A 57,671-nucleotide genomic window follows, 5' to 3' on the forward strand; every position below is an offset into this window, starting at 1 on the left:
TTGCTTTCATCAAACCGATTTCAGCGGTCAACGCTGAGCCAGCTCGACCAGCAAACAGCAGAGCTGTCACAACAGGGCCAAGCTCACGTAACAAAGACAGCGCAACCATTTGACCAAGACTGGTTTCCGCTCCGAAGCCAGTCAAAACGAGATATCCCTGAAGACTAAGCACCATCCCTATGAACAGGCCGGACACCACAATAATCGCTAACGACCTTACGCCAATAGCATTGAGCTGCGTCACCAGAAGAGGAAACATTTTTTTGGGCTGCGGTTTGCCAACTATCGCTCCCAACAAAATGAAGGTTGCACGCCCCATTGTCTGCGCAACTGACATCGTCCGCGCACCGAACTCCTGAATCATTCTTATCATGAAGAAAAGAGCTCCTTGTCTAAAGCCATTGATGGGTAGCGGAATGGCACTGGACCGTCAGCGACACCATTGAGAAACTGAAGGATCTGAGGATCTGGGTTATCGCGCAACGACTGCGGTGAACCTGATGCCAGAATCTTACCGTTGACCAGAATATAGACGTAGTCAGCAATACCCATGACTTCAGTAACATCATGAGAAACTACGACAGAGGTCAGTCCTAGCGCCTGATTCAGGTTGCGAATAAGACTTACCAGTACCCCCATGGTGATAGGGTCCTGTCCAGCAAATGGTTCGTCGTACATGATTAGCTCAGGGTCAAGAGCAATCGCCCGAGCCAATGCTGCCCTACGAGCCATACCGCCAGACAAACTGCTCGGCATCAGTTCAGATGCACCGCGCAGACCAACGGCTTCCAGCTTTAACAAGACAATGGTTCTTATCAAAGATTCTGGCAGGTCTGTGTGTTCTCTCAGAGGAAAGGCCACATTGTCGAAAACCGTCATATCTGTAAACAGTGCGCCAGACTGAAAGAGCATACTCATCCGTTTACGGACCTCATAGAGCTTCTTTCGGCCCAGCGTTGGTATGTCATGACCACCGAACCTGATCTCACCTTTTTCCGGTTGCAGCTGCCCTGCCATAAGCTTGAGCAACGTCGTTTTACCGATACCAGATGGTCCCATGATCGCGGTCACTTTTCCTTTGGGAACTTTAAGCGAGACATCGTCAAAAATTTGCCTCTCACCACGAGAGAATGTCAATCCGCTTATTTCAACCAAGTAATCCGAATTCATAACAGGTCGTTTCCTGACCAAATACTGAAAAATAAATTAGCCAGTGATAGTAATGCCTCACTATACTCTCTGGCAATCATGCTATCTAATTGATTTTAAATTTTGCCGTTTACACTGCACCCACCCCTTGACTAACTCTCCAAAAATTTACATCGAATTTTCATCACTCACTATTAATGAGGACTCTATACAATATTGAGTAGAGTCGCAGGCCAGCAATCCCCTTTATTTTTAGCCATCTTGCGACTGAAAGTCTGATTCAAAAGTGGTTCCATTATCGCTTTTTCTTCACATTTAACCGATTACCCGTCAAAATTGCTGCTTTCGAGTCCCCGGATTAATAAAGGAACATGAATGATTGAAGCGACAGCCCTACTCGTCGTTGGCTTGGCGTTGTTAGTATGGAGTGCTGACAGGCTGGTTTTTGGTGCCGCCGCTCTGGCACGTAATGTCGGTATTTCACCACTTGTGATTGGTATGACCATTTTAGCGATGGGTAGTTCAGCGCCAGAAATGGTTGTCTCAGCAACGGCGGCGTTGAATGACAAGACCAATACTGCGGTAGGGAATGTTATCGGCTCCAATATCGCTAACATTGCACTCATTCTGGGGATGACAGCATTAATCAAGCCGTTACTCATCAGTTCGGACATCGTGCGCAGAGAATTGCCACTGCTGCTGGTTATCAGCCTTATTGCCGGTGCTGTCCTCTGGGACCTTGAGCTGGCTTTCCATGAAGGCGTGATTCTAGCAGGCATGTTTATCGTTTTCCTGATTGCGATGATGAACATTGGCAGAGCCAGTGGTGAGTCTGATCCGGCGCTTGCAGAACAGGAAGCAGAAATACCGGATGGTGTACCAAGCATGAAAGCCACCTTCTGGATAGTCATTGGCTTGATACTCCTGATCGGTAGCGCATCTATGGTCGTCGAAGGAGCGACTGTCATTGCTAAAGCATTCGGTATGAGCGATCTCGTGATTGGACTGACAATCGTCGCTGTTGGTACCAGCCTCCCTGAACTGGCAGCTTCTATCGCGGGTGTATTGAAAGGTGAAGATGATCTCGCGGTTGGTAATATTATCGGCTCTAATATCTTCAATATTCTTGCAGTTATGGGGATCCCAGGGCTACTCAATCCGTCAATGATTGACCCTTCCGCGATGGACAGAGATTATGTTGTCATGATGGCTCTGACAGTCATTCTGTTTATTTTTGCCGTCGGAAAAGGCAGAAAGATTGGCAGACTCCAAGGTCTCTTTTTACTGGCCTGTTTTATTGGCTATCAAGGCTATCTTTTCTTTAATATTGCGCAGTAAAGGGGTAGCAGTGTGGACACGTTTGATTTTGAAAAAGCCGGTAAAGCCGTTATCACGACAGAGCTTGAGGCAATAAAACAGCTTGAGCACTACATCGACAGCTCATTCAGCGAAGCCTGCAATACCATCTTGAATGGTAAGGGCAAAGTTGTGGTGATGGGCATGGGAAAATCAGGCCACATTGGTAACAAAATCGCTGCCACACTCGCAAGCACGGGCACACCTGCATTTTTCGTCCACCCAGGTGAAGCCAGTCATGGCGATCTTGGTATGATTGAGGAAGGTGATGTCTTACTGGCAATTTCCAACTCAGGCGAAGCCTCCGAAATTCTGACCCTGCTGCCTGTCGTCAAACGACGAGGCATCACGCTTATTTCAGTGACCGGAAATCCAGCCTCCACGATGGCGAGACTGGCACAGGTGCACCTATGTATCAGAGTCAACAAAGAGGCTTGCCCTATAGGTCTGGCACCGACAGCCAGCACCACCGCGACACTGGTGATGGGAGATGCACTGGCTGTGGCGTTAATGGAAGCCAGAGGTTTTACCGCTGACGATTTTGCCCTCTCTCATCCGGGAGGAGCACTTGGCCGCAAGCTTCTGCTTCATATCTCAGATGTCATGCACACAGGAGAGGCATTGCCAATGGTCAGGGAAAATGCGACTGTCACAGAAGCCTTGATGGAAATGACCCGAAAATGCCTTGGGATGACTGGTATCGTGGACGACCAGAAGCAACTGCTGGGTATTTTTACTGACGGGGACCTGCGTCGGCTCATTGAGCGAAAAATCGATCTTCATCACACCAGCATCGGTGAGGTGATGGGCAAAACACCCACAACAGTCTCCAAAGATATGTTAGCGGCTGAAGGCCTCAAATTAATGGAAGACAAACAGATAAATGGCCTTTTGGTTGTTGAAAATAACACACTGATCGGCGCACTTAACCTTTATGGCCTGGTTAAAGCCGGGGTAATGTAATGAGCACGAATAAAAAACAACAGAAAGACACTCTCTATGGTTCCGTCCCTGAGGATATTTTTCTGAAAGCACAAAAAATCCGCCTGTTAATCTGCGATGTTGATGGCGTCTTCTCAGATGGTCGTATTTATCTCGGTAATGATGGTGAAGAGTTAAAAGCTTTCCATACTCGTGATGGTTATGGTGTGAAAACGATAATGAGCGCAGGTATTGAGGTTGCAGTCATCACAGGCAGGCAGTCAGACATTGTCGCCCGCAGAATGAAAGCCTTGGGTATAAACAACATTTATCAGGGTCAAGACGATAAGGACAAGGCTTATCAGTTATTGTTGAGCGAATTAGCAGTTCCTGCGGAACAGACCGCGTATATTGGCGACGACCTGATTGATTGGGAAGTCATGAAGCAAGTCGGTTTATCTGTTTGTGTTAAAGATGGGCACCCACTGCTGGCGCAAAAAGCTGACTGGGTAACCCGAACACCGGGAGGATACGGTGCTGTTCGTGAACTCTGCGACTTGATACTGGAAGCACGAGGAGAGATAGAACAACACAAAGGGCTTAGCATATGACATTCCAGCGTTTTGCGACGCTAGTTCTGTTGATTGTGGCGAGTTGGTTGGGGTACTACCTCTATGGCGTGCATTACGCTCAGCAAGACGAGCAAATCGAGCCTGACGCCGAAAAACCTCTTTTTGCTGGAGAAAATGTAAAATCAACGAGTTATGATACTGCTGGTAAGCGAAGTTACTCCATAAAATCGACATCATTGGAGTATTACAGCAAGCTTGGCGAGACCCATTTTAATGAGCCCGTGCTGTGGACATTTAAAGATGGGGACGACGAAGAATGGCGTATAAGTGCAAACTTTGCAGTGCTCAAAGACAAAAACATTCTTGAAATGAAAGGCAGAGTCAGAATTTTTAACCTTCTGCCGGAATCAAGTATAAAAACCATATCCACTGAAACACTGACACTGGATCTCACCAGTCAGGATTTTTGGTCTGACTCAGATATCGAGATCACCGGAGAAGGGTTTCAGACCAGCGCAAAGCGCGCCAAGGGTAATTTTGGATCCTACAAAATGGATCTGACAGGAACAGTAAAGAGCAGATATGAACCGAATATACTCAGTAGCCTTTAGCCTTATTTTGCTTTTAGGTGCGCAGTCAGCAGTAGCAAAAAGTACCGACATGCAACAGCCGATTCTGATTGACGCTGACAGTCAGTTCTTGGATTTGAAAACCGGGCTGGCCGTTTTTAATGACCAAGTGTATATCAAACAGGGCACCATCCGATTGTTTGCTGACAAAGTAAACGCTCAAAGAGTAACAGGTGACAGCGTTGACGCTGGAAAAAAATATGAATTTATTGATGCATTTGGCGAGCCTGTTAAGTTTGAGCTGACGCTAGACGATGGCCAAAAAGTTAACGGACGGGCGAAAAAACTGCACTATGATGTGTCAAAAGGTATGTTGAAACTCAATGATGATGCACTAGTTGAGCATCAGGGCGGTAGTCAGGTCGAAAGTGATGTCATCATCTACGACATTGCCAAAGAACAGGTTTCGGCTGGCCGTTCAACAACCACACTACCCCCGCAATCCAGCTCCAAGAAGTGATCCAATAAATGGCCGTATTATCTGCAAAAAACCTCGCTAAAACCTATAGTGGGCGCAAGGTTGTAACAAATGTTAGCCTTGAAGTGAAATCAGGGCAAATCGTTGGCTTGCTTGGTCCTAATGGCGCTGGGAAAACGACGTCGTTTTACATGATTGTTGGCTTGGTCGCCCGCGATGAGGGTGTCATTGCAATTGATGGCGAAGATATCAGCATCCAACCCATGCACAACCGCTCAAGGATGGGTATTGGTTATCTGCCTCAGGAAGCATCTATATTCCGAAAGCTGAGTGTCTACGACAACTTGATGGCGGTACTTCAGACCAGAAGCGATCTGACCAAAGAACAAAGGCAAGACAAAGCCGAAGATTTGCTCGAAGAGTTTAATATACAGCACATACGTAACAGCATGGGTATGGCACTATCGGGTGGTGAACGTCGCCGAGTAGAAATTGCGCGAGCACTGGCAGCAAACCCAAAATTCATTCTTTTGGATGAACCATTTGCGGGAGTCGATCCCATTTCAGTGATAGACATAAAGAAAATCATTGAACATTTACGTGACAGAGGTCTAGGTGTATTAATAACTGACCACAATGTGCGAGAGACACTGAGCGTATGCGAGCATGCATATATCGTGAGTCAGGGTCATTTAATCGCAAACGGAACGCCGGAAGACGTGCTTAATGATGAGCATGTCAAGCGTGTCTATCTTGGCGACCAGTTCAGACTATAGTTAAGAGAGACTGGCAAGGGCTATCTCAACCCGCTTCCGGCGGTGAGATTGTAAAAAGGTGCCACTATTACTATGAAACCCACGCTTCAATTAAAGCTTGGCCAACAATTAGCAATGACGCCGCAACTGCAACAGGCGATTCGTCTTCTGCAGTTGTCGACACTGGATCTACAACAGGAAATCCAGGAAGCCCTTGATGCCAATCCGTTGCTGGAACAAGATGAACACACAGACTTAGAAGACAGTCTTGAAGAGCTTTCCTCTGAAAAAGTCAAAGAGGTTTCAGACAACCTTGATAGCTCCGATGCTATGGGCAAAGACGAGATGCCGGAAGACCTTCCGGTAGACACCACATGGGACGATGTCTACACCGCCAGTTCAGGTAATACTGGCGTCTCCGTCAGTGATGATGCACCTGTTTATCAGGGTGAAACCACAGAATCTCTGCAAAATTATCTTGAGTGGCAACTGCAACTGACACCGTTTTCTGATACCGACCTTGCCATCGCGACCGCTATTATCGATGGCGTTGATGATAAGGGTTATCTCACCATTTCTGCCGATGAAATTCTCGATAGTATGGGAAACAGTGAGATAGAGCTTGATGAGGTTGAGGCGGTATTAAAGCGGGTTCAACAGTTCGACCCACTTGGTGTGGCATCAAGGTCGTTACAAGAGTGCTTGATGATTCAACTTGCGGCGTTTGCGGAAGACACTCCGTGGCTTGGCGAGGCCCGTCTTGTCTTGACCGAGCATATGAACCTTCTCGCCAATCGTGACTATCGTCAGATCATGAAAGAAACCCGTCTGAAAGAGCCGGAACTGAAAGAGGTAATGAACCTGATTCATAGCCTTGAGCCCAGACCGGGTAATCTCATTGTCACCAATGAAGCTGAGTATGTCATTCCAGACGTGTTGGTATTTAAAGACCGTGGGAAATGGGTGGTACAAATCAATCCGGACAGTGTGCCAAGATTAAAGGTTAATCAGCAATATGCCGCTCTGTCTAAAAATGGCTGTAGCCCTGCTGATAGTCAGTTCATTAGAAGCCACCTGCAAGATGCAAAATGGTTGATAAAGAGTCTTGAGAGTCGAAACGATACTTTACTCAAAGTGGCACGGTGTATCGTTGAACATCAACAGGACTTTTTTGAATATGGTGAGGAAGCAATGAAGCCAATGGTGCTTAATGATATTGCCCTCGCAGTCGATATGCATGAATCAACAATTTCACGGGTGACGACGCAGAAATTTATGCACACCCCTCGTGGTATTTTCGAACTTAAATTTTTCTTCTCCAGTCATGTCAGTACTGATAACGGTGGGGAGTGTAGCTCTACCGCTATTCGCGCACTGGTCAAGAAGCTTGTCGCCGCAGAGAATCAAGCTAAACCACTGAGCGACAGCAAGATAGCGACATTATTGGCGGAACAAGGAATACAGGTCGCGAGACGCACTATTGCAAAATATCGCGAATCACTGGGTATTGCTCCGTCAAATCAGCGTAAGCGCCTGATTTAATCTCAGGCCTATCAACAGAAGGAAGATGTTTATGCAAATTAATCTCACCGGTCACCATGTTGATATCACTCCATCAATGCGAGACTATGTCACAACGAAGTTTGACAAGTTGGAGCGTTTCTTTGATCGCATCAACAACGTCCACGTTGTGCTAAATGTAGAAAAAATTCAACAGATCGCCGAAGCGACCTTGCATGTGAATAACGGTGAAATCCACGCCCGAGCAAACTCTGAAGACATGTACGCTGCTATCGATGCGCTGACAGACAAACTGGTCAAACAGCTCAACAAACACAAAAATAAATTAAACAGCCACTGAAGCATGGATATAAAAGATGTTTTAACATTGGACTGCACCAAAAGTGCAGTCCTTTGTTCGAGTAAGAAGCGAGTATTGGAACTCATTAGTGAGTTGGCAGCCAAGGAACTCAGCGAAGAACCGAAAGAGCTTTTTGAATGCCTTCTCAACCGAGAAAAAATGGGAACAACAGGTATAGGCGGTGGTATTGCGATCCCTCATGGTCGTATATATAACAGTGACCGAGCGGTGGGCGTCTTTGTCCAATGTGCCGAACCTGTAAAATTTGATGCTGTCGACAATCAACCCGTCGATCTGCTTTTTGCTCTTTTTGTTCCCGACGATTTATGCAAGGTTCATCTGGCAACATTGTCACTCTTAGCGAAAAAATTCAGCGACAAAGCCCTTACCCGCCAGCTTCGCTGCGCGTCATCTGATCTGGAGCTCTACAGGATCATCACTCAATAAAATAAAAAGGAAAAAGACATGGAGTTGAAGATTGTCAGTGGCTGCTCGGGTGCAGGAAAATCCGTCGCACTGAGAGTACTTGAGGATCTGGGCTATTATTGCGTTGATAATCTCCCTGTTGTGCTCTTGCCACAATTTATCTCCACTCAACCAACCGGAAATAATAAGGTTGCGGTCAGTATCGATATTCGAAATATGCCCGCCGACCCAGCCGAGATCACTCGTGTTCTAGCTCAACTTCCTGATGATCTCGACATAGATGTCTTTTTTCTCGATGCAGAAAACAAAGAACTGATTAAACGATTCAGTGAGACACGTCGTCTTCATCCGCTGTCAAAAGAAAATCTGACCCTTGAGCAATCAATCGTTCGCGAGAAAGAATTGTTATTGCCGCTGAAAGAGAGAGCTGACCGTGTTATCGATAGCACTGGTCATTCGGTGCACAACCTAAGCGAATCAGTCAGGAACCTTATCCTGGGAAGAAGCTCCAAAGATCTGGTGATAGTTTTCGAGTCTTTTGGTTTTAAACATGGTCTGCCAAGCGACGCTGATTTTGTCTACGATGTCCGTTTCCTGCCCAACCCGCATTGGGAGCCGTCCCTTAGACCTCTTACTGGGCTGGATGAACCTGTAAAGCTGTATTTATCAGCCCAATCAGAGGTCAGTATGCTGATTGCACAAATAAAGGGCTTCCTCGAATTCTGGCTACCGGCACTCGAAAATAACAACCGTAGCTATCTCACCGTTGCAATTGGCTGTACTGGCGGGCAGCACCGATCTGTCTATATCGCCCAACATCTGGCTGACTACTTCCAAAGCACAGGCCAACAGGTACAAATTCGACACCGGACTCTGGAGAAGCAACAATGACAAGCTTCAGCAAGTATGTGTTGATCAAGAATCGTTTGGGCCTTCATGCTCGGGCAGCCATGAAACTGGTAGAATTATCTCAAAGCTTTGATGCGACGGTTAATTTGACAAAGGGCCAAAAATCAGCAACGGCGGACAGTGTCATGGGACTGTTGATGCTGGAGTCCAGCAAAGGTGAACAAATATGCGTATCTGCTGATGGCCCACAAGCCAGAGAAGCGTTTGAGGCCATCACACAGCTTATCGAAGCGGGGTTTGACGAAGAAAACTAACCCGCCTGATGTATTCCCATGGATAAGTCATTTGCCGACAGACAGCATCAATTGATTGCGTTAGAATTCAGACCATTGCGAATTTGCTTCAGCCGTTAAGTGGGTAGTCATATGTCAGAACAATACGAAAACGATCGCCCTAATAATACCCATCAGATCTTACAAGACGTCAACAAGGCGCTTGAAAACGGCATGTTTGTCCATGTTCGGCGAACACTCGAAGACATGGAGCCTGAGGATATTGCATATCTGCTCGAAGCCTCTCCTCCGAAAGGCCGCCAAGTCCTCTGGCAACTGACCGACCCGGAAATGCAGGGTGAGATCCTCGAAGAACTGTCAGAAGATGTCAAAGATGGCATTGTGATCCAAATGGATCCGGAACAGGTTGCTGCTGCTGCAGAAGGAATGGAAAGCGATGATATTGCTTATCTTTTCCGAAGCCTCCCGCGCGGAGTCTCCCGAGATGTTCTTGCCCAGATGGATGCACAGGACAGAACCCGTGTTCAAGAAGCACTGGCTTACCCAGAGGGGACTGCTGGCGGCATAATGAGTACTGATGTCGTTACGATCCGCTCTGATGTGACGGTTGATGTCGTACTCCGTTACTTGCGGATCCGCGGCGAATTGCCAGAGAGCACTGATGCCCTCTATGTGGTGGATCAAAACAGTACACTCATTGGTTACCTCTCGATCAGCACGCTGGTTACATCCCAACCCGACGCTGAGATCCTAGAGATTATGGACGATCCTGATGAAGCGATCCCCGTCGGTATGGATGATAGCGATGTGGCCAGTCTGTTTGAACGCCGGGATTGGTTATCAGCCCCTGTTGTTGATGACAACAATCATCTTGTTGGCCGAATCACCATTGATGATGTGGTGGATATCATCCGTGAAGATGCGGAGCACTCAATGATGAGTATGGCCGGGATGGATGATGATGAGGATACATTCGCCCCTGTATGGAAATCAGCCCGCCGCCGCAGTATCTGGCTTGGTGTCAATGTGCTTGCTGCACTCGCTGCGGCATCCGTATCAAACCTGTTTGAAGGCACGTTAGATAAAATGGCAGCCATTGCCGTGTTAATGACAATCGTGCCTTCAATGGGCGGTGTCGCCGGTAACCAAACCGTCGCATTGGTGATCCGTGGCCTTGCCGTGGGTCATATTGGTGAGTCGAATACCCGATGGCTACTGACCAAAGAGGCGCTGGTTGGCCTCTTAAACGGTATCGCATGGGCCTGTATCATTGGTGGTGTCGTCGTGTGGTGGAAGGGGAACCTGATACTGGGTGCCATTATCGCAGGAGCGATGTTGACCAACCTACTGGTTGCAGGTGTGGCTGGTGTGATCATCCCCATCGTGCTGAAAAAAATGAATATCGATCCGGCATTGGCTGGCGGTATGGCACTGACTACCGTCACCGATATGATAGGGCTTTCCGTCTTTCTCGGTCTAGCAACCGTCTTTCTCGTCTGACTGTGAAAAAGGCCTGCTTGCAGGCCTTTTTACAATCTCTCAATTCTGTTTGGGCACTTTTTATTCGCCGCCCACTTTCATGGACTCAATCAGAACAGAGCCAGTCTGAATCTGGCTACGAAACTCAGTATCCGCACCTACGGCAACAATATTTTTGTACATATCGCTCAGGTTACCTGCGATAGTGATTTCACTGACCGGATATTGGATTTCACCATTCTCAACCCAGAAACCCGATGCGCCACGCGAGTAATCACCTGTTACGACATTGGCACCCTGTCCCATCAGTTCAGTCACTAGCAGGCCCGTTCCCAGCTCTTTAAGCATCTGCTCAAAAGACTGACCCGTGTGAGATACAAACCAATTATGAATACCACCAGCATGCCCCGTCGGCTGCATACCTAATTTACGGGCAGCATAACTGGTGGCCAGATACGTTTCGAGGTGACCCGATTTGATAATATCCAGATCTCGGGTGATCAGACCTTCACTGTCGAAGGGCGCACTCGCCATGCCTTTAAGTAAGTGCGGACGTTCGTGAATAGAAAGCCAATCTGGGAAGATTTGCTCACCAAGCTTATCCAGCATAAATGATGACTTGCGATAGAGGTTTGAGCCACTGATCGCCATAACAAGATGACCGAATAAACCCGTCGCAATATCCGCAGACAACATGACAGGTACCTGGCATGTACTGATTTTACGGGGGTTGAGTCTATCAAGTGTGCGTGTTGCTGCCTCAATACCGACTTTTTCAGGTGTCCAAAGATCAGCTTTATCACGGGCAACGGTGTAGCTGTAATCACGCTCCATCGCGCCGTTTTCTTCTGCAATAGCAACACAGCTAATGCTATGACGACTGGTGGCATAACTTCCCATCATGCCATGGCTGTTGGCGTAAACACGGACACCATAATGGCTGTCGTAGCTCGCGCCATCGCTGAATTTTATCCGCGCATCCTGCTCAAGGGCTGCCTTTTCTGCTGCAACAGCAACACTGGCAGCATGATCCGGCTCGGGCTCGTCGGGATGAAACAAATCAAGATCAGGATACTCCCACGCCATTAACTCTTTTGGCGCAGGACCCGCAAATGGATCTTCAGACGTGTAACTGGCGATATCAAGAGCAGCCTCAACGGTCTGAGTGATCGCTTCCTCTGTCAGATCTGAGGTCGATGCACTGCCCTTGCGCTGGCCGCGATAGACTGTGATTCCCAGTGCTCCATCGCTGTTAAACTCGACATTTTCAACCTCACACATGCGAGTGGAAACGCTGAGTCCTGTCGTTTTTGTGATCGCCACTTCAGCGGCATCGGCTTTTTTTCCTGCAAGTTCAAGTGCACGGCTAACTGCCGCCTCAAGCTCAGTGCGCTGCTGAGCAACCTGTTGTTTCGCGTCCATAAAAGTCACTATCATATTTGTGTTCCTGTAAGAATAACACTCCCGCTACTGACAATGTTTAAAAAACGCCACCAAACCGAGGCAATCTTGGTAAAATAACCGCGAATTGAGACAATCAACCCGGGAAACAGTATGAGCCGTAAGAACAAACGCGAGCCGTGGGAAGAAGAAGAGGAAATCATCTGGGTCAGTAAATCCGAGATGAAGCGCGACATGGAAGAGTTACAAAAGCTGGGTGAAGAGTTGGTGAAACTCAAGCCAGCCGTGCTAGAAAAATTTCCGCTTGATGACAGTCTTCGGGATGCGATTGCTGATGCTCAGCGTTTTAAAAATGAAGCGAGACGTCGCCAGCTACAATTTATCGGTAAGCTGATGCGTAACCGCGATCCTGAGCCTATTCAGGCTGCGCTGGACAAACTGAATAACAAGCACTCGCAGCAGACCGCTGAGATGCACAAACTTGAGCAACTGCGCGATCGTATCATCGAAAAGGGTGACAGTGCGATCAATGAAGTGATTGCAGAATTTCCTGATGCAGAGCGTCAGTATTTGCGTCAGTTAGCCCGTCAGGCCAACAAAGAGAAAAGCCAGAGTAAGCCGCCAAAAGCTTACCGCGAGATCTTTCAGTATCTCAAGGAACTCAAAGGCGACGACCTTGCCTGATACAAAAAAGCCAGCATCTCGCTGGCTTTTTGTTATTTAGTAGTTGAATTCACTACTCTGTACCGCCGATGGTCATCGCATCCAGTTTCAGTGTTGGCTGACCTACACCGACTGCGACGCTCTGTCCTGCCTTACCACACACGCCAACGCCGCGATCGAGGGAAAGATCGTTTCCTACCATTGAGACTTGCTGCATGGCTTCAATACCACTTCCTATCAGCGTTGCGCCCTTCACTGGCGTCGTGATCTCACCATTTTCGATCAGGTAAGCTTCACTGGTCGAGAACACAAATTTACCTGAGGTAATATCTACCTGACCACCACCAAGACTCGGCGAATAAAGGCCATTTTCCACACTGCTGATAATGGATTCCGGCGTACTTTCGCCCGCCAGCATGTAGGTATTGGTCATCCTCGGCATCGGAAGATGCGCGTACGATTCACGGCGGCCATTACCTGTTGGAGCAACGCCCATCAGATGGGCATTGTGCTTATCCTGCATATAACCCCTGAGAATACCCTTTTCAATCAGCACGTTGTACTGCCCGGGTATACCTTCATCGTCGATATTCAACGAACCACGACGGTCGCTCAAGGTGCCATCATCAACAATGGTACACAGTGGAGACGTTACAAGTTCACCAATCTGACCACTGAACACTGAAGACTCTTTGCGGTTAAAATCGCCCTCAAGGCCATGTCCCACTGCTTCATGCAGCAGAACACCTGGCCAACCCGCACCAAGTACCACAGGCATAGTGCCAGCTGGTGCTGATTTAGCAACGAGATTAACCAGAGCCAGACGAACAGCTTCGTCAGCATAGTTCAGCGCGACAGATTTACCGTCTCGTTCCTCGGTAAAGAAATCATAACCAAAACGACCACCGCCGCCGGAAGATCCGCGTTCACGCCTCCCCTCTTTCTCTACCAGCACACTGATAGACAGACGAACTAACGGCCGGATATCCGCTGCATATGTTCCATCAGTTGCGGCAACCAGCACTTGCTCATAGACGCCACTGATGCTGACAGAGACTTCCTGTACCAGGGGCTCTTTGGCTCGGATATAAGTATCGATTTCTTTCAGCAGAGCAATTTTTTCCTGCTTGGACATGCTTTTTAACGGATCAACAGCAGCATAAATGGCAGGATACTGAGCACTGGCAAAAGCGGCCACTTTCCCCTGTCCACCCTTACCGGCAATACCACGGGCGGCCGTTGCACTTTGCATCAGCGCATCAGCGTTTATCTGGTCAGAGTATGCAAAGCCAGTTTTTTCACCTGTAATGGCCCTGACACCCACGCCACGATCGATGTTAAATGAGCCATCCTTGATAATGCTATCCTCAAGGATCAGTGATTCATGCCAACATGATTGAAAATAGATGTCGCCATAATCAATATCTCTGGCCGTCAGATGGGCCAGAGTCTGCTCTATTTGACTCTGACTGATACCAGACAGGTGCAACATAGTTTGTTCTACTTGTTCGAGGCTCATTTAACCTGCTCTTCGCAATAAAAGTGGTTTGCTGACCGATTTTAAGGTCAACAATAAATAGTTCTATATTCTGAGACTGCGCTATTTCATCACGCATTGCAACCTAGCGTGCTGGAGTACCGGCATTTTACTGCGGATGGCCGAATTGGCAGAGAGGTCAATCTCAGCACTGGTAACTCCGACCCTATCACTCAACGCGGTCACCACCTGTCCCCAAGGGTCAACAATCATTGAATGCCCCCAGGTATCTCTGCCTGAATCATGGTCTCCGCATTGCGCAGCCGCCAGTAACCAACACTGTGTTTCGATCGCTCTGGCGCGCAGCAAGACTTCCCAGTGCGCCTGACCAGTCGCTTTCGTAAAAGCAGCGGGAACTAAGATGATATCTGCACCCTGTGCGCGTAATGCTGCATAAAGTTGAGGGAAGCGGATGTCATAACAGATAGATAGACCAAGCGTACCAAACGGTGTATCCACCAGCGCCACACCCGACCCCGCCCGAAAGGTATCTGATTCGCGGTAACTCTTATGCCGATCAGCAATATCGACATCAAACATATGCATTTTTTCGTAAGAGGCGCGAAGCGTTCCGGTCTCGTCGTAAACCAGACAAGTAGTGCTGAGTGTCCCGTCATGGTTACGAATGGGGAAAGACCCAATGATAAGCCAAATACCCAACTCGAAAGCCAGTTGAGAGAACTGCTTCTGTCTCTGGCCATGACCAAGTTCTTCAGCGACTTTCTCGTAATCTTCTTTTTTACCGAACACCAAACAATTCTCTGGCGTCAATATCAGTTTCGCGCCCTGATTTCTCAATGCCCTGAGCTGACCTTCGAGCCAGTCCATATTTTCGTTGGCATCGACACCGGAATTCATTTGTACTACGCCAAATCTTGCCATTATTGTCCGCTCCCTTGCTGTTGGCCGCGCAGACGCTCCAGCGCCTTTGGTGGTAATGTCATTTCTGATTGACTGCGGGATACTTCCTTGATCTCTGGTGCATCAAGTCGACCTGACACCTGGTATCTGATCTGAGTAAATACATCGACGACAGGTGACAAAACAGTGGTCACTGCCGCAACGTACAACGCAGTTTGCGGTGCAACGGCAAATGCACTCAGTACCGGAATGCTGGATGTAATATCTGGAATAAATCTGACGTCCGCATCCACGGTATTTTTTGGAATGTTGGCTATCCCTTTTATAAACATATCACCTGCCAATGCTTTCATCTGGATATTATCTGTGACGACAACACCATCTGTGATCACACCACGACCAGATATCTCATCAAAAGCCAATCCGTCCTCAAATACGCCCCGGAAGTCCAGCTGCATTTTTCTGACAATCGAATCAAGACTGAATAGCCCCAGCAGTTTACCCGCACCACCGACACCACTGATGTAGCCATCCTCAAGCGTCGCACTGATATCACCATTCAGAGTACGTGTATCAATACGCCAAGGCGCACCATCAAAAGTGACATCACCAAAGGAGCTGTAACTGGCCTCCTGAATACCACCTGTTACGCCAAAGCGGCCAATAATATCGGCGGTATTGGCACCCTTGGTGTTAAATTTAAGCCAACTGTGGCTGATACCTTTGTCATCGACTTCCCACCAGCCATTAGCGACAATACTATTTTCACCGCTCCCGACAGAAAACTTGGTCAAACTGATCCTGTTATTGTCATTGATCAGCTTGGCATCTAGTTTGCCCACCCGATAACCTTGCAACCAGAGTTCGTTGACAGCCAGCAGGGTGTCAGGAAAATATTTGATAGCCATTTTGTCTGCATCCGTGGCGAGACTGCTGACCTCATCTTTTATCTCGTCGACGTTGTGCGCTAACTTTTCTTCTTTTGAATTATCAGGCTCATAGTTAATGAACAGATGGTCAACAGATACCGTCAGACTACTATCTTTTTGCCATACGGCATCACCATCCACCTCTTCACTGCCGTAGATGATATGCCAGTTATGTTCATTGTTACGGGCTGCTACCGAAACATTGTTCAACGTAAAGCCAAACATCGTCAGCTTGTCTGATCTCAGGTTGATCCCCGTCGGTGCTGGAATATCAACAGAGCCTGATTGATTCATAAAATCTGTTTGAGTGAGACTTTCAGCAACCACTTTCCAATCATCAAGGTTGATATAGGGATAATTCACATCAATCAGGTGGCTGCCAATAGTGGAAACTGGCATTGGAGACTCGCCCACTTCCAAAAAGCTACTCATCACTCGTGGGCGTTTGCCAGTCAGCGATACCACACCTCGATAACGGCTATCGGGCAACTGCGCATAGACGGTAAATTGGTTATCACTTCCCTCTACAATCACTTTTGCCGTTCGACCCGCTAATTGAGATTGGCTGAAAGGTTCAGGGAGGTCACTTTTCAGTTCACCTAGCTGAGCATTGAGATCCGCCCGAAAGCGGGTACTTTCAGGGTAGAGACCGAGCCCAAGACGCAAGTCCCAGCGACTTGTACCGGCGACCTTATCAAAACGCCCAAGGTCGGTTTGCTCAAGTAACTTCTTGATGTCCCAGTCGCCTTCTGTCTTGATGTTTAACAGGTATCCCTGTTCCTGCTGTTCACCGTTAACCCCAATGTCTACCCTCTGATCAAGAAGGACGGCATTAAGCTGGTCACTGCTTACCTTATCGTCTTGGAACAAGACCTGACCGCTGACACTGTTTAGCTGCAATTTGGGTGCCTGCAGGTTAATTTGATTATTGTCAAAGATGACCGCACCCTGAGTTGTCGGTTCTGAACCATCAAAAGGAATGGTCAGTGACAGCCCAGCAGCTACCGGACCTTTTGCTCCCAAATGTGTCAATGCTGAACCCACACTATCGGCTAAGGGTGTGTCCATCAGCAACGCCGTCGCTGCCTCGCTTTCACCCTTTGCTTTAATGTCTAACTTGAGTGGCTGACCGTCTTCGAGAAGAATATTGCCAAGAATTTTGTCCGAGCGAATCCCTCCAATACGCGCATTGTTCGCATCAATCAAAAGCCTGTCATTCTCAAACAATAAGTTCGCGTCAATGTCAGACACTTGTGGCCAACTGGACAGGAATTTAAATGTACCACGCCGCAGCGGCACGGCGGCTTGAAACATGCCATCGTGGTGATTGTAGGGGAAGTCAGCCAGTGTACCGTGCCAGACCAATTTCGCTTTATCTACTCGACCACTTTTTAATGCATCTGAAAGAAATGTCGTGAGATTTTTACCCAATGCCAGTGTAGGCAGGTAACGCCATGTTTTGCTGACATCTTTCAATGAGGCTTCAGTATAGAAAGATAACCAAGGGCTGCCTTTTTGAGGGAGATCAAGACGAAACTGCCCCTTAACTCCCATCACAGAGGAAGAAACAGATACATGGTCACTCCATATGTGAAACTGCTGAGATCCTTGTTGCCAGTAAAGAGAGACATCGCCCTGCTGAATATCTAAGGGAGCCTGAAAGAACTCACCATAGGGCAATGTCTGCTCTGACATCACCAATCTGGCTTTACCTGCACTGCCCACGCCGGAGAGGTCAATAGCCAGCCCCTTAGTATCAGGCAAATAAGTCCAGTGCCGGAAGCTCACATCCTCAACCCGGGCAGAATACTGCAAAGGAGAGCCCTGCTCGTAACTCACGCGAAGATCACTGACCTTGCCATTGGGATTAAGGTCTCGCAGAGCATTTCCGACTGCAGGTGACAGCGGGAGTAAGCGACTGACAGGCATAATCAAGCCAATCTGACTGTCTGAAAGATTGACTCTCCATTTGTGTTCAATCAGCTCAGCATGAATTTTGGGCTCGGGCCAGCGCTTGCCATCGGTTTGAACACTCAGTGACTCACTATCGAGCCGCCAGCCCTCTCTCTCTGGCGAAATATGGATTGTGCCACCGTTAATCCCGATACTGTGCTGACCGTTATTTTTCTCTGACCATGCAAGACGTCCACGATCAAACCCAAACTGAGCTCCCGTGAGCCGCCCACCGTTAATATCAGCCCAAAGTCGCCCTCCTGCCGTTGCCTGTTCCAACACTATATTTTCAGGTAGATAAGGTGAAATGAAAGGACGCACTGAGATATTTTCAGCACCTATGTAAAGCTTGCCCGTAAGCGAACTTAGAGTGCCCTGCTCACTGAACTCAAGGTTTACCTCAAGTTTATTGAGGTTGGTACCGCGAACACTCACTGTTCCCTGCGCTCGGTGTGATTGGCCCTGATTTCGCCACAACAGCGAATCAATATCTAAGGTGTAGTCGTTATCGTCCGGCGCTCTTAAAGTAACCACCGCATTACGAAGACCAAACTTGGTAATGTTGACCAGAAACAGTTTTTCCAAGCGATGTATGACATCTTCCCTATTGGCATCATCTTTGGATTTATCACCACTTTTGACAGAGTTCGACGACAGCTGGGTTAAATCCACCTTTAACCCGTCTGCATTGAGACGAGAAAATACGGGTTCAAGATTTTTTATCGACGCCAGTAAATCAAGTTGCAGGTCAAGCTTTGCCAGCGACATGACCTGTTTCTGGGTTTGACTGGCCAAAGTAACCTGCTGCAACGAAAGCGATGGAACTAAATATCGCCAATGCCCGGTTGCAGACTCAAAATCGACCTGAAAATCACTTTTCTGCTGTATCCACTCCTGAATAGGGCCTTTGAACGTGTTGATATTGGGCAGGAGTAGACGTAAAGAAACGGTGGCCGTAGCCACCAGTAATAGAAGAGTCAGGGTGAAAGCGGTCATGAACCGCAGGAAAAATCTCATCATGGATCAGGGGAACATCCGGTCTACATCATTACCACATCGAACTGCTCTTGGGAGTAAAGCGGTTCAGCCTGCACTTTTACCTGCTTACCAATAAAAATCTCGAGTTCGGCAAGTGCGTGGTATTCCTCACCTTTAAGCGCATCTGCAACGGTTGGCGAGGCATAAACAACAAAATTATCCGCCTCATAAGCACGGTTTACTCGCGTGATCTCACGAAGAACCTCGTAACAGACGGTTTCCACTGTCTTCACTGTTCCCCGTCCCATACAGGTGGGACAAGACCCACACAATATGTGTTCGATACTCTCACGGGTACGTTTCCGGGTCATCTCGACCAACCCTAGCTGGGTAAAGCCATTAATATTGGTTTTCACCCTGTCTCTAGACAGCGCCTGCTCAAGCGACTGAATCACTCTCTCTCTGTGCTCTTCCGAGGCCATATCGATAAAATCAATGATGATTATCCCACCAAGGTTTCGCAGTCGAAGCTGACGGGCAATTGCACGAGTGGCTTCAATGTTGGTATTGAAGATCGTTTCTTCAAGATTACGACGACCAACAAATGCCCCTGTGTTGATGTCGATGGTTGTCATTGCTTCTGTCTGGTCAATAATCAAATATCCACCAGATTTGAGCTCAACTTTACGATCCAAAGAACGCTGGATTTCATTCTCTGTATCGTACATGTCGAAGATAGGTTGATCGCCAGTGTAGCACTCAAGCTTGTCGGTCAGCTCGGGCACAAACTCCTTAGTAAACTCTTTCACTTCATCAAAACAAAGGCGCGAGTCAACGCGAATTAAATCAAGATCAGTGCCCACAAAATCACGCAGAATACGTTGCGCCAGGCCAAGCTCTCCATATAACACACTGCGATTAGTGCTCTTTATACGCCGTTCTATGACTTTCTTCCAAAGCCTCTTGAGGAAAGCGGCATCCTGAGCCAGCTCCTGCTCGGTTGCGCCTTCAGCCGCGGTGCGGATAATATATCCACCCAACTCATCGCAATAAGGAGTCACTAAGGCTTTGAGGCGATTTCTCTCCTGTTCGCTTTCGATGCGCTGTGAAACACCGACATGAGAAGCCCCCGGCATAAATACCAGGTAACGTGATGGCAGGGTAATATCTGTCGTAAGGCGCGCGCCTTTCGTACCGATAGGATCTTTAACCACTTGCACGACAATGAACTGCCCCTGACGAACCAGCTCAGAAATATCACGGACATTGAACTGCTGCTTCTCATTTTCCGATACACACTCAGTGTGAGGAACGATGTCTGATGCGTGCAGAAAAGCGGCTTTTTCAAGTCCAATATCAACAAAAGCAGCCTGCATTCCGGGGAGGATACGGCTCACCTTGCCTTTATAAATGTTACCTACAATGCCTCGCTTGGCTTCGCGCTCAACGTGCACCTCACGGAGGTTTCCAGCCTCAATCAGGGCTACCCGGGTTTCCGTTGGTGTCACATTGATCAATAACTCAGCACTCATTCTATTTCCCCGGTTAACGCAGTAAATTGGTCTAATAAAGTTTCAGTTTCATACAGTGGCAAACCAACTACAGCGTGGTAACTGCCCTCTATCCGGGTAACAAAACGCCCTCCCAGTCCCTGTATAGCATAACTGCCAGCTTTATCGGCTGGCTCTCCAGAATGCCAGTACTGCGCAATTTCTCTATCGCTCAATACTTTAAACCAGACATGGGTTATGACAATTGATGTCAGTTGATGGTTCCTATCGGCAACAGTCACAGCCGTCATCACCTGATGTTTTTTGCCTGAAAGCTGCTGAAGCATAGATTTAGCATGAGCAAAATCCGACGGTTTTTCCATCACTTGTCCATCGAGAACCACTATGGTGTCAGCACCAATAACAGGGCGCTCTTCGGGCGCAGCAGCGACGCCTGCCAACGCTTTATCAGCCGACAGACGTTTAACATAGTCTTCAGCCAATTCCCCTTCAGCCTGTTGTTCTTCAACATTAACAGACAATACAGAGAATGGCAGGGAGATCTGCTCCAGAAGGGCCTTACGACGGGGTGAGGCTGATGCGAGGTAGTAAGATAAAGATGACATTCAGCCTCCGGATTCACTTGATAGATAGCTTGCGCCTGACACGACGCAATAATAAAAATAACCACGGCCAGAGTAAAAAATTAAGAATACCTGCCCAGAAGACGCTGGGGTCAAAAGTAACATTGGTCAATAGATACTCAGCCAAAAATTCAAGGATCTTGGCAGCCAGCGTCGCGACCGTCAAAATCGCCGCCTGCATCCAGAGTGAGAGATTCCTCAGCATTTGGAAGTTCCAGGCAACAAAATAAATGACCAGTGACATCATCAGCCCACGCACCCCAAGAGTCGAGCCAACAATCAAATCCCATAACAACCCCAGCAGCAACGCGGTGCCAACGTTTACCCGGTTTGGCAACGCCATCACCCAGTAAAAGGTCACCAATAACACCCAGGATGGTCGAAAGTGTTCAAGCTCTCCCGGCCAAGGGGTGGTTTGTAAAATCAATGCGATAATGAACGATAGCCAAATCAGGCCATGGCTTCGCATCACGGGGTTTGCCATGTATTAACCTCTGGAATGGTCAGTTTTTCTTGGATTTATTGTCAGGCTGATTAACCGTCACTGTTTCCCGCTGATTTTCAGGAGGAGGTGCCCGCCGTTTATCTGCATGCATGGTAGGCCATACCAGTACCACATAACGCAGACGATCGAACTGGACGGCAGGTCTTGCATCAACTTGCGCGAAAGGACGTTTATTATCAAACGAGAATGAGGTCACCGTTGCGACAGGGTAGCCTTCCGGAAACACGCCTCCCAGCCCTGAACTCACCAGTTTATCGCCAGCTTCGATATCTGCACTACTGGTAATATTCTCCAGCTGAATATTATTTCTATCACCACGTCCCGCAGCAATAACCCTAATGTCATTTCGCATCACCTGTACAGGAATAGCGTGACTTGGATCTGTGATCAGCAACACTCGGCTATTGTGGGCACTAACATATGCTACCTGACCGACAATACCATGCTCGTTAATCACTGGCTGACCTTCGTATACGCCGTTTGTCCGACCTTTATCGATCATAATTTGATGCTTATACGGGTCGGAATCTACCGCCATAACTTCAGCGACAAGACGTCGTTCATCACGAACAAACTTAGAACCGAGCAGCTCACGCAACTGCTGATTCTGACGCTCGACCTCGTCAAATAATAACTGGCGACTGCGCAGGACCAACACTTCTTCTTTCAGCTTGCCGTTTTCAATCAGTAATTGTTGATTGGAGGTGAGCTGATAAGAGAGATTGTCAAGAATATCCCGGGGTAAGTTAGAGGCATATTGGAGCGGTGCCACAACGGTATTGAGTAAGTAACGAACTTTTGCGAAGGCGTCAAAACGACTGTCAGTCAGCATAAGGCTGACTGACAGGACTACCGCGAAAAACAGGCGTAGAGGCAAAGATGGCCCACGGCCAAACATTGGTTTCATTGTGTAATTGCGACCTGTTTGTTAGCAATCAGGAGAATTAGTCGTCGCTGAATAGATCGCCGCCATGCATGTCGATCATTTCAAGTGCTTTACCGCCGCCACGTGCCACACAGGTCAGTGGCTCTTCAGCAACAACAACTGGAATACCGGTTTCTTCTGTTAACAGACGGTCCAAGTCACGCAACAACGCGCCACCGCCAGTCAGAACCATACCGCGCTCAGAAATATCAGATGCCAGCTCAGGTGGACACTGCTCAAGCGCAACCATAACCGCCGAAACAATACCAGCCAGTGGCTCTTGCAGCGCTTCCAGAATTTCATTGGAGTTTAGCGTAAAGCTGCGTGGCACACCCTCTGCAAGGTTACGACCACGCACTTCGATTTCACGTACTTCATCACCCGGGTACGCAGAACCAATTTCGTGTTTAATACGCTCTGCCGTTGCTTCACCAATCAGGCTGCCGTAGTTACGACGAACGTAATTGATGATTGATTCATCAAATCGGTCACCACCAATACGAACAGAAGACGAGTAAACAACACCGTTGAGTGATATAACCGCCACTTCAGTGGTACCACCACCGATATCGACCACCATAGAACCCGTTGCTTCTGATACGGGTAAGCCCGCACCAATCGCCGCCGCCATAGGCTCATCAATCAGATACACCTCTCGTGCACCCGCACCCAGTGCAGACTCACGGATCGCACGACGCTCAACCTGCGTAGAACCGCAAGGTACAGCCACCAGCACACGGGGGCTCGGGCGCATGAAGCTGTGATCGTGGACGGTTTTGATGAAGTGCTGAAGCATTTTTTCAGTGACGTAGAAGTCAGCGATTACGCCATCTTTCATTGGTCGGATGGCAGAAATAGTGCCAGGAGTACGGCCAAGCATTTGTTTTGCCTGATGGCCGACAGCCGCAACGCTTTTGGTAGAACCTGAACGGTCTTGACGGATTGCCACGACAGATGGCTCATCAAGGACAATTCCCTGTCCTTTTACATAAATCAGTGTATTGGCTGTTCCAAGATCGATAGACAGATCGTTGGAAAACATACCACGAAGTTTCTTAAACATAATCTTCGGTTAATCCTGCACGCGTGAGAATTTTTTTTATATTGCCGCTAAATGTACCAACGCAGGGGTCAAGCGGCAAGGCGATGATCTACAAACCTGAATAAGATCTGTCTTTTTTTTCATTACCTAGCCACATTAGCGCCTTTTTCACCCTGATAGATCACGCGGTCATTACCTCGGTAAGAACCTAGCGTAATGATTGCTGATGGATTATCACTGTTTCCCTGGCCCTCATAGAGTAGCCACGGCTGATTGTTGACAGTAACAGTGTTGCATATTTCTGACGTGCTTTTCAGACACTGCCAAAGGCGAAACTGTTTTCTGTAAAATCTATTATTTTCAGTCTTAGGTTTTACTAAAAAGGCAGTAACACCGTTTTCCATGTTTTTTTCGGTCTTACCACCATCAAAAACAATCACAGAATCGACTGGCGCGTTACCGTCTTTGTAAATTTCTTCCTGGCTATTTGCCCCAAGGCTAACGCTCGTATGATTATCATCTGTATTGACGACAAATTTATCACCGTCGCGATACTCTGCATACACTGGGACAGTCAGGTCGTCACTTAGGTTCCCTGCTGCATCTGAAATACGCAGTCGACCATAGCGAACATCCGTCACTCCCCACTTTGCGCCGAGATCGTTACCGCCTTTGTTTATGACTCTATCACTATTTTTTATCTGTGCCTTCGTCCGCGGTTTAACCCCCAGAACTAGTTGCTTGAACGGGCCATCAGGTTCATTACTTCGTTCGAGAATCATGTTTGTGTCTTCAAACTTCCACACGCTGGTCCCATCAGAAGATGCTGCCCATGATAATGATTGTGATTGGGGATGCTTGAGTCTGTTAGTGAAATCGTCACCACCCTGTTCACTGACAGCTGTTATATCAAAATTTACCTGACCGGATGCTAGCTTATGATAGTTCTTTACGGCTTGAGGATTATTTCCCCCTGTCATGGCTTTTATTTCAAACTGGCCTGTGAATGGCTGGTTCATGTAACTGAAGGGTACTGAACCATCAATTGATGTATTTGCAGCAATGACTTTTCTGTTATCCGACAACAAAAAATGGTCGGGCTCGAAAGGACCCAATTTGATAAACGAGGGATTGATGCTCATCCCGAAATAGTTGCTCATTGTGGCTTGCAATTTGACTGGACCGACATCGCTCCATGAAAGATCAGAGACTTTTTTACCTGCAGAAATATTCTTGGTGCCCGAGAGATCGCCAGCCCCATTTTGTAGTAAAGAAGCGCCAGTCAAGCTCACTGAGCTTCCGCCTATGCTCTGCCAAAAGCCTGCGACAACGCCGCGTTGGCATAATGATTTATTGGTTACATCTATCTCTGCGGGATTACTCGCATCTGGTAAAATATTGCCATCATCTCCGCTTCGCCAAGCTACAGGCTTTATGTTTAAGCCGAACTTTTCTCCAGCAATAAGAGAGTTACGATCCACATTGCAAATACCAAAGGAATAGGGTCGAGAAAGTAAGTTAAACGCGCCTTTCATCGTCTGATTCAGCTTTACACCCAGTAACTCAGTCTCACCATTATTTCTTGCCTTAACTTCTTCAGAGGTGAACGGCGCATTTCTCAATATATTCCAATTGGTATCGTTGAGCTCTATTTCAACCTCACCAGCACCCATATACTTAGCATCAAACGCGGTCTGCCCTTCTGTAAATGTCAGTTGTAATTGGTCACCCACCTGTGCGGGTTCAAAGGTCAGCAATGGCTCTTTACCCGGTTTGAAGGTGGGTTTTTTATATTTTTTGATGACATCAAGAGTTTTTTTTCCCGAATAGCTCTCTATGACGCCACAGCTATTCGATGTAGCAGTCACAGAAATTTGTCTCGGCTTTCCTGCAATGACCTTAATATCTGACGTGCCGAAGACTAAACGCGGATTCTTGTGACGGAAACGGTATGGACCGGTAATTTTGGGGGGAATAACATCAATGCTAGAGCTGGTGATCGTCAAGTCACTTCGGATATAAATCGTTTCCTGTTTATTGCTAATAATGTCAACTGCGGCTCTACCGTCAACCAAAGATACTTTCGTGTTTTTTTTACAGGCACCAGGTTTATTTTCAACCTTAAAACACGCTCCAGTTGAAGTATCCTTTCCAGAAGAGTCAGTAAAAGAAAGACTTAATTCACCATCTAACTTCCTTATTGTTCCATCTGGGTCTTCTGTAGAAAAATTGATGGAGTGCGAATCACACGTATCGAATATTGACTCAGTGGGTATTATCTTGAGTTCTGGCGGAGCTATACACAGACTATCACCGTATATCTGAGCATTTGTATTCATCGAGAGATCAGCAACACTCACTGCGCCATCTATGTGTGTATCACCACTCAGCGTTAGCCTTTCCTGTGCGTATATAAGTGCTTTAATTACACTTTTCGACCTAAGTTCAGCTGATTTTTGAGTGAGCAGAATAAAGTCATCGGCATTGCCATCATTGTTAATCTGGGCGTCTTTATAGAAATAAATCCCTTTGCTGACATAGATTCTGACTGGACCAGTCATAGTAATTGTGGGTGTGACGGATACAATCTTTCCATCTACCTCTTTGGTACCTCCAAAAAGTTCGAGCTTATTGAACCAATAAACGCCTTCATTAAGGGTTAAGTGACCGCCGGTTGACTGTACATTGTTAAATACACAGGTATTTTTCAAACGATTGAAGTCGGAGAACTTGGCATTCTTGCATACGCCATTACTCCCCAATGTTTTATTTCCATCAACAGGTATGTCTATAGCGTTAACATTCGAAAAGTCAGAGCCAAAATACTGAACGTTTAATTCTGGATAGCTGATACTGCTATCGACCTTACACGTGAACAGGTTCTCGCTAGACTGACAAGATTCCTTCTTTACGTTTAAATTATTTTCGTCGAACCTCAGAACAAATTTATTGTCCGCGTCTAACCCGTGAGTTTGGATAATTTTCGCCGAGAGAGCCCCGTCAATTGATAACTTACCTGCACTTTTTTTATGTGATTGAGCGACACTAGGGAAAACTTGGCAGGCTGTACTAGGGTTAATGTCATTAATTTCTGCCGTTGTATAAGAAGCAAAAAAACTCAAGATGAAAAAAATAGACCCTTTAAATCGCATCACTCCACCTCCTTCGCCCAAGTTTCCTGAACGCGGGAAACTGCAAACTCTCCGCTCCCACACTGGCCTTTGCTCTCAACCGAATAAAAAGTTTTATTGCTGGAAGACTTTTTTACTTTGCACTCAACCGTTGCTTTGCAACCCTTTAAACCCTCATCAGTAAACATCATCACCTTCTGAGCGGCACAAGATGATAAAGGTAAATTGTCCTTGTTCTGAAGCAAAGGAAAAAGCTGGCTCATAGCCCATTGGGTGCCGGAGTTTGCGGCCAGCCATGCACGGGTACCCAACACTTCTCGCGCAGTCGTATTACTCTGAGAGGAGGTTATCTGCATCAGGTAGCCTCCAAGTGCTGCAAGCACCACAATGGAAAAAATGGCGATAATCAGCATGCTGCCCTGTTGCCGTTTGAGCGATTTGCCCAATGTTACTGAGGTATTATTAGGGAACATTAACAATCGGAACCTCCTGGTCAAAGACCGACGTTTCACCGTTTTGACTGAAGGTATATTGAACTTTCAGTAATCCGTGACTGTTAAGAGAAATATTCTGTAATGAAAATGCGCTACCACTGACTAATACGTTTTTAGATAATGGAAATTGAGTGGCACCTTCTTTTCTTACCAGCTGACCTGATTCAAAGCAAAATTGCACTCGCTTTCCCAGTACATAAAAGCGTTTGGTAGGCGATGTCGATAGGCCAGTGGGCAGTTTATCAAGTGTCACTTGGTAGCTATCGTTGGCTACGTTCGCTATGTCACTTTTCGTTATGCCTCTTATCGTTTTTGCATCGCTAAAATCGTTAGACTTTTGTGGCGAAAAAACAATCTTCTTCCCTTTAAACGTATTGGCATTGATGATGTTAGATTCAGCAAATACGACACTTAACGGAAGGCCCGATGGCGCTTCATAAAAACCTGAGGAATAGATGGGGTAATAACTGACACACTTACCTCCCAATTCAATGGTCACACTGTTAGGCACCGCATTTTTCAGCTCCCGCCCAACACGTTCGATAGCAAAACGGGCTTCACCCTGCAACGCCTCCCGGTCACGCGCACTGACATATCCGCTCACTCCCGAGCCAATAAAGCCGGAAATCCCAACTGAGAGTATGCCAAGAATAACCAGAGTGACCACTAACTCGATGAGGGTGAAACCGCGGGAATCGTGAAGCATCAGAAGTTACCTTTATAAGCAGCAAATACCCACTTACCGGATTGAGGATGAAAGACAGATAAGGTGATGCGCTTGGCCAAGACTGAATCAAGCTGGCTGCTGGCGACATTAATGCTGACAGTAAAGCCCGGATAGTCAGTACCGACTAACGTCTCAATGGTTCCTTTGATAGGTAGGCCATCACACTGGGCTGCATCTTCCCCCCAGCAGCCGATAAAGTCATCGACGTCATTAAATTGCGCTGGTATGGTTTCGCCAGCATCCGGGCCAAGTGTGGCCGAACATGTAGGAATAGTGTCTTTCAGTGAATAGCCGAATTTCTTTTTTACGGCCTCTGCGTTTTCACCACAGCGCCATCGGCTACCATTGGGATCGCTGTTTTGGTCATACTGACGGGCTAACATACTGCTCATTAACGACTGACCAAGTGCAGCCGCCCGTGCTTCAAAATAAGGGTTTGTCGATTTACCGCCGATAAAGGGGAGTAAGGCTGTACTGATCAGAATCATCGCGATGCTAAATACCACCATGCCGATGATGGTTTCGATAAGGGTGAAGCCTTTGGAATACGGGTAACTCATTCCGCTTTATCCTTATTTATGAGCATCTTTAGATATTCGAGTACTTGGTACATTGAGTAACTTCTGAAAACACGCGATTTCCCGGGTTGAATATCCTATCTCTGAAGTGATAGCGAACGCAGTGTTTCTGGATACCGTCCCTTATAAAGAACTGGATATAACCCAACTTCGCATCCGTTCCACGGTCAATATAAAAATCGCCTTTCACGGATTTATCAGCGTCTATAGCATCGTCAATACCCAGACTTGTCGGGTATCCCTCGTATACATCGATATTGCCAACTTTATCCCCTATTCCCCCAGATATCTCATATTTGGCTTTAGTCAGGATAACAGCGCTATTTATTGCCATGGACAGTTTATTGAGAGCAGCCTTTTCTGCGTCCTCGCTCATATAGATAAACTTCGGTGCAGCCGTCACCGCCAGCACAGACAAAATTACGATAACAGCGACCATTTCAACAAGCGTAAATCCTTTTTTCTTTTCCAAGCTGACGATATTCCTTTACCACATCGATTAGTCACAGGCGTAGAAGTAGCCCTCTGGATTTAGACAAAGTGACGCAGTTGCGCCGTTTTTACTGAACGTAAATGTCAAAATATCGGATAGTCTGGTATTGGATATCGCATCATAAGGGCGACCGAGAAGATCAAAGGAAAGGGTTTTAGCTGGGCTGACAGACACCCCGTCAAACGTTACCTGCTGGCTACTTTTATTCTCGCAGCCAGAAAAGGGATTGCCCCCCAATTGGGAGGCAGTCACAACAAGCTGATGGCAGGCATTTTTTGGGTCTGCCTGCTGTATCGCTTTGAGCTGAACCTGTCGGGCCACCGACAGGCCAGCATCCCGCGCGCTGATCACGGCAAGGTCATCATTGCCCGTCAGACGCGGTAAGGCGAACACTCCAAGAATGGTGACAACGACTATCACTGTCACCAGCTCGATTAGGGTGAAGCCTTTTTTATTCATGTAGAAATTGAATCAATGATCAGCTACAAGCCTTAACTTCTACATTTGGCCGTACATCTTTAGAGGCAGCTGGAGTGTAAACCACACAGTTGTCTGATCCACCTTTGAACTTGAATTCAACTTTACTATCCGTTGAAGGCGTGCCGGCAAGGACAGCTTCAAAGTCATTACCAAGATCAACCAAAGATACAATACCTGTTGGCAAACCATCAGGGTACCCATTCTTGACCGTAACTGAACTATTTTTGTTCATAAGTTTTTGAGCGCGACCAATTTCTGATGCGCTTACAACTGACGCCTTAAGTCCATTAAGAGCACCAGTTTTTGCATCTTCTTGCATTGAAACAAATTTCGGCGCTGCAGTCACAGCGAGAATACCCAAAATTACAATCACTACTACCATTTCAATTAACGTGAAACCGCCTTGACGTTTCATACTACTACTCCTCAAAGGTACATCTGTATGTGTTCCGGTCAATACACCGGATTTAACTTAAAACTGGGTTACATGCGCTCCCTGCTTACCATTTTTTGCCGAACACATTCGGCGTCTCCCTCAGCAGGGCCAATTATCATTCGGCCCTGTTGTATGAAGTTGTTAAGCCTTAACACTCTCTATGTGTATCAGCCAACACCACCACAGGTAAGACCAGTTCCGTCTGTTTCTGAGTGGCGAAATATAAAGCGATTTATGTCATAACGCCACAGAAAAATGTGATCTTTTACGAATTTTTTTATTGCGTGAAATGAAAATTACATCTGACATCGGAGTATTACAAAGACTTACGCCTATATTCAATTACATGCATTTATTGTCGATTTACTTTCCGAGTGACAAGTCATACATACCCCACATTGGCAAGAAGATCCCCATTGCCAGCAACAACACCAGACCCGCCACCACAATGAGCAGAAATGGCTCCATCCTCGCCGACAGTGTGGTCAATTCGTAATCCACTTCTCTGTCATAAAAATCACTGACTTCCAACAATAATTTGTCGATTTGCCCGGTTTCTTCACCAACCTGAATCATCTGGTGCACCAGTGACGGGAATACCTCAGAACGACCGACCACGGAACTGATCGTCATCCCAGATTCCACCCCCGCTTTCATTTCATGTACTTTAGCGGTCAGATAGCGGTTATCTATGGCTTCTGCAGCCAGAGATAAGGCCGTGTTCAGCGGCACGCCAGACTGGATCATCATTGAAAAAGTGCGTGAAAAGCGCGACATCAGTGCTCGGTGTAACAAACTCCCCACCAGCGGCCAACGAAGACGCCATTTATCCCATTTAATGCCGCCTTCTGGCGACTCTTTCCATAGCCGAAACGCCACGACGCCAAAAACAGCAGATATCACCAACATCCACCAGAAATCGACAAAAAAGTTAGAACTGGCAATCAGTACCCGGGTAGGAAGAGGCAGTTCACTGCCAAATTTCGCAAACATCCCGACAAACTTCGGGATAACATTCACGTTCAGAAAGACGACAGCCATTGCAATGGTGGTCAGTACAAAGCTCGGATAACGCAGCGCACTTTTTATCCTGCGCCGGGTTTCTATCTCTCGCTCATAATATTGGGACAGCTCTAATAACGCGTGGTCAAGACGACCCGTGTTCTCGCCTACCTGAATCAGGGACACAAATAAATCACTGAAAATGGCCGGATAATCACGCATGGCAGAGGACAATGCTCTGCCGTTGGAGATTTCCTCATGGATACCTTCCAGGGCCAGTTTCATCTTCGGGTTTGAAGTATTCTGCGACAGGCCTTTGATGGCTCTCAGCAGAGGGATCCCTGCCTTAGACAAGCTATAAAACTGACGACAGAAGATCACCAAGAGGTCGAGCGAAATGCCTTTGGAGAAAGCTGGCAATAGCGCTCTTGGAAGTCTGAGATTCGCCGTTGGACGACGTTTTTCACGCAGTGAAAGCAGGATGTACCCTCTTTCCATCACTTTATCGATGGCGATCCGTTCGCTCTCAGCCTCTACCACATCGCGGATCCTTCCGCCCTTCTGGTCTTTTGCGACAAATTGATAATACGCCATCAGAGTCTTCCTTCAACATCGGTGATGAGCGGCGCACTCTCAGAGAGGCTGATCGCCTGTTCCAATGAGACCTGTCCACTGGCGGCCAATTCAAGGGCACAATCCACCAAAGAGCGGTAGCCGCTTTGCTGTTGGGCTGCATTGGCGAACGCATTGTGATCATTGCTGCGTAGCGCCTCAGCGAGCTCAGGGGTAATTTCCAACAGCTCGAACACACCGATACGCCCTTTATAACCGGTAAAACTGCAGGTCTGACACCCCTTTCCACGTGAAAAAGTACGCTGACTGAAAGCAGGATGCTGGCTGTTGAGCCAGATTTTGTGATGGGCGTTCGTGGCCTGAACAGCGTTACAATCCGGGCAGTTTCGCTTGATCAGACGCTGAGCCAACACCGCTTTTACTGCACTGGCAACCAGATAACCCGGCGCCTCCATATCGACCAGACGCAATGCACTGTCAATGGCGTTGTTAGTATGCAGAGTCGACAAGACAAGGTGACCTGTCATAGAGGCACGAAGGCCAATCTCGACGGTTTCACTATCGCGCATCTCACCGACCAGAATAATATCCGGATCCTGACGTAAAAAAGTTCGCAGAGCATTGGAGAAGGTAAGCCCTACTTTGTGATTGATCTGAACCTGACTGACACGTGTCAGTCGATATTCCACAGGATCCTCCGCTGTAAGGATCTTTTTATCCGGAGTATTTAACTCGTTAAGTGCGCCGTAAAGTGTTGTCGTTTTACCTGACCCGGTTGGCCCGGTTACCAAAATCATGCCATAAGGGCGGTGCAGCTGACTGCGGAAACGGAGCAGGAGATCTGCAGGCATGCCAACCTGTTCAAGGCTCAGTAAGCCCGCTGACTGATTAAGCAGACGCATGACCACGGCTTCGCCGTGTTCAACAGGCAAAGTGGAGAGACGCACATCGATGTGCATATCCCGTACCTTAATATGGAAGCGGCCATCCTGAGGCAGACGTTTTTCAGAGATATCCAGCTCACTCATAAGCTTAAGCCGAAGCACCAACGCAGACGCAATACCCGATTCTTTTAACAAGGTTTCGTGAAGGTTACCGTCGATTCGCTGCCGGATCCGCAATACCTTCTCGTCCGGTTCTATATGGATATCCGACGCGTTCATTTGCACGGCGTCTTCGAATAGTGAGTTAATCAGTTTTACGACAGTGACATCCTGCGCATCATCGGCAGTATCGCCGAACGCACTCCCGGTCTCTTTTCGGTGCTCGGCTTCCAGTCTTTCTGCAAAGGAGGCAATGGCCTGTGTTTTTCGGTAATAGCGATCAAACGCGGTGATCAGTTGCCTTTCAGCAGCAATCACCAATTCCACCTGATGATCTCGCAGCAATTCCATAACGGCATCTTGCGCAGCAAGATCGGCCGGATCACTCATGGCAACGCGTAAACCCACAGTAGTGCGGGCTATGACCATGGCTCGTAGGCGACGTGCATGTACCTCAGGTAAAATGCCAACAACGTTTTCGTCGATATCGGTGGAATTGAAATCTATGGCCTCAAGCCCAAGCTGACGGGCAAGGAATGCCATCAACTGATGTTCAGTCAACAGAGACATTTCAACGAGAATGTCTCCCAGTTTGCGGCCAGACTCGTATTGCAGAGCCAGTGCTGACTGTAACTGATTGAGTTGAATGATCCCCTCTTCAACCAGCAGATCACCAATACGCTTGCGCAGTTTAATCGCCATTTTGATCTTCCGAAGCCGTTTTAAGTGCTAAGAGGCGAGTTCTGACAAAACTGACAGACTGACTGCTCAAATGTCCTGCCTCAAGGGCCGACTCATAGGCAGCAATCGCCGCCGTCTCACGTCCTGACTTTTCCTCTGCCAAGGCCAGTCCCAGCCACCAGCGGCCATCATCGTCATCATTGGCGGTCAGCCAAAGATAGCTCTTATGTGCCAAGGATGTTTTATTGAGGTACTGAGATAAGGCCCCACGCATCGCATAGAAACGAATGGTTTGCTCAGAATCCTTCTCATTGCCACTGGGCTCTGTCAGCAAAACCGAAAGCGCGGCCTCGGGTTGGCCTGACTGTTCAAATAAACGTGCCAGAGTCAGTTTGAGTGACAGGGTATGAGGGTTAGCTTTGATTCCCCGTCTCAGCACCTGCTCTGCTTCCCGGCCAAGGTTTTTTCCGTACAGCAGGGCGGCCAATTGATTGATAGCACCCGTATGAGTGGGCTGGTGCTCTATAACCTCGCGCAGATAACTAATAGCGCGGTTCATGTCCCCGGCCTGCGCACTCTTCTGGGCCCGCTGATAGGCGACTGACGCCAGCTCCTCGGGTGTCAGACTGACGTGCTCAACACTCATGGCTGACTGCTCAGTCTGACTCACTGCTTTGGCTGCATACGCTGGTGATGAGAACACCAGCCCCATTGCAAGCACAGTGGTAACAACGCACGTCAATGGCTGAAACACAGTATTACGTACGCGAGTCATTGTTATGTCCTCTATCATGAAACGGATGTAGGGATTGTTCGGGTTCACTTATCAGGAAACCATTGATCCAACAATTGTTGTGACCGCTTAATTTCCTGCTGCCATGTTTTGTCACCAACCACAGAAGGTTTCAGCAAGATCACCAATTCAGTTTTCTGCTTTTGTTTCGACTTACTGCGAAATAGATTGCCCAACCCTGGAATGTCGCCCAGCAACGGTACTTTAGAGACACTTTCACTGACCGATGTTTTCATCAGACCGCCAATAACCACCACATCACCCGAGTTAGCATGAATCACCGAATCTGACTCTCGTACAGAAGTTTTCGCTAGTGGAAGCTTAAATTCTTGATTATCACCCGCTTTGATGGTTTTTAATTCTGTTTTAACATCAACTACTGACGGATGAACGTGAAGTAAAACGCCATTGTTTTCGTCAATTTGCGGCGTCACATCGAGTGAAATCCCGGAGAAAAACGGGGTCAGCTTGATGTTTGGCCCAGATTTAGCGTTTTCACCCTTGGCATCACTAAACGAAATATCGGTGACAAAATACTCATCGCCGCCTACTTTAATAACTGCTTTCTGATTATTTGATGCAGTAACACGCGGGCTGGACAGAACGTTCAGATCGCCTTGTGTTTCAAGAAAACTCAACACCGACTTAAATTGACCATCAGTGATTGTCAGAGTTGTCTCGCCACCTAATGCACTGGAGACAGCATTGCCAAACTCATTACCGACACTGGTAGCAAAACTGATACCACCGCTACCAATACTGCGGGTAATATTCTGCCAGTTTATTCCCTGCTGATAGCCATCGTTTAAGGTCACTTCGAGAATTTTGGCCTCAAGGACGACCTGACGCTTAAGTCGCTTTTCAGATATTTTGAGGTAGCGCTTTATCTCTCTCAGCTCATCCGGATAGGCGCTGACGGTCAGTAAACTTGCTTGTGGGGAAACTGTTACGCTATGACCGTCTTCTTTGCCCACCATCGCCGAGATTGTCGACTGTAACTGCGACCAGAAATCGCTCTCTGAGGTGGTGTTAATTTCTGTACCACTGGCAGCAGCGATATCACTGTCACTGCTACTGTTATCTGATGAACTATTTTGAACAATGCCATTGGTGACTGAAATGCCGGATCGGCCGCTTCTTTTCAGTTGCAGATAATCTACGGGGAAAGTTTCAGTGCGCATCGTAGCTGGATAAACCTGAATCAGCTTGCCTTGCTTTTCAATCTGATAACCGTAAATGTCAGCAACAACATCCAGAGCTTCACTCACAGTCACGTCCTTTAGGGATAGCGATATGCTGCCAGCTACGTTCGGATGCATAACCAGATTCCAGTCACTGCCTTTGAGTAAACTGGCGAAAAACGCTTTAGCGGGCACATCTCGGGCTGTTACACGCACCCGCTTCTCGTCCAAGGTTTTAGGCGCGTCGACCTCATCGAACGCCATAAGATCCTGATTGACCGCGTCTGGAATGTTTTTCAGTGCCTGCGCGCTGCTTTGCTGATACGCCTGATCCAATGTGGCGTGTATTTCTTCCGGCATTTGACGGGACACACTAGAACAGGCTGAAAGACTTATAGTGACCAGCACAGCCAATACAGGTTGAGTCAATCCTTTTTTACTTATCATTAGTTCACTACCTGTTCGCTGTAGAGTGTCAGCGTCCACTTTTTACGCTGTTTGCTGAGTACAGCCTTATCGTTAGTCACTTTTACCACGTTAAATCCTTTGTAAGGCTTGCCCTCTTCGACCATTTCGCCGTTGAGGATGGCAACACATGCCTGATCTGACTGACACATCACCGCATCCAAACGCGGAAGAGAAACGCGGCGAGGTGCTTTTTTCTTTACCATTTTGATAGGTGCTTTTTTCTCTGGTACCACAACCTTTGGCTGATAACCCAACGGTGCGGTCGGATCAGGCAGTGTTGTTTCTGCTGTCGCCGTCGCCGTATATAACGCTGCAAGGCAGAGAATAATGCTGATAACGTTTCGCATTCGGTTAGCCTCCAATAAAGCGTTTGCTGTCGCCCAGGGTATAAATCTGAATCACCACTTCCGCTGTCGGATAATCAACAACACGATAGTCAACCTTTCGCCAGAAGTACTTCACCGGTAGGTCTTCCAAGTCTGTCAGGTACTCAACAATATCAGTGAAACGTCCCCGTAATGTCATCTCAATCGGATGCAGGTAGTAGCCCGCATCTTTGTTCTGAGTCAGTAGTGCTGAAGGCAACGACCGCATGGATACCAGACTGAGTGTGCCGGATTGCTTTAATACCTTTTCCATCAGCGATGACATCTGGGCACTGCTGATATAACCGGCGACCTGCTTCTGAATCTCTTCGGCCAGTTTTAGGTTTTGCTTCTGTTGTGCAGAAAGAGCCTGATCCAAATCAGAGTTGGGGTCTTTCTTCAACAGTTCAAGTTGCTGATTATTCAACGTCATCAAGGCATTAATATTGATGGCCGTCGCTTTCTTTTGTTGCTCTTTAACGATCATTTGCTGGTAGGCAGGCTCAATAAAATTGAACACGCCGATTGACAACATACAAATCCAGCCACAGAGCGCAATCATCCACTGCTCTCGGCGCGTCAGAGAGTCAAAACGGATTTTAAGCGTTTGAATAAACGTCATTTCCCAGCCACCTTGTTGACATCACGCTGCGTTTTCAAGGAAAACTCAAGTAATTGATCTGACTTGCGATCCAGTGTCATAGATTCAAATGCCCGTTGGGACAGGTAACGGTGAGTCTGAAATTCAGTCACCCAGGCAGGCACAGCATCAGGAGACGAGGCCAGCCCTTTAATATCCAGACTGTCTGGTGCCACATGTACTTCCTGTACTGAAATATCTTTTCTGACTGCCGCCGATAAATCACGAAACAGTCCGGCAAACCCTTCCAGGGACGCCTTATCGTGGCTGGCAACAGCATCTAATGTTTGTTCACTGTCTGCCATCTCACGTTTTAACTGCGCCAGCTGCCGCTGCTTTTCCTCTGAAGGTGCTCTGAGAGAGAGCTTAGAGGTTAAATCCTGCGACGTCGTTTGCAGATCTTTGAGCTGTTCAGCCCGAGCTAACAGGCTACGACTGGCGTCGGTTAACTCCCATTGCTGGTAAGCAAATACAACAGACAACAGAAACATCGTCACTGCCCATATCGCCAGCATTTTCTCGAATGTCAGCCAAGGCGGTTTTTGTCCCATGCCAACACGGTGTAAATTTATCAGCGGCTCAACGTCTGCTAATAGAGATACCACCAGCCTCTCCCTGTGATTCAGGGAAACCTCAAAATCAGGGATACGAACACTTACTGTGAGTCGTGATGATAAGGATAACGCCAGTGTCTGGTCACACTCACTGTCAAGATCGAGAATGATCCCTCTTATTTGGGTATGACGCATCTGAGAACTCAGATAGTCAACAGAACGTTGTACCTCCAAGGCCAATTCATCAATGCCTTGCTCAGAGAATCGCTGGCCAGGCTGGAAATTAATGCCTCTGACCTGACGCTGGAAACACAGCTTTCCTTCACTGAGCACGGTCAACTGGACACCGCCGCTGATGATATTACTGACCACCATCTCGGTGCTCTGCTCATCCGTCCACCGTGCCAACTGAAGATCTTCAACGGTGACCAGTTTCAGCTTACAACGACGGCGCTGCAACAGGCTGTCAATGTCAGCAAGCAACGACTTTGACGCTGCCATTGCCTGAAATCGACCAGATAACGGCGACTCAAAGCCATCTGCCACCACATCGAGAGGTGACTCCGAAATAAAGTCTTTCAGTTTAAATGGCAACGCTGAATACAGGTCTTCAGATGCCAGACCCGGATCATCAATCAGGATTGCATGATAATGGCTACGGCCAAGCACAACAGAGACATCCGCCTTGTGCAGGTCGTTTCGCTCAATCAGTCGGGACAGAGCAGCAAACGCATCTCCTCCAGAGATTTCTTCCTTATCGAGGTGCGTTGTTACTTTGCCCGTCTGGGCTAACAAAACCTGATCGCCGAATACGGCGAGTGAGACCTGTTGGCGCTCACTGCGAGCCAGCAAACGTTTAACGAGGGAGAAACTTAGCATTGATTGTTTTACGTCACTCTAAAATGAAACGCTAGTTTGAAAAACAGGAATTGAGTGATGAATATATCAAAAATTTTCAGAATGACTAGATCTACATCGCTATCAAGGAAAAATAATTGACGCTATTTCACCCAACTTGCGGCGGAAACCTTACTTTTAGTGTTACTTTCTACGCCAACGCTGGCGACGGCGCTGAGTCGGTTTTATAGGTTTTTCAGAAAGTTCTTGTCCCAGAAGTCGTCCCTGCCCGCCGTAAACACCAAGTGTAAGTAACAGTTTCCACTCCTGACGCGTCTCGACACCCACGGCGACCACACCCGTCGAGGTGGGTTCGCATGTACCTAACATACTTCGGATATAAAGCTGATTCTCGGGCCGCTGGTGAATGTCACGGACAAGACTGCGGTGCAGCTTTACGAACTCAGGCTGTATATCTTTCACATAGTGGGTACTGACCACTGTCCTTCCAGCCTGATCGACCACCAGCCGACATCCCAAACCGGACAATAGACGTAGGGTGGGGAAAACGGCATCAAAATTGGTGACCAGCGGCCCTTCCGCCACTTCAAATAAGATTCGCCCACGACGCTCGGCTGTCATTTGCATTAACTCATTTCGAAGCCAGATTTGGAAATGTCGATTTTTCAATGAATAGACGCTGAGATTAATGGAAACTGGCGTGATAATCTGACCCTTTTGTAGTCTGGCGATCACTTTAGACACCACAGTGCAGTCGAGCCTCACTGTCATCCCGACCAGCTCAACCCCTCTTATAAAACGCGACGCTTTAAGAAGTCGGCCTTGCTCATCATTTATTCTCGCCAGCACCTCAGTGTAGAGCAGTTCACCCTCGCGATTTTTAACCACCTGGGTATACAGTTCGAGTTCATCTTTTTCAAACACATTATTGAGCAGGGTACGCCAGCGAACACTGCCCCGGGTTTCCGGTGTCGCGACACTCTTTCTAAACAGTGACCAACTGTTCACTTCCTGAAGTTCAGCACTTCTCACTGCCTCTTCAACCTCATCCATCAGGCGGCCCCGGCTTTCACCAAAGGTAAACATCACTGCGCCAAGATGGCACCAGTTACTGTTGTCCAACCCTTGCGGCGGATCAAGCCGCTCAAGTGCTCTCATCAGCTGACCCGCAAACAACTCCGTCTCTTTTTCAGATTGCTGAACTAATAATATGGTGAACTTTGCATCGAAATAGCGAGCGAGAATGGCATCCGGATAGCGTTGGATCGCATTGGACAACACGACTCCCACTTCTTTAATCCACTCGTCAGCAACTTTTCTATCTGTTTGCAGTACGAGTTCTTCTAGGTCGTTCACTTTGATCATCATGACTGCGCCATGACTACCCTGTTCCTGTACTAAGGCATGTAAACGATTGTCGAACATGACTCGGTTTGCCATGCCCGTAAGCTGGTCGAGGAACGTATTGCTTCTAAGAAAAGTATCAAAGCGGCTTCGCTCCTGCCTTGCATCCTTCAGCCTTGATATCAGCCTATCCAGTGCAACACTGGCGGTCACTGGCCATTCCCGCTCATCGCTCCTTGCCACCTCGTCGGTACGGCCCGCCAAAATAAGCTTACCGCGCTCTTCCAACAGCTCTGCACCCTCTAACTGCAACCGTAACCAGCGAATACCCCATGCGAGTGCCAACACAATCACCAGCACAGACATCGTCAGAGATAACATACCGCCAATGGAGTAAGCGAATTCAGCGTAGGGAGCCACTGACTTTACGTTGACGTAAAAGCCCGGATTGCTCGGAAGTGTGTATCTATTTTCAAGCAGGTCATACTGATCACCAACATGCTGCACCTGCTGATAGCGGTAAAGCATGCCAGTATCACTGAGGATCTCCAGTTCGACCACATCGCTGGCCTTTAGCAGTTTAGGTAGCCAGAGATTGAGAGAATCATTTTCACTGGGTTCTGCAATCGCACGATCAATCTCATAAACAACCTGACTGAGGTAGTGAGAGATGAAATCATTGCCAAGCTTTCGAAAGCTGACGGAACCGCCGATGAACAGGACAAAGATTGCGGCTGTCAGCATCAGGGTAACAAATGCAACCAGCCGGTTCGTCAGCTTCATTGCTGCTATTTTTCTCATCGTTCAGTCCGTTCAAGATCAGCGTTTCAGGTACAGGAAAAAGTGTAGGTATTGCAGGGCGTGGTTACACCCTTACCTCTCGAGTTTGGTGTATTATCGTGTCTATGTAGACGAAAGTGAATGCAAGCGTGCTAATTGACAGGAAATATACACTGCAATGGATCTGATAACCTGTGTTAAAAGCTATAACATGGTGGTTGAAATGGGCTCGCTGGCTCAGGCAGCGAACCGACTCAATACATCAAGTTCAGCTGTGTCAAAACGTCTGGCATGGCTGGAATCACAACTTGGGGTACAGCTTCTAAAACGTACCACGCGCACCCTGACGCTGACAGATGCGGGACGATTGTTCTATCAGCGTGGTAAGCGGATTTTGTACGACTGGAATCAATTGGTTTCAGAAACGACCTCAACATACGGTGAAGTCAGTGGTGTGCTGCGAATTGGTGCGCCACTGGCCACTGGTAGCAGGCTGCTTGTAAACTATATCGCTGAATTTCTCGACACTTACCCCAATATTCAGGTTGAATTGCACACTCTGGCTCCGGGCGAGTTACCTGACCCGAGCCTCGATGTTGTTATCACCCGTGAATTGGCCGACTTCAACTCCTCAAGCTTTATTGCTACCAAGCTCTTTGACTTTCACTCGCGGCTATTTGCTTCTCCAGCTTATCTGGCGCAGCATCCCCCTATTGTTGAGCCAGAACAATTGTTACACCACAACTGCCTGCTTTATGGCACAGAGCTTCAACATCAGGATCATGAGTTTGAGCATGGCAGGAGTCTCAGGCTTCAGGGAAATTTTGTTTCTCCCAACATGGAGGCGCTGGTCACTGCGGCAGTCACCGGAATGGGGATCATTCTGGTTGGGGCGGGCACTATTCGCAAAGAGCTGGATCAAGGCTTGCTGGTTCCTGTGTTACCTGAACTCAAACTGCCACAGGCCTCGGCCTACGCGTATTATCCGAAACTTGAGTTCAACCACACCAAAACCAAGTTGTTTATCAATTTCATCAAAGAAAAAGCCAAAAGCATTAATGCGTAACGCTGAGTTAGGTGCGCTGTGTGCTTCGGTCTGTACAACCCGAACCCTGTTATCAGGCATAAAAAAACCCTGCATAGCAGGGTTTTTCACAACATACGATAAGACGTATTAGAACGGGATATCGTCGTCGAAATCAGGCAGATCGTTATACTGCTGCTGAGGCTGCTGCTGTGGTGCGCTTTGCTGTTGAGGCGCACGTTGTTGCTGCTGCTGTTGTTGTTGCTGCGGCTGATAAGCAGGCTGCTGAGGTTCACCCCAACCACCTTGCTGCTGGCCCATTGGCTGACCTTGTGGCGCACCGCCCATAGCCTGGCCTGCACCTCGGCTATCAAGCATTTGCATTTCGTTAGCAACGATCTCAGTCGTGTAACGATCCTGACCATCCTGACCTTGCCATTTACGGGTTTGCAGACGGCCTTCGAGATAAACTTTTGATCCTTTTTTCAGGTACTCACCAGCAATCTCAGCCAGACGACGATACATGACTATGCGATGCCATTCGGTCTGCTCTTTGTTTTCACCCGTGTTTTTATCACGCCAGGTTTCAGAGGTTGCAACAGTCAGGTTAGCAACCGCGCCACCATTAGGAAGGTATCGGATCTCTGGATCATTACCCAGGTTACCGACCAAGATAACTTTGTTTACGCCACGGCTGGCCATAATTCACTCCCAAACCTAAACATTGACCGTTGAGACCTTATCTCAGCGGCTAAAATCAAACGGGCATAATATCAGAAAGCCTAAACTGATTCGATGGCTTTACGCCCACTCCGTTTACAAGACGTTTCCGTACTTATTGTATATTAACTGCTAATTTCGGCCTCAACCGTCAAATTCATTGCTTGTCACCGTTAATGGGAGAACATTCGAAGTTTCTTTTGATTCCTGTGCATAGAGAACCATTAAAAGTGATAGTGAAAACTAAGAGAACAGAGGCTGTTCTTCCACTGCCCCAAATAGAAACACCCCCAAGCTCATTACATGCCATTTACAAATAAATCATATTTTACAGTTAATTACCTTAAATGTGATCTGTAACGATATCTGTTTATATCTGAGAACGATTAGATCATTTATGAATGTTAGATGACGCACTATGATGGAACACTCGGAAGTGCATAAGGAAGTGTGTCGCGTGTTTCATCTTGGCGTTCTCCCCAAAATTACTGGCCCAACCTTCACCAACCGTCCCATAGATCACACGCTGTTTAGCAGGGAAGATGATGTCGGATTTATCAGTGCAATCAGGACGATTGCCGCGAAGCTGGAGTGCCACCTTACAGCTCACAGAAGAAAAGTGATTGCTGTGACCTCTGCACGTCCTTCTGAGGGGAAGTCGACAACAGCAATGACGCTGGCACAGTCTCTGTCCGAATCGGAAAAAACTCTGCTTATTGATGCGGACTTGCGTATGTCGACACTGGGAATGCGATTTGGGCTCCGTCATCAGGCACCCGGCTTAACGGAAGTGCTTCTATCAGAGAGGTCTGATGATGAACTGATACAACCGACCCTGAAACCAAACCTGGATCTGCTTCCTGCTGGACGACTGAGCGAAATGCCTTCTAGCCTCATTACCTCGACCGCTTTTACTCATCTTATCAATGTGCTTCAGCGACGCTATGACAAAATAGTCATTGATACGCCACCTTTACATTCCGTTAATGACAGTTTGCACCTTGGGAAATTGGCCGGTGGGCTCCTTTTGGTCAACAAAGCTGGTTCAAAAGGCCCACAAATACTGCCTGAGGTCATTGATTGCCTAAAGCATCATGATATCGGCATTGACGGTATCGTTATCAATCAACTCAGCAACTCGCCTGAGATGGAAAGCACATATAATAATGATCTGCCATTGATGGCGGGATAAAGGAAGAATAATGGCAAGGAATCGCTTTGATGTATTTAATGGCGATGCTGATGGCATTTGTGCCCTGATTCAGCTCAGACTCGACCAACCCGCTGAAACGACAATTATTTCTGGCGTTAAGCGTGATATTGCCTTGCTTAAAAAAGTGCCTGATACAACAGCTGCGGACATCACAGTACTCGATGTGTCTATGGCAAAAAACCGCGATGCAATGATGACACAGCTAGAGCTTGGCAGTCATATCACCTACGTAGATCATCATGACCCGGGTGAGATCCCAGATCATCCTTCTTTAACACACCACATCAATACCGCCTCAAACACTTGCACCAGCTTGATTGTCGATAAGCTGTTAAACGGTGCACACCGTGAATGGGCACTGGTAGGGGCTTATGGCGATAATATGATATCGTCAGCAAACGCACTGCTCCGCAAATCAGGATTGTCACCCGAGCAGGGTGAGCGCCTCACTCAGCTCGGTAATTATGTGAACTATAACGGCTATGGGGCGAGCGAACCTGACCTTCATTTCAATCCTGTCTCTTTGTATCAGGCAATGGTTCCATACCGATCACCCTTTGATTTTATTCAGGCACGTCCAGATATTTATCAAGCACTCGAGCAGGGCTACATTGATGACAATGCAAAGGCCGCAGCCACTGAGATCTACTCAAAGCAACCGGGGTCACGGGCATATATTCTACCGGACCAAGCCTGGTCGCGCCGGGTAAGTGGCGTTTTCTCCAATCAGCTTACCAATCAGGAGCCTACACTGGCTCATGCAGTGTTAACAGAGCGGGCTGACGGCGACTATCTTGTCAGTATTCGCGCCCCACTCAAAAATCGAACTGGCGCAAATGAACTTGCCTCGGCATTCCCCACAGGCGGTGGTCGACAAGCAGCAGCGGGAATCAATGCCCTACCCGCCAGTCAACTGAGCACTTTTCTCGATGCATTTCATCGTCGATACGCCGCTAAACCTATCTAACTATTTCTTTCAACGGTCAGCCTCTTACTGGCTGGCCGCCTGGTATTTTCCAGCCCATACTTTTTCTATTACTGATGCGCAGTTGTCGAATTTGAATCTGATGTTCGCTGCGCGATAAAAAAATTGCAGAGAGAAAAATGATGATCAATAAATGTCTTTTTCCTGCGGCTGGATATGGCACCCGTTTTTTACCTGCCACCAAAGCTATGCCCAAAGAAATGATGCCGGTAGTGAATAAACCGCTGATCCAGTATGGCGTAGAGGAAGCGCTCGCTGCGGGTATTAGCAGTATGTGTATTGTGACTGGACGGGGTAAGCATGCACTCATGGATCACTTTGATAAGAGTTTCGAGCTTGAACATCAGATTGCGGGAACAAAAAAAGAAGCCTTGCTTGATGACCTCCGACATACCATAGGTGCAGCGTCTTATACCTTCACCCGTCAGTCAGATATGTTAGGTCTTGGACATGCCGTCTTAACTGGTAGAGAAATGATAGGCGATGAGCCCTTTGCGCTTATTCTCGCAGACGACCTCTGTGTGGGAAAAGATCAGGGTGTGCTTTCGCAACTGATAGCAGCGTACGAGGAATTTCACTGCAGTGTTATTGCGGTTGAAGAAGTGCCCGCTGAAGACACCCATAAGTACGGCATTATTGAGGGTAGGGAGATTCGAAAAGGACTGATTAAAATCGATAACCTGATTGAAAAACCTCAACCAAACGAGGCACCCAGCCGTCTTGCTGTGGTCGGCCGTTACATCCTGACACCGGATATTTTTGAGATTCTGGCATCCACACCAGCGGGTAAAAATGGTGAGATCCAGTTAACCGATGCTCTATTGAGCCAAACCCAAACAACAAGCGTACTGGCCTGTAAATTTGAGGGGTTACGCTTTGACTGCGGCACGGTCGAGGGCTTTATTTCTGCGACAAACTACTGTTATAAAAATAATTTTGCCATCGACAAAGACATCTGAACTTCTTCATATCTAACAGATAACGCCCATTGCATCTGCTAGCATACTGTTGCTCACTGCGCCTCAAATACTGTTCATTTATACATACTTTTACTTTTTGATTGAGGTGCACTGTGCGATACTCAGACACTAATCTCTATCCAATATCCAGCAATTCAGCGACGCATTCAGGTAAGGTGGACATGGAAACTATTGACGTCAGAGGGGCACGCACCCATAACCTCAAAAATATCAATCTGACAATTCCTCGCGATAAACTCATTGTTATTACAGGTTTATCCGGCTCAGGAAAGTCATCTCTGGCATTTGATACCCTCTATGCAGAGGGGCAACGACGTTATGTTGAATCCTTGTCTGCTTATGCACGTCAGTTCCTTTCACTGATGGAAAAACCAGACGTCGACCACATCGATGGCCTGTCGCCTGCTATATCCATTGAACAGAAGTCAACGTCTCATAACCCCCGTTCAACGGTCGGTACCATCACTGAGGTATATGATTATCTGCGTCTTTTGTTCGCCCGTGTCGGCGATCCTCGCTGTCCGGTGCATGATGTAACTCTGGAAGCTCAGACAGTCAGCCAAATGGTCGACAAAGTGCTGTCCCACCCGGAGGGCAGTAAACTCATGTTGTTGGCTCCTGTCGTTAAAGAGCGAAAAGGCGAGCACGTCAAGACACTTGAAAACCTTGTTGCTCAGGGCTTTATAAGAGCAAGGATCGACGGAGAAGTTTGCGATCTTTCTGATCCACCTACACTGGAATTACACAAAAAGCACACCATAGAAGTGGTAGTCGACCGATTTAAGGTACGTAATGACTTACAGCAACGTCTGGCTGAGTCTTTCGAAACCGCGCTGGAACTGACAGGTGGCACTGCCGTGGTCGGCAGTATGGATGATGCCAATCAGGAAGAGTTGGTATTCTCTGCTAACTTTGCCTGCCCGCATTGCGGCTACAGCATGCAAGAGCTGGAGCCCCGTCTGTTCTCATTCAACAACCCTGCCGGTGCCTGTGGCACTTGTGATGGGCTCGGCGTTCAGCAATATTTCGACGAATCACGAATTGTGCAGAACGAAGCGGTCAGCCTGGCAGGTGGAGCAATTCGCGGCTGGGACCGTCGTAACTTTTATTACTTCCAGATGCTGAGCTCATTAGCGGAACACTATGACTTCGATATCGAAGCGCCTTGGCAATCGCTGCCGAAAAGAATTAAAGACATCGTCCTGAATGGTTCAGGTCGAACTGAGGTCGCGTTTAAATACGTTAACGATCGCGGTGATATTACCGTGCGTAAACATCCATTCGAAGGCATTCTCAATAACCTTAACCGCCGGTATCGTGACACAGAGTCCAATGCGGTAAGAGAGGATCTCGCTAAATACATTGCAACCAAACCTTGTGCCTCTTGCGGCGGCTCCAGACTACGCCGGGAAGCGCGCCATGTGTTTATCGGAGATACCAACCTTCCCGCAGTATGCGAAATGAGCATCCATGACGCTTTAAACTTCTTCAGTGATCTGAAGTTGTCAGGTCAGCGCGCTCAGATAGCCGACAAAGTGATGAAAGAGATTCGCGATAGATTGAATTTTCTGGTCAATGTTGGCTTAAATTACCTTAACTTATCGCGCAGCGCAGACACCCTTTCTGGCGGTGAGGCACAGCGGATCAGACTGGCAAGTCAGATTGGTGCTGGTCTGGTTGGCGTTATGTATGTTCTGGATGAGCCCTCCATTGGTCTCCACCAGCGTGACAATGAAAGGCTGCTAAAAACACTGGAACATCTCCGGGATCTGGGGAACACAGTGCTGGTAGTTGAACACGATGAAGATGCTATTCGGGCAGCAGACCATATTATTGATATCGGTCCAGGGGCAGGCGTTCACGGTGGTGAAGTGATTGCCAGCGGCGTAATTGAGGATATTCTGAGTAATCCAGACTCCCTGACAGGTCAGTACCTTAGTGGCAAAAAAGAAATTTCTATCCCTGAGAAACGACACACCTTCGACAAAAAAAAGGTGGTGAAACTGCTCGGTGCCAAGGGTAATAACCTGAAGAAGGTTAATTTAACTCTTCCTGTTGGTCTGTTTACCTGTGTTACTGGTGTATCCGGCTCAGGTAAATCAACGCTGATTAACGACACCTTCTACAAAATTGCCCATCAGCAATTAAATGGTGCAACAACTGGTGAGCCAGCTCCTTATCTGGATATTGAGGGCCTCGCTCATTTCGACAAGGTGATCGACATTGACCAGAGTCCGATAGGCCGGACACCGCGTTCGAACCCAGCAACATACACAGGGATCTTCACGCCGATAAGGGAGTTGTTTGCAGGCACTCAAGAATCGCGTTCCCGTGGCTATAAAGTGGGACGCTTCAGTTTCAATGTTAAAGGCGGACGCTGTGAGGCATGTCAGGGCGACGGTGTTATCAAAGTAGAGATGCACTTCTTACCTGATGTGTATGTGCCCTGTGATGTCTGTAAGGGTAAACGCTACAACCGGGAAACATTAGAAATACGCTATAAAGGCAAAACCATTGATGAAGTACTGAGTATGACAGTGGAAGATGCCCGTGAATTTTTTGATCCTGTTCCGGCAATTGCGCGCAAGCTGCAAACTCTGATGGATGTTGGTTTATCTTATATCCGACTCGGCCAGGCGGCGACCACACTATCAGGTGGTGAGGCGCAGAGGGTCAAACTCGCGAGAGAGCTTTCAAAGCGCGATACGGGTAAAACCTTGTACATTTTGGATGAGCCGACGACCGGACTACATTTCCATGATATACAGCAGTTACTGACGGTACTTCACCGTTTGCGTGATCACGGAAATACGATTGTGGTTATCGAACACAATCTGGATGTGGTAAAAACGGCGGACTGGATTGTTGATCTGGGTCCGGAAGGAGGCAGTGGCGGCGGTATGATCATTGCTGAGGGTACACCGGAAAAGGTCGCAGAATCTGAGGCGTCACATACAGGACGCTTCCTTAAGCCACTGCTAGCCAGAGGATAACTTGCTAAATACACTGCAGCTTCGTAAAGCAACTATTGTCCGCAAGCCACTGACGAAACCCCTGCTACTGTCGGTGGCCGCGATGTTTTTGTTTTGTTTGCCTCTCAATGAGGCAGAGCTGGCAGTGAGCGGTCTGCATCATCCTGCTTTTGCATTCACTATAATGGTGGCCGTAGTGGCCATCACAAGCGGCTTACTTGAAATAAGCAGACAGCATACATTCCGTTATTCACCACTGACATCATGGTTAGTCGGTGCTCTGGTGATGGCTAACTTACCGCTGCTTTATGTGCATGGTGATACGTCGACATCGTGGCAGGTTTTACTAAATAGTACAGGTTGCCTGCTATTTTTCGTTGCATTGCAACAGTTCAGCTTCAGCCACAGCCAGCGACAACTGTTACTCTGGTTGCCTTTACTGGGTGCGGGACTATTAGCTGTGCCTCTACTTGCTCCATCAGCAGTTGGTAAACTCAGTGATACAGCGGTGCAACTTGAAAATTCTGGCTGGCTGAACACACACTGGTTTGAAAGCCTGTCTCCGGTTCTCAACCTGATACCTGAAAGTATAGTGATGCCACAACTGGCGCACCATGCCTCTTCGACCGTACTTCTTACCAGTCTTCCCCTTTCAGCCTATCTGATGGCGAGAACACATGCCTACAAGCGTACGTTAACCCTGCTGCACTTTACGCTGATTCTGATCCCGATGATCACGGTTTGTGCACTGATGGCAATGCGTCAGCCATGGCTGGTCACAGCAGCTCTTGCCGCCGTGATGCTGGTTCAGCCATTTCTTTTCCGGTATGCCAGAAAAATACATCAAGGTCTCTGGAATCTTTCAGTTTTATGGGGCTTTTGGTTCTCAGGTCTTGCCGGCTGGTTACCGGATGATGCGCTACTCGCGCCTATCCTGAGCCAAGAACAAAATCAGCTCTTTGCCCAGATTTTGTTATTGATTGAGGCCTACCCGTTTCAAGGCACCGGCGACGGAATGCTGACGCAGAGCATGCTGCTGTTCGGGCTGGAAAATGGTCAGGTTCTGACAATACCGCCGCTGTTTCCCGGCTGGGCAATAGCATGGGTAGCAACAGGAGGGGTCAGTGTTTTAGTGGCAATGATCATTGTTATTGTCGCCACCGGCTTTCGCTTAATCAGTGCTCCCAAGGGAACCCGACTGATTCTGGCAACCATTATTGCACCGTCGCTTATCGCCATGCTGACCACCAGCTACAGTGCCGCTAACCCTGCGTTAACCTTACTGCTGATCATCGTGATGTTCTGGTTTGACCAACTGACAGGCCGATACAAGAAAGTGAAAGTGGCAAAAACCCGTCCTATGGTCTGGTTTTCTGCAACCGCTATGACGGCTTGCTTTATGTTAGTTATCAGCTCGGTGTTAATTGCTGAGCAGGCTGTTCGCCCGGGCGCATTGTCAGACAGAGCGCTGAATATTTTTCGTATTCACCCATGGTGGCAAGATTACATGGTACAGGAGCAGGAAAGGCGACAGTTCATCAATGACGTTGCGGAAGATAACGGTAAGAAAATTGAGCATTACTTGCAGTTTAAGCTCAATCACGTCGCCCGGTTTCCGGATGCAAAGGGCTATCAGGAAATCATTGATCTCACTATGATGCTTGGTCGTGAGCAGCACGCGCTTCAATTGCAAAAAGAGGCAATAATGCTGTTTCCAGCTCATCACTTCGAGCCGAAACGTTAGTTGCTGACCTAAGATATTGTTGAGAACGAAAAGAAATTATGCCGCCACAATGAGCACTGAGGCGACATATATTACGTCAATAGCTGAGTGGGTTAACGGAGCACGTCTTCCAACGCGCCGAGACACAGGCTGACATTTTCCCGCTTCGCTGCGTGGCCCATCAAGCCAATACGCCATGCCTTGCCAGCGAGTGCACCAAGACCCGCGCCTATTTCCAGATTGAACTCATTGAGCAACTGAGAGCGCACTGCGGCATCATCAACGCCATCAGGTATTGCTACAGCATTCAATTGAGGCAACCTAACCGATTCATCCACTAAAAACTCGATACCCAGGTTATTGAGACCCGCTTTGAGCAGCTCATGCATATCGCGATGTCGTTGCCAGGTCTTTTCAAGACCTTCCTCATGCACCATCACTAAGGATTCGTGAAGAGCATAGAGGCTGTTTACCGGGGCGGTATGGTGATAGCTGCGCTTGCCATTACCGCTCCAGTAACCTAATACCAGACTCTGGTCGAGGAACCAGCTCTGCACGCTGCTTCCACGCTTCTGAATCTTATCAATCGCCTTTTGAGAAAGCGTCACAGGAGATAGCCCCGGGACACATGAGAGACATTTCTGACTGCCTGAGTAAACGGCATCCAACTGCCACTCATCAACTTTCAATGGAACACCCACCAGAGAGGTCACTGTGTCAACGATGGTCAGGCAATCGTATTGTCGAGCCAGAGCAGCCAGTGTCTCTGCATCTGACATGACACCTGTTGACGTTTCAGCGTGGACAAATGCCAGTATTGACGCCTCTGGATGAGCTTTCAGTGCGGCTTCCACTTTTTCAGGATCGACTGCTTTACCCCAGTCATCGTCAACCATAATGGCTGTCGCTCCGAGGCGTTCCACATTTTCTCTCATCCGGTCGCCAAATACACCGTTGCGGCATACCACCACAGTATCACCCGGCTCTACCAGATTGACAAAACAGGTTTCCATACCAGCACTTCCCGGTGCTGAGACGGCAATGGTGAAGGGGTTTTCGGTTTGAAAAGCGTATTGCAACAAAGCCTTAACTTCGTCCATCATACCGATGAACAGAGGGTCGAGGTGACCAATAGTCGGTTGCGCAAGTGCCTGTAATACACGGGGAGAGATATCAGACGGCCCGGTCCCATCAGCGTTCTCCTCGGTGGTACAAAGCGGGAAAAAGTCATAGTTATACTCCGTTTTATAAATCCATTCGCACCATGAAGATATTTTGTTTATTAAATAACCTAAGCAATTGATTATAAAAGTATCATGGTGTTATCTAGCAGCAACTTTATCGTTCACCCTCAAAAAAAGATGCGAAAAGCATCTCAATACACTTTATCTTTACATTGACATTCTTATTACAAAACCTTATCAATAAGATGATTGCTGCACAATGTGAATCTTATTGTGCGATGTCAGAAGAGGCGCGATTATCAGGCAGTCAGTACTCGGAGCCCCACTCCAATGTGTGCTGATCAGGGGATAAATCGCCGAGGTGGACCGGAAAAAGGGGATCCGGTTTGTCGGTCTTGAAGGTTGAGTCCTTCGGATTGTCACCCAAGGTGGGTGGAGTGCTTCTGGTTATGAATAACCCTCGCTCCTTTCCTGCAGTTTTTTACCCTCTTGTTGTATATTTTGCTCTTTCATACGTTTTTATTATTTTTTGGAGGTGAGGAGAAGTGGAAAAACTAACTGTCGCTAAATTTGGCGGCACAAGTGTGACCGATTTTGACGCTATGCGTCGTTGTGCATCGGTAATAAAAGGAAACGACAATACCCGGTTAGTAGTTATCAGCGCCTGCTCAGGCGTTACTAATTTGCTGGTAGAGTTGGCAAATGGAATTCATCAGGAGACTATTCGTCAGGAGAGGCTGACAACATTAGCAGTAATACACGATGAAGTATTGGCAAAACTGCCAGAAAATACATCTGTTGCGCAAGCTGTAAACGCCCTTATTGACGACATAGCCACACTTGCTGAGGCGGCAGCGACTTCTCCATCAACACAATTAACAGACTCTCTGGTCGCCTGTGGTGAGTTGCTGTCCACGCATCTTTTCACTCACTTGCTCAACACACAGGGCATTTCTGCTGTACGTTTTGATGCCAGAGAAGCGCTCAGAACAAATAGCCTGTTCGGTAAAGCAACGCCTCAGCTCGTTGAAACATCCAGCCTTGTTAACGAAAAACTGAGGCCTCTTTGCGAACGGCAAGTCGTTGTGACGCAGGGCTTTATAGGCGCTGATGATAAAGGAAATACGACGACACTCGGCCGTGGTGGCAGTGACTACAGTGCAGCTCTATTGGCAGAGGCCTTACATGCCGATACATTGGAAATTTGGACTGACGTACCCGGCATTTACACCACGGATCCCCGTGTCGCACCCAATGCAAAACCGATCTCAGAGATAAGTTTTAGTGAAGCATCTGAAATGGCCAACTTTGGCGCCAAGATCCTTCATCCCTCGACATTGTTACCCGCAATGCGTCAGGAGATCCCGGTCTTCGTCGGATCGTCGAAAGCCCCTCAGCAAGGTGGCACCTGGATCCGCAAGACAGCGCAGCGATCGCCGCTTTTACGCGCCCTTGCTCTGCGATCAAACCAGACCATGGTTACCCTGAACAGTCTTAATATGTTCCACGCTTACGGCTTTTTGGCAGAAGTATTTAATGTACTAGCGCGGCATCAGATCTCAGTCGATCTTATTAGTACCTCTGAAGTCAGTGTGTCGCTGACACTTGATCAAACCGATACCGGCGGTGGTGCGCCTACCCTGCCGGACGCAGCACTGGAAGAGCTTTCAGCGCTTTGTACAGTCAAAGTGGAACACGGCTTGTCTCTGGTTGCTTTGATTGGCAACCACATGGGAGAGACCCGAGGCACAGCCTCAAAGATATTCGGTGCAATGGACCAATTTAATGTTCGTCTGATCTGCTCAGGTGCCAGTGACCATAACATGTGTTTTCTGGTTAATGAAGAGGACTCAAAGCCCGTGATTCAAGCGCTGCACGAGAGACTGTTTGAATAAGTAGTTAGTCTGTATTGATCTAAAAAAGGGCACTGTTCAGTGCCCTTTCTTTTATTTGGAGACCCATTAATTGAGATTTGGTCCCAACCATTTTTCAGCTTCAAGCAGATCCCAACCCTTGCGATCAGCATAGCTGTCACGTTGATCCTCTTGAATTTGCGCCACCGCAAAATATCGAGAATCCGGATGAGAGAAATACCAGCCTGAAACTGACGCTCCCGGCCACATGGCGTAACTAGTAGTCAGCGACATACCTATAGTTTTCTCTACATTCAGAAGCTCCCAGAGAGAACCTTTTTCTGTGTGCTCAGGACAAGCAGGGTAACCCGGGGCAGGACGGATCCCCTGATACTTTTCACGGATAAGATCATCGTTTGATAAATCCTCGTCTGGAGAATAACCCCAAATCTCTTTACGGACACGTGCGTGAAGGTATTCAGCAAATGCTTCAGCCAGACGATCAGCCACTGCCTGAATCATGATTGCGTTATAATCATCGCCCTGTGCCTTATACTCATCAGCAAGCTCTCGCTCACCAATACCGCCTGTTACCGCAAAAGCACCAATCCAGTCTTTCTTACCACTATCCTTCGGTGCGATATAGTCAGACAAGCAATAGTTAAACCCTTTCGGTTTTTCTGTCTGCTGACGAAGGTTAAACAGTACTTTAGCCACTTCAGTCCGAGATTCGTCGGTGTACACCTCAATGTCGTCATCGACACTGGCTGCGGGTAACATGGCGCACATCCCACGTACTTTCAGCAAGCCCTCTCTTTCAACACGATCCAACAGGTCGTTAGCATCCTTAAATAACCGCTTGGCCTCTTCACCCACTTCTTCGTGATCAAATATCTTGGGATACTTGCCGACCAAAGACCAGGTCATAAAGAATGGAGTCCAGTCGATATAGTCCCGCAGAGTCGATACCGTTACGTCATCAACGACATGTATACCGGGCTTGGCAGGAGCGGGTGGTGTATAGTTCTGCCAGTCAATATCAACCTTATTCGCACGCGCTTTTTCCAGCGTAACAGGTTTAGTACGTGGTTTTTTACGGTTATGCTGATCGCGGACACGGATATAATCAGCGTCGAGCTTTTCGACAAACGCCGGACGCAGCTCGTCAGATAACAAAGAGGTACAGACACCCACGGCACGGGATGCATTGTTTACGTAAACTACTGGGTTCTTGTAATTCTGCTCAATCTTGACCGCAGTATGTGCTTTCGAGGTCGTCGCCCCACCAATCAACAATGGCAAATTAAAGTCCAGACGCTCCATTTCTTTAGCGACATGGACCATTTCATCCAGTGAAGGTGTAATAAGGCCAGAAAGCCCAATGATGTCGACATTTTCTTCTTTAGCTACCTTGAGGATCTTCTCACAAGGCACCATCACGCCCAGATCTATGATCTCGTAGTTATTACACTGCAGAACAACACCGACAATATTCTTACCGATATCGTGAACATCACCTTTTACTGTCGCCAGCAAGATCTTACCGTTCGATGAGCCCGCCTGTTTTTCTGCGTTGATAAAAGGTTCAAGGTAGGCCACTGCCTGCTTCATCACTCGGGCAGATTTTACCACCTGTGGCAGGAACATTTTTCCTTCACCGAACAGATCACCAACGACGTTCATACCATCCATCAGTGGCCCTTCGATGACCTCCAATGGCTTGGATGCGTCCTGGCGTGCTTCTTCGGTATCTTCGACAATAAACTCTGTAATACCTTTTACCAGCGCATGTTCAAGGCGCTTTTTCACTGGCCATGTACGCCATTCCAGTGCTGACGCATCCTCTTCTTTGCCAACACCTTTATTGGCATATTCAGCAGCAATATCCAGCAAGCGCTCAGTCGAGTCATCGCGACGGTTCAGCACCACATCCTCAACCGCTTCCCTCAGCTTTTCAGGAACATTGTCGTAGATCTCAAGCTGTCCGGCATTAACGATCCCCATGTCCATACCGTTTTTAAAACAGTGGTAGAGGAAAACGGCATGAATGGCTTCACGCACATAGTTGTTGCCGCGGAAAGAGAAAGAAACATTGGATACACCGCCAGAGATCATGGCATGTGGCAGGTCTCGCTTAATATCAGCAACAGCATCAATAAAGTCGACCGCATAATTGTTGTGTTCCTCAATACCTGTTGCGACCGCAAAGATATTCGGATCAAAAATGATGTCCTCTGGCGGAAAACCGACTTCGTCTACCAAGACACGATACGCATTGGTACAGATCTCCAGTTTCCGCTCGCGCGTATCTGCCTGCCCAACTTCATCAAATGCCATGACAATAACAGCTGCGCCATAACGACGAATCAGTTTGGCTTGCTCAATGAACTTCTCTTTGCCTTCTTTCAGCGAGATGGAATTAACAATACCCTTGCCCTGAATACACTTCAGGCCAGCCTCAATGACTTCCCACTTAGAGGAGTCGACCATGATGGGCACTTTTGAGATCTCAGGCTCTGACGCACACAGATTGAGGAAACGCACCATGCAGGCTTCTGCATCCAGCATTCCTTCGTCCATGTTGATATCAATGATCTGTGCCCCGTTCTCCACCTGCTGACGCGCCACTTCCAGCGCTTCATCGTACAGCTCTTCTTTGATAAGGCGCTTAAAGCGCGCCGAGCCAGTAACATTGGTCCGCTCGCCTACGTTTACGAACAGGGTGTCTTTTTCAATGGTCAGAGGTTCAAGACCTGACAGTCGACAGGCGACTGAAATATCAGGAAGTGAACGTGGAGCGAGATCTTTGGTAACCTGATGCATTTGGCGTATATGCTCAGGGGTAGTACCACAACAGCCCCCAATAAAGTTCAGGAAACCACTTTCTGCCCATTCTTTTACATGCGCAGCCATATCTTCCGGCGACAGGTCATATTCGCCAAACGCATTGGGTAAGCCCGCATTCGGGTGAGCAGAGACAAACGTCTCTGAGATCCGAGATATTTCCTCAACGTAAGGACGTAACTCGTCAGGCCCAAGTGCACAATTAAGGCCAAATGACAGGGGGTTCACATGACGAAGGGAGTTATAGAAGGCTTCAGTCGTTTGACCGGACAGCGTCCGTCCTGAGGCATCTGTGATAGTACCGGATATCATGACCGGCAGTTGATAGCCAAGCTCTTCAAATACAGTATCGACGGCAAATGCACAGGCTTTCGCGTTCAGGGTATCGAAGATGGTTTCTATCATGATGATATCGGCACCGCCTTCGATGAGAGCATGAGTAGACTCAGAGTAGGCTTCAACCAACTCATCAAAACTCACGTTGCGGTAACCCGGATCATTAACGTCTGGCGAGATACTACAGGTTCGGTTTGTTGGGCCCAGTACACCTGCTACAAAGCGGGGTTTGTCCGGTGTTTTGGCCGTCCAGGCATCGGCAGCATCACGGGCCAGCCTAGCAGCCTCGCGGTTAATTTCTGCACTGAGCGATTGCATGTCATAGTCGGCCATGGCAATCGTTGTGGCGTTAAAAGTATTCGTCTCAAGAATGTCTGCACCAGCTTCAAGGTACTGGTTATGAATCTCTTTGATCAGTTGCGGCCGGGTGAGCACCAGTAGGTCGTTGTTACCTTTCAGATCGGACGGCCAGTCGGCAAAACGTGTCCCACGATAATCGTCCTCCTCCAGTTTGTAACTCTGGATCATGGTTCCCATACCGCCATCGATTATGAGGATCCTGTCAGACAACACCTGATGCAATTTATCCTTACTACTTACAGCCACATCATTCCCTTACTTATTTTGCTTGTAATTCCATAGTACCACAGAGCAAATGGAAATCTAGACGGCCATTTAAAAATGATGTAGGTCAAACAGGTTGAAAATTGCTCAACTTTTCTGTAGTTTTCTTACGCCCTCGGATTTATATTTCGAAACAATTTTCTTACTTTTAAAAACTACACCTAAACAGGTTCGTGAATGACCGTCTATACTACGCTTTGCTTTCTTGCTGCGGCTGCCATAGCCATTTCCTTTATTAATAGTAAAATCGGTAACATGCAAACAACTATTGCTATCACGGCTGGTGCTGTTGCTATGTCGCTGATTATTGTTGTTGCTGGTCAGAACAACTGGTTCAACCTCAAAGATATCGCTGCGGACACCCTCAACGCGATCAGTTTTGATGAATTTCTTCTCAAGGGTGTGCTTGGTTTCCTCCTCTTCGCTGGTGCGCTGGGTGTGAAATTGCCAAACCTAAAAGATCAGAAGTGGGAGATTACTGGTCTTGCCTTGGTGGGTACGCTGGTCTCCACCGCTATTATCGGTGGCTCAATCTGGTATATCCTGCAACTTCTGGGTATCCAGCTTGATTTGATCTATTGCCTGCTGTTTGGCTCATTAATTTCCCCTACCGATCCCATCGCAGTACTTGCGATTGTTAAAAAGCTAAATGCCCCAAAGCGTGTCTCCACCCAAATCGAAGGTGAGTCCCTGTTCAATGATGGATTTGGCTTGGTTATTTTCGTCTCCCTGTTCGCGATTGCTTTTGGGACAGAGGCGCCAACCGTTGGCGGTGTCATAGAGCTTTTTCTGCATGAAGCTGTTGGTGGTATTCTCTACGGCTTTGTACTTGGTCTCGTTTTTCACTTCCTCATTTGCGCGACTGACGACCACTCTATGGAGCTTTTGCTGACGCTTGCTATCCCAACAGCAGGTTACGTGCTGGCCGACCTTATTGGCGTTTCAGGCCCTCTGGC

At 47.8% G+C, this 57,671-nt stretch carries 49 protein-coding genes, 1 pseudogene and 1 riboswitch (2 of these 51 cut by a window edge); of the genes and pseudogenes, 21 read left to right on the forward strand and 29 right to left on the reverse strand.

Features of this window, described 5'->3' with window-relative positions; genetic code table 11:
• Positions 1 to 373: the beginning of a lipid asymmetry maintenance ABC transporter permease subunit MlaE gene (mlaE, locus tag A8L45_RS07505; protein WP_068900815.1), read on the reverse strand. 407 nt of this gene lie to the left of the window's left edge; only the first 373 of its 780 coding nucleotides appear in the window; the start codon lies at positions 371 to 373; its stop codon lies off the left edge, out of view.
• The gene (mlaF, locus tag A8L45_RS07510; RefSeq protein ID WP_068900818.1) at positions 370 to 1,170 is read right to left on the reverse strand and encodes a phospholipid ABC transporter ATP-binding protein MlaF; all 801 of its coding nucleotides are present in this window, start codon (positions 1,168 to 1,170) and stop codon (positions 370 to 372) included. The genes mlaE and mlaF overlap by 4 nt, the downstream gene beginning before the upstream one ends.
• A gap of 354 nt (positions 1,171 to 1,524) precedes the next feature.
• Between mlaF and A8L45_RS07515 the strand changes: the two genes are divergently transcribed.
• From A8L45_RS07515 to mgtE, 12 genes are all read left to right on the forward strand, one after another.
• Positions 1,525 to 2,487, forward strand: coding sequence for a calcium/sodium antiporter (locus A8L45_RS07515; protein ID WP_068900821.1), 963 nt, complete (start codon positions 1,525 to 1,527; stop codon positions 2,485 to 2,487).
• Positions 2,488 to 2,499: 12 nt separating this feature from the next.
• Positions 2,500 to 3,468: a KpsF/GutQ family sugar-phosphate isomerase gene (locus tag A8L45_RS07520; RefSeq protein ID WP_068900824.1), complete on the forward strand. Its 969-nt coding sequence runs from the start codon at positions 2,500 to 2,502 to the stop codon at positions 3,466 to 3,468.
• Complete coding sequence (kdsC, locus tag A8L45_RS07525; protein ID WP_068900826.1) at positions 3,468 to 4,037, forward strand: 3-deoxy-manno-octulosonate-8-phosphatase KdsC; 570 nt, start codon at positions 3,468 to 3,470, stop codon at positions 4,035 to 4,037. Before A8L45_RS07520 ends, kdsC begins: the two co-directional genes overlap by 1 nt.
• On the forward strand, positions 4,034 to 4,609 hold the full coding sequence (lptC, locus tag A8L45_RS07530) for an LPS export ABC transporter periplasmic protein LptC (RefSeq protein ID WP_068900828.1): 576 nt from the start codon (positions 4,034 to 4,036) through the stop codon (positions 4,607 to 4,609). The genes kdsC and lptC overlap by 4 nt, the downstream gene beginning before the upstream one ends.
• Positions 4,581 to 5,087, forward strand: coding sequence for a lipopolysaccharide transport periplasmic protein LptA (gene lptA / locus A8L45_RS07535; RefSeq protein WP_068900830.1), 507 nt, complete (start codon positions 4,581 to 4,583; stop codon positions 5,085 to 5,087). Before lptC ends, lptA begins: the two co-directional genes overlap by 29 nt.
• Before the next feature lie 8 nt (positions 5,088 to 5,095).
• Positions 5,096 to 5,821 carry an LPS export ABC transporter ATP-binding protein gene (gene lptB, locus A8L45_RS07540; RefSeq protein WP_068900832.1) on the forward strand — a complete coding sequence of 242 codons (726 nt, stop codon included), beginning with the start codon at positions 5,096 to 5,098 and terminating at the stop codon, positions 5,819 to 5,821.
• Positions 5,822 to 5,893: 72 nt separating this feature from the next.
• On the forward strand, positions 5,894 to 7,342 hold the full coding sequence (locus tag A8L45_RS07545) for an RNA polymerase factor sigma-54 (protein WP_068900834.1): 1,449 nt from the start codon (positions 5,894 to 5,896) through the stop codon (positions 7,340 to 7,342).
• 31 nt (positions 7,343 to 7,373) lie between these two features.
• Positions 7,374 to 7,661, forward strand: a complete 288-nt coding sequence (gene hpf, locus A8L45_RS07550; protein WP_068900836.1) for a ribosome hibernation promoting factor — start codon at positions 7,374 to 7,376, stop codon at positions 7,659 to 7,661.
• 3 nt (positions 7,662 to 7,664) lie between these two features.
• Complete coding sequence (ptsN, locus tag A8L45_RS07555) at positions 7,665 to 8,108, forward strand: PTS IIA-like nitrogen regulatory protein PtsN (protein ID WP_068900838.1); 444 nt, start codon at positions 7,665 to 7,667, stop codon at positions 8,106 to 8,108.
• Between the two features lie 18 nt (positions 8,109 to 8,126).
• A complete protein-coding gene (rapZ, locus tag A8L45_RS07560; RefSeq protein WP_068900840.1) occupies positions 8,127 to 8,978 on the forward strand; it encodes an RNase adapter RapZ in 852 nt (283 codons plus the stop codon).
• Entirely contained in the window at positions 8,975 to 9,250 is a 276-nt protein-coding gene (locus A8L45_RS07565; RefSeq protein ID WP_068900842.1) for an HPr family phosphocarrier protein, read from the forward strand. The genes rapZ and A8L45_RS07565 overlap by 4 nt, the downstream gene beginning before the upstream one ends.
• 111 nt (positions 9,251 to 9,361) lie before the next feature.
• Positions 9,362 to 10,729 carry a magnesium transporter gene (gene mgtE / locus A8L45_RS07570; RefSeq protein WP_068900844.1) on the forward strand — a complete coding sequence of 456 codons (1,368 nt, stop codon included), beginning with the start codon at positions 9,362 to 9,364 and terminating at the stop codon, positions 10,727 to 10,729.
• Positions 10,730 to 10,789: 60 nt separating this feature from the next.
• Here the strand turns inward: mgtE and pmbA are convergent, their stop codons facing one another.
• Positions 10,790 to 12,130: a metalloprotease PmbA gene (gene pmbA, locus A8L45_RS07575; RefSeq protein WP_068900927.1), complete on the reverse strand. Its 1,341-nt coding sequence runs from the start codon at positions 12,128 to 12,130 to the stop codon at positions 10,790 to 10,792.
• A 132-nt stretch (positions 12,131 to 12,262) separates the two neighbouring features.
• Between pmbA and yjgA the strand changes: the two genes are divergently transcribed.
• The gene (gene yjgA, locus A8L45_RS07580; RefSeq protein WP_068900846.1) at positions 12,263 to 12,793 is read left to right on the forward strand and encodes a ribosome biogenesis factor YjgA; all 531 of its coding nucleotides are present in this window, start codon (positions 12,263 to 12,265) and stop codon (positions 12,791 to 12,793) included.
• Positions 12,794 to 12,845: 52 nt separating this feature from the next.
• Here the strand turns inward: yjgA and tldD are convergent, their stop codons facing one another.
• The 23 genes from tldD to csrD all read right to left on the reverse strand — a co-directional run bounded on the left by tldD (position 12,846) and on the right by csrD (position 40,278).
• Entirely contained in the window at positions 12,846 to 14,291 is a 1,446-nt protein-coding gene (tldD, locus tag A8L45_RS07585; RefSeq protein WP_068900848.1) for a metalloprotease TldD, read from the reverse strand.
• 81 nt (positions 14,292 to 14,372) lie between these two features.
• Positions 14,373 to 15,191 (reverse strand): carbon-nitrogen hydrolase family protein, encoded by an 819-nt coding sequence (locus A8L45_RS07590; RefSeq protein ID WP_068900850.1) that lies wholly within the window; start codon positions 15,189 to 15,191, stop codon positions 14,373 to 14,375.
• Positions 15,191 to 19,072, reverse strand: coding sequence for a YhdP family protein (locus tag A8L45_RS07595; RefSeq protein WP_068900852.1), 3,882 nt, complete (start codon positions 19,070 to 19,072; stop codon positions 15,191 to 15,193). Before A8L45_RS07595 ends, A8L45_RS07590 begins: the two co-directional genes overlap by 1 nt.
• 20 nt (positions 19,073 to 19,092) lie before the next feature.
• Positions 19,093 to 20,562, reverse strand: a complete 1,470-nt coding sequence (gene rng, locus A8L45_RS07600) for a ribonuclease G (RefSeq protein WP_068900853.1) — start codon at positions 20,560 to 20,562, stop codon at positions 19,093 to 19,095.
• Positions 20,559 to 21,146: a Maf family protein gene (locus tag A8L45_RS07605; RefSeq protein WP_068900856.1), complete on the reverse strand. Its 588-nt coding sequence runs from the start codon at positions 21,144 to 21,146 to the stop codon at positions 20,559 to 20,561. The genes rng and A8L45_RS07605 overlap by 4 nt, the downstream gene beginning before the upstream one ends.
• Positions 21,147 to 21,159: 13 nt before the next feature.
• The gene (gene mreD / locus A8L45_RS07610) at positions 21,160 to 21,648 is read right to left on the reverse strand and encodes a rod shape-determining protein MreD (protein ID WP_068900859.1); all 489 of its coding nucleotides are present in this window, start codon (positions 21,646 to 21,648) and stop codon (positions 21,160 to 21,162) included.
• Between the two features lie 19 nt (positions 21,649 to 21,667).
• A complete protein-coding gene (mreC, locus tag A8L45_RS07615) occupies positions 21,668 to 22,576 on the reverse strand; it encodes a rod shape-determining protein MreC (RefSeq protein WP_068900862.1) in 909 nt (302 codons plus the stop codon).
• A 37-nt stretch (positions 22,577 to 22,613) separates the two neighbouring features.
• The gene (locus A8L45_RS07620) at positions 22,614 to 23,657 is read right to left on the reverse strand and encodes a rod shape-determining protein (protein ID WP_068900864.1); all 1,044 of its coding nucleotides are present in this window, start codon (positions 23,655 to 23,657) and stop codon (positions 22,614 to 22,616) included.
• 122 nt (positions 23,658 to 23,779) lie between these two features.
• Complete coding sequence (locus A8L45_RS07625) at positions 23,780 to 26,788, reverse strand: DUF7305 domain-containing protein (RefSeq protein WP_068900866.1); 3,009 nt, start codon at positions 26,786 to 26,788, stop codon at positions 23,780 to 23,782.
• Positions 26,788 to 27,240, reverse strand: a complete 453-nt coding sequence (locus A8L45_RS07630) for an MSHA biogenesis protein MshP (RefSeq protein WP_068900868.1) — start codon at positions 27,238 to 27,240, stop codon at positions 26,788 to 26,790. The genes A8L45_RS07625 and A8L45_RS07630 overlap by 1 nt, the downstream gene beginning before the upstream one ends.
• The gene (locus A8L45_RS07635; protein WP_068900870.1) at positions 27,230 to 27,967 is read right to left on the reverse strand and encodes a PilW family protein; all 738 of its coding nucleotides are present in this window, start codon (positions 27,965 to 27,967) and stop codon (positions 27,230 to 27,232) included. The genes A8L45_RS07630 and A8L45_RS07635 overlap by 11 nt, the downstream gene beginning before the upstream one ends.
• On the reverse strand, positions 27,967 to 28,548 hold the full coding sequence (locus A8L45_RS07640) for a type IV pilus modification PilV family protein (protein ID WP_068900872.1): 582 nt from the start codon (positions 28,546 to 28,548) through the stop codon (positions 27,967 to 27,969). Before A8L45_RS07640 ends, A8L45_RS07635 begins: the two co-directional genes overlap by 1 nt.
• 28 nt (positions 28,549 to 28,576) lie before the next feature.
• The gene (locus tag A8L45_RS07645) at positions 28,577 to 29,038 is read right to left on the reverse strand and encodes a type II secretion system protein (RefSeq protein WP_068900874.1); all 462 of its coding nucleotides are present in this window, start codon (positions 29,036 to 29,038) and stop codon (positions 28,577 to 28,579) included.
• A gap of 27 nt (positions 29,039 to 29,065) precedes the next feature.
• On the reverse strand, positions 29,066 to 29,518 hold the full coding sequence (locus tag A8L45_RS07650) for a prepilin-type N-terminal cleavage/methylation domain-containing protein (RefSeq protein ID WP_068900876.1): 453 nt from the start codon (positions 29,516 to 29,518) through the stop codon (positions 29,066 to 29,068).
• Positions 29,519 to 29,537: 19 nt separating this feature from the next.
• Positions 29,538 to 29,954 (reverse strand): type II secretion system protein, encoded by a 417-nt coding sequence (locus A8L45_RS25485; RefSeq protein ID WP_068900878.1) that lies wholly within the window; start codon positions 29,952 to 29,954, stop codon positions 29,538 to 29,540.
• Positions 29,955 to 30,338: 384 nt separating this feature from the next.
• Positions 30,339 to 31,571: a type II secretion system F family protein gene (locus A8L45_RS07660; RefSeq protein WP_068900881.1), complete on the reverse strand. Its 1,233-nt coding sequence runs from the start codon at positions 31,569 to 31,571 to the stop codon at positions 30,339 to 30,341.
• Positions 31,571 to 33,295: a GspE/PulE family protein gene (locus A8L45_RS07665; protein WP_068900883.1), complete on the reverse strand. Its 1,725-nt coding sequence runs from the start codon at positions 33,293 to 33,295 to the stop codon at positions 31,571 to 31,573. Before A8L45_RS07665 ends, A8L45_RS07660 begins: the two co-directional genes overlap by 1 nt.
• The gene (locus tag A8L45_RS07670; protein ID WP_068900885.1) at positions 33,285 to 34,049 is read right to left on the reverse strand and encodes a tetratricopeptide repeat protein; all 765 of its coding nucleotides are present in this window, start codon (positions 34,047 to 34,049) and stop codon (positions 33,285 to 33,287) included. The genes A8L45_RS07665 and A8L45_RS07670 overlap by 11 nt, the downstream gene beginning before the upstream one ends.
• A gap of 44 nt (positions 34,050 to 34,093) precedes the next feature.
• Positions 34,094 to 35,695: a pilus (MSHA type) biogenesis protein MshL gene (gene mshL / locus A8L45_RS07675; RefSeq protein ID WP_068900887.1), complete on the reverse strand. Its 1,602-nt coding sequence runs from the start codon at positions 35,693 to 35,695 to the stop codon at positions 34,094 to 34,096.
• Positions 35,695 to 36,063 carry a hypothetical protein gene (locus A8L45_RS07680; RefSeq protein WP_068900889.1) on the reverse strand — a complete coding sequence of 123 codons (369 nt, stop codon included), beginning with the start codon at positions 36,061 to 36,063 and terminating at the stop codon, positions 35,695 to 35,697. Before A8L45_RS07680 ends, mshL begins: the two co-directional genes overlap by 1 nt.
• A 4-nt stretch (positions 36,064 to 36,067) precedes the next feature.
• Entirely contained in the window at positions 36,068 to 36,703 is a 636-nt protein-coding gene (locus A8L45_RS07685) for a type II secretion system protein M (RefSeq protein ID WP_068900892.1), read from the reverse strand.
• Positions 36,700 to 38,154, reverse strand: a complete 1,455-nt coding sequence (locus tag A8L45_RS07690; protein ID WP_068900894.1) for a PilN domain-containing protein — start codon at positions 38,152 to 38,154, stop codon at positions 36,700 to 36,702. The genes A8L45_RS07685 and A8L45_RS07690 overlap by 4 nt, the downstream gene beginning before the upstream one ends.
• A 162-nt stretch (positions 38,155 to 38,316) precedes the next feature.
• Positions 38,317 to 40,278, reverse strand: coding sequence for an RNase E specificity factor CsrD (csrD, locus tag A8L45_RS07695; RefSeq protein WP_068900896.1), 1,962 nt, complete (start codon positions 40,276 to 40,278; stop codon positions 38,317 to 38,319).
• A 157-nt stretch (positions 40,279 to 40,435) separates the two neighbouring features.
• Between csrD and A8L45_RS07700 the strand changes: the two genes are divergently transcribed.
• Positions 40,436 to 41,323: a LysR family transcriptional regulator gene (locus A8L45_RS07700; protein ID WP_068900899.1), complete on the forward strand. Its 888-nt coding sequence runs from the start codon at positions 40,436 to 40,438 to the stop codon at positions 41,321 to 41,323.
• Between the two features lie 108 nt (positions 41,324 to 41,431).
• On the opposite strand, the gene A8L45_RS07705 is transcribed toward A8L45_RS07700, so the two are convergent.
• Entirely contained in the window at positions 41,432 to 41,983 is a 552-nt protein-coding gene (locus tag A8L45_RS07705) for a single-stranded DNA-binding protein (protein WP_068900901.1), read from the reverse strand.
• A gap of 436 nt (positions 41,984 to 42,419) precedes the next feature.
• On the opposite strand from A8L45_RS07705, the gene A8L45_RS07710 reads away from it, so the two are divergent.
• From A8L45_RS07710 to A8L45_RS07730, 5 genes are all read left to right on the forward strand, one after another.
• Positions 42,420 to 43,193, forward strand: coding sequence for a CpsD/CapB family tyrosine-protein kinase (locus A8L45_RS07710; RefSeq protein WP_083228240.1), 774 nt, complete (start codon positions 42,420 to 42,422; stop codon positions 43,191 to 43,193).
• A gap of 10 nt (positions 43,194 to 43,203) precedes the next feature.
• Complete coding sequence (locus tag A8L45_RS07715) at positions 43,204 to 44,181, forward strand: acetyltransferase (RefSeq protein ID WP_068900905.1); 978 nt, start codon at positions 43,204 to 43,206, stop codon at positions 44,179 to 44,181.
• A 140-nt stretch (positions 44,182 to 44,321) separates the two neighbouring features.
• A complete protein-coding gene (gene galU / locus A8L45_RS07720) occupies positions 44,322 to 45,158 on the forward strand; it encodes a UTP--glucose-1-phosphate uridylyltransferase GalU (RefSeq protein ID WP_068900907.1) in 837 nt (278 codons plus the stop codon).
• 182 nt (positions 45,159 to 45,340) lie between these two features.
• On the forward strand, positions 45,341 to 48,172 hold the full coding sequence (gene uvrA / locus A8L45_RS07725) for an excinuclease ABC subunit UvrA (protein WP_068900910.1): 2,832 nt from the start codon (positions 45,341 to 45,343) through the stop codon (positions 48,170 to 48,172).
• A 1-nt stretch (position 48,173) separates the two neighbouring features.
• Positions 48,174 to 49,895, forward strand: a complete 1,722-nt coding sequence (locus tag A8L45_RS07730) for a Wzy polymerase domain-containing protein (RefSeq protein WP_068900912.1) — start codon at positions 48,174 to 48,176, stop codon at positions 49,893 to 49,895.
• A 92-nt stretch (positions 49,896 to 49,987) separates the two neighbouring features.
• Here A8L45_RS07730 and A8L45_RS07735 read toward each other — a convergent pair.
• A pseudogene (locus A8L45_RS07735) lies at positions 49,988 to 51,105 on the reverse strand (pyridoxal-phosphate-dependent aminotransferase family protein).
• Positions 51,106 to 51,335: 230 nt separating this feature from the next.
• A riboswitch (Lysine riboswitch) is annotated at positions 51,336 to 51,509 on the forward strand.
• Positions 51,510 to 51,603: 94 nt separating this feature from the next.
• On the opposite strand from A8L45_RS07735, the gene lysC reads away from it, so the two are divergent.
• Positions 51,604 to 52,953, forward strand: coding sequence for a lysine-sensitive aspartokinase 3 (gene lysC / locus A8L45_RS07740; protein ID WP_083228241.1), 1,350 nt, complete (start codon positions 51,604 to 51,606; stop codon positions 52,951 to 52,953).
• Between the two features lie 66 nt (positions 52,954 to 53,019).
• On the opposite strand, the gene metH is transcribed toward lysC, so the two are convergent.
• Positions 53,020 to 56,697, reverse strand: a complete 3,678-nt coding sequence (gene metH, locus A8L45_RS07745; protein WP_068900914.1) for a methionine synthase — start codon at positions 56,695 to 56,697, stop codon at positions 53,020 to 53,022.
• A gap of 195 nt (positions 56,698 to 56,892) precedes the next feature.
• Between metH and A8L45_RS07750 the strand changes: the two genes are divergently transcribed.
• Positions 56,893 to 57,671, forward strand: the 5' portion of a protein-coding gene (locus A8L45_RS07750) for a cation:proton antiporter (RefSeq protein ID WP_068900916.1). The gene runs 556 nt beyond the window's last position; the window shows 779 of its 1,335 coding nt (coding positions 1-779); it begins with the start codon at positions 56,893 to 56,895; the stop codon falls past the right edge of the window.

It is taken from the genome of Veronia pacifica, from assembly GCF_001707825.1.
Classification (GTDB): Bacteria; Pseudomonadota; Gammaproteobacteria; order Enterobacterales; family Vibrionaceae; genus Veronia; species Veronia pacifica.

What these genes read in the sequence shown, in the direction of transcription:
- mreC (WP_068900862.1), bottom strand. Translation starts at nt 22,576, where the DNA reads ATGAAACCAATGTTTGGCCGTGGGCCATCTTTGCCTCTACGCCTGTTT.
- mshL (WP_068900887.1), bottom strand. Translation starts at nt 35,695, where the DNA reads ATGATAAGTAAAAAAGGATTGACTCAACCTGTATTGGCTGTGCTGGTC.
- A8L45_RS07625 (WP_068900866.1), bottom strand. Translation starts at nt 26,788, where the DNA reads ATGCGATTTAAAGGGTCTATTTTTTTCATCTTGAGTTTTTTTGCTTCT.
- A8L45_RS07670 (WP_068900885.1), bottom strand. Translation starts at nt 34,049, where the DNA reads ATGACTCGCGTACGTAATACTGTGTTTCAGCCATTGACGTGCGTTGTT.
- A8L45_RS07545 (WP_068900834.1), top strand. Translation starts at nt 5,894, where the DNA reads ATGAAACCCACGCTTCAATTAAAGCTTGGCCAACAATTAGCAATGACG.
- A8L45_RS07665 (WP_068900883.1), bottom strand. Translation starts at nt 33,295, where the DNA reads ATGGCGATTAAACTGCGCAAGCGTATTGGTGATCTGCTGGTTGAAGAG.
- A8L45_RS07705 (WP_068900901.1), bottom strand. Translation starts at nt 41,983, where the DNA reads ATGGCCAGCCGTGGCGTAAACAAAGTTATCTTGGTCGGTAACCTGGGT.
- A8L45_RS07710 (WP_083228240.1), top strand. Translation starts at nt 42,420, where the DNA reads ATGATGGAACACTCGGAAGTGCATAAGGAAGTGTGTCGCGTGTTTCAT.
- A8L45_RS07630 (WP_068900868.1), bottom strand. Translation starts at nt 27,240, where the DNA reads ATGTTCCCTAATAATACCTCAGTAACATTGGGCAAATCGCTCAAACGG.
- A8L45_RS25485 (WP_068900878.1), bottom strand. Translation starts at nt 29,954, where the DNA reads ATGAAACGTCAAGGCGGTTTCACGTTAATTGAAATGGTAGTAGTGATT.
- kdsC (WP_068900826.1), top strand. Translation starts at nt 3,468, where the DNA reads ATGAGCACGAATAAAAAACAACAGAAAGACACTCTCTATGGTTCCGTC.
- lptC (WP_068900828.1), top strand. Translation starts at nt 4,034, where the DNA reads ATGACATTCCAGCGTTTTGCGACGCTAGTTCTGTTGATTGTGGCGAGT.
- pmbA (WP_068900927.1), bottom strand. Translation starts at nt 12,130, where the DNA reads ATGGACGCGAAACAACAGGTTGCTCAGCAGCGCACTGAGCTTGAGGCG.
- lptA (WP_068900830.1), top strand. Translation starts at nt 4,581, where the DNA reads ATGAACCGAATATACTCAGTAGCCTTTAGCCTTATTTTGCTTTTAGGT.
- A8L45_RS07640 (WP_068900872.1), bottom strand. Translation starts at nt 28,548, where the DNA reads ATGAGTTACCCGTATTCCAAAGGCTTCACCCTTATCGAAACCATCATC.
- A8L45_RS07650 (WP_068900876.1), bottom strand. Translation starts at nt 29,518, where the DNA reads ATGAATAAAAAAGGCTTCACCCTAATCGAGCTGGTGACAGTGATAGTC.
- hpf (WP_068900836.1), top strand. Translation starts at nt 7,374, where the DNA reads ATGCAAATTAATCTCACCGGTCACCATGTTGATATCACTCCATCAATG.
- A8L45_RS07515 (WP_068900821.1), top strand. Translation starts at nt 1,525, where the DNA reads ATGATTGAAGCGACAGCCCTACTCGTCGTTGGCTTGGCGTTGTTAGTA.
- yjgA (WP_068900846.1), top strand. Translation starts at nt 12,263, where the DNA reads ATGAGCCGTAAGAACAAACGCGAGCCGTGGGAAGAAGAAGAGGAAATC.
- A8L45_RS07685 (WP_068900892.1), bottom strand. Translation starts at nt 36,703, where the DNA reads ATGACGTTTATTCAAACGCTTAAAATCCGTTTTGACTCTCTGACGCGC.
- A8L45_RS07690 (WP_068900894.1), bottom strand. Translation starts at nt 38,154, where the DNA reads ATGCTAAGTTTCTCCCTCGTTAAACGTTTGCTGGCTCGCAGTGAGCGC.
- rapZ (WP_068900840.1), top strand. Translation starts at nt 8,127, where the DNA reads ATGGAGTTGAAGATTGTCAGTGGCTGCTCGGGTGCAGGAAAATCCGTC.
- tldD (WP_068900848.1), bottom strand. Translation starts at nt 14,291, where the DNA reads ATGAGCCTCGAACAAGTAGAACAAACTATGTTGCACCTGTCTGGTATC.
- A8L45_RS07620 (WP_068900864.1), bottom strand. Translation starts at nt 23,657, where the DNA reads ATGTTTAAGAAACTTCGTGGTATGTTTTCCAACGATCTGTCTATCGAT.
- A8L45_RS07595 (WP_068900852.1), bottom strand. Translation starts at nt 19,072, where the DNA reads ATGATGAGATTTTTCCTGCGGTTCATGACCGCTTTCACCCTGACTCTT.
- uvrA (WP_068900910.1), top strand. Translation starts at nt 45,341, where the DNA reads ATGGAAACTATTGACGTCAGAGGGGCACGCACCCATAACCTCAAAAAT.
- A8L45_RS07605 (WP_068900856.1), bottom strand. Translation starts at nt 21,146, where the DNA reads ATGTCATCTTTATCTTACTACCTCGCATCAGCCTCACCCCGTCGTAAG.
- lptB (WP_068900832.1), top strand. Translation starts at nt 5,096, where the DNA reads ATGGCCGTATTATCTGCAAAAAACCTCGCTAAAACCTATAGTGGGCGC.
- csrD (WP_068900896.1), bottom strand. Translation starts at nt 40,278, where the DNA reads ATGAGAAAAATAGCAGCAATGAAGCTGACGAACCGGCTGGTTGCATTT.
- mlaF (WP_068900818.1), bottom strand. Translation starts at nt 1,170, where the DNA reads ATGAATTCGGATTACTTGGTTGAAATAAGCGGATTGACATTCTCTCGT.
- mreD (WP_068900859.1), bottom strand. Translation starts at nt 21,648, where the DNA reads ATGGCAAACCCCGTGATGCGAAGCCATGGCCTGATTTGGCTATCGTTC.
- A8L45_RS07660 (WP_068900881.1), bottom strand. Translation starts at nt 31,571, where the DNA reads ATGGCGTATTATCAATTTGTCGCAAAAGACCAGAAGGGCGGAAGGATC.
- ptsN (WP_068900838.1), top strand. Translation starts at nt 7,665, where the DNA reads ATGGATATAAAAGATGTTTTAACATTGGACTGCACCAAAAGTGCAGTC.
- A8L45_RS07565 (WP_068900842.1), top strand. Translation starts at nt 8,975, where the DNA reads ATGACAAGCTTCAGCAAGTATGTGTTGATCAAGAATCGTTTGGGCCTT.
- A8L45_RS07590 (WP_068900850.1), bottom strand. Translation starts at nt 15,191, where the DNA reads ATGGCAAGATTTGGCGTAGTACAAATGAATTCCGGTGTCGATGCCAAC.
- mgtE (WP_068900844.1), top strand. Translation starts at nt 9,362, where the DNA reads ATGTCAGAACAATACGAAAACGATCGCCCTAATAATACCCATCAGATC.
- A8L45_RS07700 (WP_068900899.1), top strand. Translation starts at nt 40,436, where the DNA reads ATGGATCTGATAACCTGTGTTAAAAGCTATAACATGGTGGTTGAAATG.
- A8L45_RS07680 (WP_068900889.1), bottom strand. Translation starts at nt 36,063, where the DNA reads ATGCGAAACGTTATCAGCATTATTCTCTGCCTTGCAGCGTTATATACG.
- galU (WP_068900907.1), top strand. Translation starts at nt 44,322, where the DNA reads ATGATCAATAAATGTCTTTTTCCTGCGGCTGGATATGGCACCCGTTTT.
- A8L45_RS07635 (WP_068900870.1), bottom strand. Translation starts at nt 27,967, where the DNA reads ATGCTTCACGATTCCCGCGGTTTCACCCTCATCGAGTTAGTGGTCACT.
- A8L45_RS07715 (WP_068900905.1), top strand. Translation starts at nt 43,204, where the DNA reads ATGGCAAGGAATCGCTTTGATGTATTTAATGGCGATGCTGATGGCATT.
- rng (WP_068900853.1), bottom strand. Translation starts at nt 20,562, where the DNA reads ATGAGTGCTGAGTTATTGATCAATGTGACACCAACGGAAACCCGGGTA.